General features: G+C 55.4%; 48 protein-coding genes and 1 pseudogene (2 of these 49 running past the window's edge). 23 read left to right on the plus strand and 26 right to left on the minus strand.

Annotated elements, in window-relative coordinates:
• The 3 genes in view from entF to fes are tightly spaced (at most 10 nt apart) and all read right to left on the minus strand, a layout consistent with a single transcriptional unit that may run on beyond the window.
• Positions 1–3,808 carry the 5' portion of an enterobactin non-ribosomal peptide synthetase EntF gene (gene entF / locus HV157_RS08055; protein ID WP_182268324.1) on the minus strand. Its footprint begins 50 nt before the window's first position, so only the first 3,808 of its 3,858 coding nucleotides appear in the window; its start codon is at positions 3,806–3,808; its stop codon lies beyond the left edge, outside the window.
• Entirely contained in the window at positions 3,805–4,017 is a 213-nt protein-coding gene (locus HV157_RS08060) for an MbtH family NRPS accessory protein (RefSeq protein WP_014169063.1), read from the minus strand. The genes entF and HV157_RS08060 overlap by 4 nt, the downstream gene beginning before the upstream one ends.
• A 10-nt stretch (positions 4,018–4,027) precedes the next feature.
• On the minus strand, positions 4,028–5,227 hold the full coding sequence (gene fes / locus HV157_RS08065; RefSeq protein WP_182268323.1) for an enterochelin esterase: 1,200 nt from the start codon (positions 5,225–5,227) through the stop codon (positions 4,028–4,030).
• A gap of 251 nt (positions 5,228–5,478) precedes the next feature.
• Between fes and HV157_RS08070 the strand changes: the two genes are divergently transcribed.
• Together HV157_RS08070 and entD are read left to right on the plus strand one after the other, a co-directional pair.
• Positions 5,479–7,728, plus strand: coding sequence for a TonB-dependent siderophore receptor (locus HV157_RS08070; protein WP_020885035.1), 2,250 nt, complete (start codon positions 5,479–5,481; stop codon positions 7,726–7,728).
• Positions 7,729–7,848: 120 nt separating this feature from the next.
• A complete protein-coding gene (gene entD, locus HV157_RS08075; RefSeq protein WP_040016891.1) occupies positions 7,849–8,535 on the plus strand; it encodes an enterobactin synthase subunit EntD in 687 nt (228 codons plus the stop codon).
• A 599-nt stretch (positions 8,536–9,134) separates the two neighbouring features.
• On the opposite strand, the gene betT is transcribed toward entD, so the two are convergent.
• Positions 9,135–11,168, minus strand: coding sequence for a choline BCCT transporter BetT (gene betT / locus HV157_RS08080; RefSeq protein ID WP_182268322.1), 2,034 nt, complete (start codon positions 11,166–11,168; stop codon positions 9,135–9,137).
• Positions 11,169–11,296: 128 nt separating this feature from the next.
• Here betT and betI point away from each other — a divergent pair, with 128 nt between their 5' ends.
• From betI to betA, 3 genes are read left to right on the plus strand one after another with little or no spacing between them, the layout of a single operon-like run.
• Positions 11,297–11,884, plus strand: a complete 588-nt coding sequence (gene betI / locus HV157_RS08085; protein WP_020885037.1) for a transcriptional regulator BetI — start codon at positions 11,297–11,299, stop codon at positions 11,882–11,884.
• Positions 11,885–11,897: 13 nt separating this feature from the next.
• Positions 11,898–13,370 carry a betaine-aldehyde dehydrogenase gene (gene betB / locus HV157_RS08090; protein WP_182378455.1) on the plus strand — a complete coding sequence of 491 codons (1,473 nt, stop codon included), beginning with the start codon at positions 11,898–11,900 and terminating at the stop codon, positions 13,368–13,370.
• Between the two features lie 14 nt (positions 13,371–13,384).
• A complete protein-coding gene (gene betA, locus HV157_RS08095) occupies positions 13,385–15,049 on the plus strand; it encodes a choline dehydrogenase (RefSeq protein ID WP_182268321.1) in 1,665 nt (554 codons plus the stop codon).
• A gap of 46 nt (positions 15,050–15,095) precedes the next feature.
• On the opposite strand, the gene HV157_RS08100 is transcribed toward betA, so the two are convergent.
• The 5 genes from HV157_RS08100 to budA form a co-directional block, all read right to left on the minus strand.
• Positions 15,096–15,794 (minus strand): GNAT family protein, encoded by a 699-nt coding sequence (locus tag HV157_RS08100; RefSeq protein WP_014169054.1) that lies wholly within the window; start codon positions 15,792–15,794, stop codon positions 15,096–15,098.
• A 162-nt stretch (positions 15,795–15,956) separates the two neighbouring features.
• On the minus strand, positions 15,957–16,430 hold the full coding sequence (locus HV157_RS08105; protein WP_014169053.1) for a cold shock domain-containing protein: 474 nt from the start codon (positions 16,428–16,430) through the stop codon (positions 15,957–15,959).
• A gap of 131 nt (positions 16,431–16,561) precedes the next feature.
• Entirely contained in the window at positions 16,562–17,332 is a 771-nt protein-coding gene (locus HV157_RS08110; RefSeq protein ID WP_032677650.1) for a (S)-acetoin forming diacetyl reductase, read from the minus strand.
• Positions 17,333–17,352: 20 nt separating this feature from the next.
• Positions 17,353–19,032: an acetolactate synthase AlsS gene (gene alsS / locus HV157_RS08115; RefSeq protein WP_020885041.1), complete on the minus strand. Its 1,680-nt coding sequence runs from the start codon at positions 19,030–19,032 to the stop codon at positions 17,353–17,355.
• Between the two features lie 13 nt (positions 19,033–19,045).
• Positions 19,046–19,825 (minus strand): acetolactate decarboxylase, encoded by a 780-nt coding sequence (gene budA, locus HV157_RS08120; protein WP_025204708.1) that lies wholly within the window; start codon positions 19,823–19,825, stop codon positions 19,046–19,048.
• Positions 19,826–19,930: 105 nt separating this feature from the next.
• On the opposite strand from budA, the gene HV157_RS08125 reads away from it, so the two are divergent.
• The 3 genes and pseudogenes from HV157_RS08125 (at position 19,931) to HV157_RS08135 (ending at position 21,614) form a co-directional block, all read left to right on the plus strand.
• On the plus strand, positions 19,931–20,812 hold the full coding sequence (locus HV157_RS08125; protein ID WP_014169049.1) for a LysR family transcriptional regulator: 882 nt from the start codon (positions 19,931–19,933) through the stop codon (positions 20,810–20,812).
• Between the two features lie 185 nt (positions 20,813–20,997).
• A pseudogene (locus HV157_RS08130) lies at positions 20,998–21,132 on the plus strand (ash family protein); the annotation flags it as partial.
• Positions 21,133–21,158: 26 nt separating this feature from the next.
• Positions 21,159–21,614 (plus strand): hypothetical protein, encoded by a 456-nt coding sequence (locus HV157_RS08135; RefSeq protein WP_040016886.1) that lies wholly within the window; start codon positions 21,159–21,161, stop codon positions 21,612–21,614.
• 86 nt (positions 21,615–21,700) lie between these two features.
• Here the strand turns inward: HV157_RS08135 and HV157_RS08140 are convergent, their stop codons facing one another.
• Positions 21,701–22,489: a phosphotransferase gene (locus tag HV157_RS08140; RefSeq protein WP_040016885.1), complete on the minus strand. Its 789-nt coding sequence runs from the start codon at positions 22,487–22,489 to the stop codon at positions 21,701–21,703.
• Between the two features lie 201 nt (positions 22,490–22,690).
• On the opposite strand from HV157_RS08140, the gene HV157_RS08145 reads away from it, so the two are divergent.
• From HV157_RS08145 to HV157_RS08155, 3 genes are all read left to right on the plus strand, one after another.
• Positions 22,691–23,311: a LysE family translocator gene (locus tag HV157_RS08145; protein ID WP_040016884.1), complete on the plus strand. Its 621-nt coding sequence runs from the start codon at positions 22,691–22,693 to the stop codon at positions 23,309–23,311.
• Between the two features lie 246 nt (positions 23,312–23,557).
• Entirely contained in the window at positions 23,558–24,433 is an 876-nt protein-coding gene (locus HV157_RS08150) for an AraC family transcriptional regulator (RefSeq protein ID WP_020885047.1), read from the plus strand.
• Positions 24,434–24,784: 351 nt separating this feature from the next.
• A complete protein-coding gene (locus HV157_RS08155; RefSeq protein ID WP_000219087.1) occupies positions 24,785–26,023 on the plus strand; it encodes an IS110-like element ISEsa2 family transposase in 1,239 nt (412 codons plus the stop codon).
• A 127-nt stretch (positions 26,024–26,150) separates the two neighbouring features.
• On the opposite strand, the gene map is transcribed toward HV157_RS08155, so the two are convergent.
• Together map and HV157_RS08165 are read right to left on the minus strand one after the other, a co-directional pair.
• Positions 26,151–26,939, minus strand: a complete 789-nt coding sequence (gene map / locus HV157_RS08160) for a type I methionyl aminopeptidase (protein ID WP_032677644.1) — start codon at positions 26,937–26,939, stop codon at positions 26,151–26,153.
• On the minus strand, positions 26,920–27,138 hold the full coding sequence (locus HV157_RS08165) for a ParD-like family protein (RefSeq protein ID WP_032677643.1): 219 nt from the start codon (positions 27,136–27,138) through the stop codon (positions 26,920–26,922). The genes map and HV157_RS08165 overlap by 20 nt, the downstream gene beginning before the upstream one ends.
• A 224-nt stretch (positions 27,139–27,362) precedes the next feature.
• Between HV157_RS08165 and HV157_RS08170 the strand changes: the two genes are divergently transcribed.
• Positions 27,363–27,983 carry a LysE family translocator gene (locus HV157_RS08170; RefSeq protein ID WP_079231302.1) on the plus strand — a complete coding sequence of 207 codons (621 nt, stop codon included), beginning with the start codon at positions 27,363–27,365 and terminating at the stop codon, positions 27,981–27,983.
• 551 nt (positions 27,984–28,534) lie between these two features.
• Here the strand turns inward: HV157_RS08170 and HV157_RS08175 are convergent.
• Positions 28,535–29,437 carry a hypothetical protein gene (locus HV157_RS08175; protein WP_079231303.1) on the minus strand — a complete coding sequence of 301 codons (903 nt, stop codon included), beginning with the start codon at positions 29,435–29,437 and terminating at the stop codon, positions 28,535–28,537.
• A gap of 251 nt (positions 29,438–29,688) precedes the next feature.
• On the opposite strand from HV157_RS08175, the gene HV157_RS08180 reads away from it, so the two are divergent.
• Together HV157_RS08180 and HV157_RS08185 are read left to right on the plus strand one after the other, a co-directional pair.
• A complete protein-coding gene (locus HV157_RS08180; protein WP_032677635.1) occupies positions 29,689–30,129 on the plus strand; it encodes a GNAT family N-acetyltransferase in 441 nt (146 codons plus the stop codon).
• A gap of 225 nt (positions 30,130–30,354) precedes the next feature.
• A complete protein-coding gene (locus HV157_RS08185; RefSeq protein WP_032677634.1) occupies positions 30,355–30,759 on the plus strand; it encodes a nuclear transport factor 2 family protein in 405 nt (134 codons plus the stop codon).
• Positions 30,760–30,909: 150 nt separating this feature from the next.
• Here the strand turns inward: HV157_RS08185 and HV157_RS08190 are convergent, their stop codons facing one another.
• Positions 30,910–31,827 carry a LysR family transcriptional regulator gene (locus tag HV157_RS08190; RefSeq protein ID WP_032677633.1) on the minus strand — a complete coding sequence of 306 codons (918 nt, stop codon included), beginning with the start codon at positions 31,825–31,827 and terminating at the stop codon, positions 30,910–30,912.
• A gap of 103 nt (positions 31,828–31,930) precedes the next feature.
• On the opposite strand from HV157_RS08190, the gene HV157_RS08195 reads away from it, so the two are divergent.
• On the plus strand, positions 31,931–33,139 hold the full coding sequence (locus tag HV157_RS08195; RefSeq protein WP_032677632.1) for an MFS transporter: 1,209 nt from the start codon (positions 31,931–31,933) through the stop codon (positions 33,137–33,139).
• 188 nt (positions 33,140–33,327) lie between these two features.
• On the opposite strand, the gene HV157_RS08200 is transcribed toward HV157_RS08195, so the two are convergent.
• Both HV157_RS08200 and HV157_RS08205 read right to left on the minus strand, forming a co-directional pair.
• Entirely contained in the window at positions 33,328–33,684 is a 357-nt protein-coding gene (locus HV157_RS08200) for a DUF4440 domain-containing protein (protein WP_040016883.1), read from the minus strand.
• Positions 33,685–33,699: 15 nt separating this feature from the next.
• Positions 33,700–34,659, minus strand: a complete 960-nt coding sequence (locus HV157_RS08205; protein ID WP_032677630.1) for a LysR family transcriptional regulator — start codon at positions 34,657–34,659, stop codon at positions 33,700–33,702.
• Between the two features lie 92 nt (positions 34,660–34,751).
• Between HV157_RS08205 and HV157_RS08210 the strand changes: the two genes are divergently transcribed.
• Positions 34,752–35,228, plus strand: a complete 477-nt coding sequence (locus HV157_RS08210; RefSeq protein WP_059306369.1) for a GNAT family N-acetyltransferase — start codon at positions 34,752–34,754, stop codon at positions 35,226–35,228.
• Positions 35,229–35,336: 108 nt separating this feature from the next.
• Here the strand turns inward: HV157_RS08210 and HV157_RS08215 are convergent, their stop codons facing one another.
• Together HV157_RS08215 and HV157_RS08220 are read right to left on the minus strand one after the other, a co-directional pair.
• Complete coding sequence (locus tag HV157_RS08215) at positions 35,337–35,723, minus strand: hypothetical protein (protein ID WP_059306370.1); 387 nt, start codon at positions 35,721–35,723, stop codon at positions 35,337–35,339.
• Between the two features lie 63 nt (positions 35,724–35,786).
• Complete coding sequence (locus HV157_RS08220; RefSeq protein ID WP_182268320.1) at positions 35,787–41,828, minus strand: Ig-like domain-containing protein; 6,042 nt, start codon at positions 41,826–41,828, stop codon at positions 35,787–35,789.
• A 309-nt stretch (positions 41,829–42,137) separates the two neighbouring features.
• On the opposite strand from HV157_RS08220, the gene HV157_RS08225 reads away from it, so the two are divergent.
• Positions 42,138–42,761 carry a response regulator transcription factor gene (locus HV157_RS08225; RefSeq protein WP_047744057.1) on the plus strand — a complete coding sequence of 208 codons (624 nt, stop codon included), beginning with the start codon at positions 42,138–42,140 and terminating at the stop codon, positions 42,759–42,761.
• Positions 42,762–42,784: 23 nt separating this feature from the next.
• On the opposite strand, the gene HV157_RS08230 is transcribed toward HV157_RS08225, so the two are convergent.
• On the minus strand, positions 42,785–43,738 hold the full coding sequence (locus HV157_RS08230; RefSeq protein ID WP_020885116.1) for a helix-turn-helix domain-containing protein: 954 nt from the start codon (positions 43,736–43,738) through the stop codon (positions 42,785–42,787).
• Positions 43,739–43,800: 62 nt separating this feature from the next.
• The gene (locus HV157_RS08235) at positions 43,801–44,529 is read right to left on the minus strand and encodes a cysteine hydrolase family protein (protein ID WP_025204764.1); all 729 of its coding nucleotides are present in this window, start codon (positions 44,527–44,529) and stop codon (positions 43,801–43,803) included.
• Positions 44,530–44,825: 296 nt separating this feature from the next.
• On the opposite strand from HV157_RS08235, the gene HV157_RS08240 reads away from it, so the two are divergent.
• The 4 genes from HV157_RS08240 (at position 44,826) to HV157_RS08255 (ending at position 47,794) form a co-directional block, all read left to right on the plus strand.
• The gene (locus HV157_RS08240; RefSeq protein ID WP_182268319.1) at positions 44,826–45,452 is read left to right on the plus strand and encodes a response regulator; all 627 of its coding nucleotides are present in this window, start codon (positions 44,826–44,828) and stop codon (positions 45,450–45,452) included.
• 28 nt (positions 45,453–45,480) lie between these two features.
• On the plus strand, positions 45,481–46,254 hold the full coding sequence (locus HV157_RS08245) for a response regulator (protein ID WP_182268318.1): 774 nt from the start codon (positions 45,481–45,483) through the stop codon (positions 46,252–46,254).
• Between the two features lie 327 nt (positions 46,255–46,581).
• On the plus strand, positions 46,582–47,055 hold the full coding sequence (locus HV157_RS08250; RefSeq protein WP_020885120.1) for a heme-binding protein: 474 nt from the start codon (positions 46,582–46,584) through the stop codon (positions 47,053–47,055).
• A 46-nt stretch (positions 47,056–47,101) separates the two neighbouring features.
• Positions 47,102–47,794, plus strand: a complete 693-nt coding sequence (locus HV157_RS08255; protein ID WP_182268317.1) for an outer membrane beta-barrel protein — start codon at positions 47,102–47,104, stop codon at positions 47,792–47,794.
• Positions 47,795–47,950: 156 nt separating this feature from the next.
• On the opposite strand, the gene HV157_RS08260 is transcribed toward HV157_RS08255, so the two are convergent.
• From HV157_RS08260 to HV157_RS08270, 3 genes are read right to left on the minus strand one after another with little or no spacing between them, the layout of a single operon-like run.
• Positions 47,951–48,817: an HlyD family secretion protein gene (locus HV157_RS08260; protein WP_047357044.1), complete on the minus strand. Its 867-nt coding sequence runs from the start codon at positions 48,815–48,817 to the stop codon at positions 47,951–47,953.
• Entirely contained in the window at positions 48,814–49,029 is a 216-nt protein-coding gene (locus tag HV157_RS08265) for a DUF1656 domain-containing protein (protein WP_020885123.1), read from the minus strand. The genes HV157_RS08260 and HV157_RS08265 overlap by 4 nt, the downstream gene beginning before the upstream one ends.
• Entirely contained in the window at positions 49,019–51,016 is a 1,998-nt protein-coding gene (locus HV157_RS08270; protein WP_233100313.1) for an FUSC family protein, read from the minus strand. The genes HV157_RS08265 and HV157_RS08270 overlap by 11 nt, the downstream gene beginning before the upstream one ends.
• A gap of 76 nt (positions 51,017–51,092) precedes the next feature.
• Between HV157_RS08270 and HV157_RS08275 the strand changes: the two genes are divergently transcribed.
• Positions 51,093–51,887: a helix-turn-helix transcriptional regulator gene (locus HV157_RS08275; protein ID WP_025204769.1), complete on the plus strand. Its 795-nt coding sequence runs from the start codon at positions 51,093–51,095 to the stop codon at positions 51,885–51,887.
• On the opposite strand, the gene HV157_RS08280 is transcribed toward HV157_RS08275, so the two are convergent.
• On the minus strand, positions 51,884–52,774 hold the full coding sequence (locus HV157_RS08280) for an oxidoreductase (protein ID WP_182268316.1): 891 nt from the start codon (positions 52,772–52,774) through the stop codon (positions 51,884–51,886). The genes HV157_RS08275 and HV157_RS08280 overlap by 4 nt on opposite strands.
• Positions 52,775–52,917: 143 nt before the next feature.
• Between HV157_RS08280 and HV157_RS08285 the strand changes: the two genes are divergently transcribed.
• Positions 52,918–54,039, plus strand: coding sequence for a YbdK family carboxylate-amine ligase (locus HV157_RS08285; protein WP_182268315.1), 1,122 nt, complete (start codon positions 52,918–52,920; stop codon positions 54,037–54,039).
• Here HV157_RS08285 and HV157_RS08290 read toward each other — a convergent pair.
• Positions 53,990–57,124: an efflux RND transporter permease subunit gene (locus HV157_RS08290; protein WP_182268314.1), complete on the minus strand. Its 3,135-nt coding sequence runs from the start codon at positions 57,122–57,124 to the stop codon at positions 53,990–53,992. The genes HV157_RS08285 and HV157_RS08290 overlap by 50 nt on opposite strands.
• Positions 57,125–57,133: 9 nt before the next feature.
• Positions 57,134–57,671, minus strand: the 3' portion of a protein-coding gene (locus HV157_RS08295; protein WP_104440481.1) for an efflux RND transporter periplasmic adaptor subunit. The gene runs 524 nt beyond the window's last position; 538 of the gene's 1,062 nt are visible here — the last part of the coding sequence; the start codon falls outside the window, past its right edge; its stop codon occupies positions 57,134–57,136.

The raw sequence follows: 57,671 nt of genomic DNA on the forward strand, positions 1-57,671 counted from the left end.
GTGAAATGATATCCACGTGAGCGCAATCCTGGCTGTAAACCTCCAGTTCCCCCACCCACGGCGCCCAGGCCTGCTGCGGATCCAGCGTTTGCGTGCGCCCGGCAACAAACAACGTCGCTTTACCGTCGAACCGTGAACTGTGCGCCGTTGTCAGCAGGCGGACGGCATCGGCGTAATTCCCTTCGATGGCGTTAAAGAGCTCGCCAGAGCCTTGCCCCTGCTGCGCGGCGATAAACGCCTGACGCTCGCGTTCGATTTCTGCCAGTACGTCCGGATCGAGATCATTGGCCTCTTTCTCTGCCCAGTTCTGGGTTTCCGGCGGCCAGGTATCCAGCAAGCCGAGAAACGCCACCGCGTCCCCCTGCTCGCGCAGACGGGCCGCAATGCCCTGCGCCAGCGTGCCGCCAAGCGAGTAGCCGAACAGATAATACGGCCCCTGCGGCTGTTGCCCGCGCAGCGTCTGCAGATGATGTTCGATCACCTCGTCCAGCGTAGCGCACTGCTGCATCGGCCCTTCCGGACGCGGCGACTGAATGCCGGTGATTGACCAGCGCGGGCTGAGATAGCGCGCCAGCACGCTAAACTGCCAGGCAAAGCCGGATGCCGGATGGAAGCAGAACAGCGTCGGACCGTTGCTTTCACGCAGCGGCAGAAGGGTCTCGTAGCCCAGACGCTGTGCCTGTTCGTCATTCATCGATGAATCCAGCAACGCGCTGAGCATGCTGACCGTTGAGGCCACCATAATCTGCCCCGGAGTGACCCTGCGGGCAAACGTACGGCTGAGCTGCGCGGCCAGGCGCATCGCCAGCAGGGAATGACCGCCGAGGGCGAAGAAATCGGCATCGATGTCGTTCACCTCACAACCGAGCAGGGCAGAAAATGCCTGCGCGACGGCCACTTCAGCGTCTGTTTCTGGCGCCCGCCCGGACGTCTTGCGGGTCAATTCCGGCAACGGAAGCGCCTTGCGGTCAAGCTTTCCGTTGGCAGAGAGCGGCAGCGCGCTGATTTGCAGCAGCACCACCGGCACCATATGGGGCGGCAATTGAGCTTTAAGCGAGTGCAGCAGCGCATCGCGGTCCAGCGGCAAGCCGGACCCGGAGACGACATACCCTACCAGCTGTCGGGCATCGCCCCCGGTTGCCGCCGCCTGATTAAAGACGCACGCGTGCGCTACGGCCTGCGCCACGTCAGGCAGCGAAAGCATCGCACGATCGATTTCGCCAAGTTCGATACGCTGACCACGAATTTTCAGCTGATCGTCACTGCGGCCCAGATATTCCACCGCGCCGTTATCCAGCCAGCGCGCCACGTCACCGGTGCGGTACATCCGCTCGCCAGGTGCAAAGGGATCGGCAATGAAGCGGCTGGCGGTCAGGTCCGGACGACCGAGATACCCCTGCGCAAGCTGGGTCCCGGTAAGATAGAGGTCACCGGCCACGCCGAACGGCACCGGACGCATCATCGCATCCAGAATGCGCAGCCCCGTATTCCACACCGGGAAGCCAATCGGCACGCTGTTGCCCGCCACCGCCGCCAGTTCCGGACCCGACGCCGGATACCAGCTCACGTCCACCGCCGCTTCCGTTGGACCATAAAGGTTATGCAACGGGACATGAGTAAGGTGCTCCCACTCCCGACACAGTTCTGTCGGCAGCGCTTCCCCGCTGCAGAACACCTGCTTCAGTGTCTGACAGCAGTCGGCATTTTCCGGCGTCAGCGAGGCAACGAACGCCGCCAGCATCGACGGCACAAAGTGTGTCGTGGTCACGCCATAATGCGCGAAGAAGTTCTGCATCGCCTGCGGATCGCGGTGCGCGTCCGGCTCGGCCATCACCAGCTTCGCGCCGGCGATAAAGGGCCACCAGAACTCCCAGACCGAGACGTCAAAACTGCACGGCGTCTTTTGCGCCACCACGTCATGCGCGTCCAGCGGATAGTGATCCTGCATCCACATCAGGCGGTTAACGATGGCGGTATGCCCTACCATCACGCCTTTTGGCCGCCCCGTTGAGCCTGAGGTAAAGATGATGTACGCCGTGTGCGCCGGCTTTGCCAGCCGCAGCAGTTCACTGCCCGCAGGAGGTAATAGTGTGTTGTAACTAAATACAGGGACCGGCAGATCGCGAAAGCGCGAAAGCTGATCGTCAGAGGCGATCAGCAGGGACGGTTTCGCGTCCTCCAGCATCATGCGCAGACGATCGTCCGGGTAACCGGTATCCAGCGGCAACCACGCGGCGCCCGCCTCCACGATGCCGTGCAGCGCCAGGGTAAGAAACACCGAGCGCGGCAGGGCTACCGCCACGCTGTCGCCAGGCTTAACGCCGCGTTCCCGCAGTAATGTCGCAAGAGCCACCACCTGCTCGCGCATCTGGCGGTAATTCAGTTCGATGTGCGCATCAGCAAGCGCGGGGGCATCCGGCGTTTTATCCACCTGGTCTGCCACCAGCTGAGCCAGCGTGGTTGACGGTAGCGCCAGCCCGGTATCATTGATACGCGCCAGCTGCTGGTATTCCTGCTCTGAAACGGTTTCTGCTTCGCCGCAGCGCAAATCCGGGTTGGCAGCAAACTGCATCAGCATGGCGTTCAGGCGTGCAACGTGGCGCGTTAGCGTCGCTTCATCGTAGCGCTGCTTATTGGCAAGGATTTCAATACTCAGGCCGCCCTGCTCGTCCGGGAACAGCGCCAGTTCAAGGTCATTGACCGGGCCAGTGGCCAGCGTATGGGTGATGGCGTCCACGCCATCCATATCCAGCTGATAATCAAACACCTTGACGTTCAGTACCGGGCCAAACAGCGCGTCATCGCCCGCGGCACGTCCGCTGTCACGCACGATCTGCTCGGCGTCATAACGCTGATGGCAACGCATTTTTTTCAGCTGGTGTGCCAGACGATGCGCCAGCGCAGGCAGGCTTTCGTGCGGGGCGATGTTCACCGCCAGCGGCAGCACGTTCAGCACCGGACCGGTTGCCGTTAAGGCCGCCGACCCCATTCGGCGCATAAAGATAAACCCGGCGGCGTAGTCCAGCCGTCCGGTCAGACGCCCGATCCACAGCGCCACCAGCGCAAGCGCCAGATCGGTACGCTGAACCGGCCCCGCCGCCTGAGCAAGCCGGGTAAAGGCGCGGCGGTCAGCCGTCACCTTCAGACGCAGAATATCGGTGGTCGCCGCACGGCCCGGCAGCGGTGCCGACGACAGCGAGACCGGGGAAGGAAGCTGCTTACGCTGCTCCGCCCAGAACGCCCCGTCGCGCTGATACGCTTCGCTATCGCGATAGCGCTGGTATTCCTCCACCACCTCGGCGAAAGGGGTAAACGGCGACGCGGGCGTGGGCTCGCCGTTTTGCCATGCGCGATAAATGGCGGCGATCTGGCGGGTAATCGCCGGAAAACTGAAGCCATCCACCACCAGATGATGATATCGCTGATACCAGTACCAGTGCCCTTCGCCTACCTGAATCAGCTGATGGAACGCCAGCGGCTGACCGCTGTCCACGCGCAGGTTCTGGTTTAAATCCGCCGCCATCAGGGCCATCGCCGCGTCATGGGATTCGGCGCGAACCACGGACGGTTCAGGCAGTGACATAGCGTCATCCACCCACTGCCACACCTCACCATTCTCTTGCACAAAACGCATGCGCAGGGTGTCGGCCTGCCTCATCCCTTCAACAATGGCTTTTGCCAGCAGCGGTGCGTCAATATTGCCCTTCAGCTCGGTGTAGTGTGCCACGCTCCAGGCGTTTGGCAGGGAGGAAAGCTGCTCCGCCATCCAGATACCCGGCTGGGCGGCGACAAGGGGAAGACGGTTCATGCTTTCTCTCCCGCAAAATACGACGGTTGCAGGGTTTGCCAGTGGTCGGCGAGCCACTGCTGACAGGCTTCCTGAGACTGCGCTTCACAGACCACGCGCCAGCCCGCCGGCAGCTGGCACTGCTGCGGCCACAGACTGTACTGTCCCTGGTCGTTACGCAAAATAGCAAACTGACCCTGCGGATTATCGAAAGGGTTGCTGAATTCCATACAGACTCCGTTAGTGAATAAGCGGCTGCCAGAGGGTCATCAGCCCCTGCGTCAGCCCACCGCGCCAGCAAAGCGCGTCGTGTCCGCCGTCAACCTGACGCCAGATAACCGGTTGCTGCGGGTGCAGTTCGGCGTAAATCGCCTGATTCGCGCGGAAGATGAGCGGCTCATTGCGCCCGGCCTCAAGAACGATACGCAGCCCGCGCGCGGTGAGGTCGCCCGCTTTAAGTTGTTCGATGAGCAACCCGTCCTGCTGACCGCCACGGTGCGGCCACCAGTAGGAGCCGGACTGGCTTAATACGCAGCCAAAGCGCTCGGGCCAGTTAAGCCCGGCATAAAGTGAAGAGAGGCCGCCAAAGCTTTGACCCGCGACTACCGTTCGGTCGGCGCGGTCGCTGAACGGAGTGCGGCTGTTCACCCGCGGGAGAAGTTCCTCCTGCACCGCCCGCCAGAAATCCGGGTTGCAGGGTAACTCGTGATTGCGATGCGCCATGTCGATCACATCGATTAAGACGTAGACGGCAGGCGGCAGTTTGCCCGCGTTTGTCAGCGCGGTTAGCGGAGACCACACGGGCATGCTTTCGGCCCAGAACTGGCCGTCGAGCAGTACGGCAAGCGGCCGCTCCGGGCTGTCTTCACCGGTGGTGAAAACCCACACCCGGCGGCGGTTATTCAGACGCACGCTTTCCCATTCAAAGCAGACGGGCGCGTTGCCGGGCGTTGCGGGCGTGTTCCAGCCGGGCTGAACCGGGGCCTCGGGCATTTCGAGCGCCGAGACGGGATGCCCGCGTCCGCCACGCCAGCTTTGCGGATTTAACGGATCGGCCATCGCCGCGGGGAGCAACTTTCGCCAGCCTTCACGCAGCGCCAAACGATCGGGTTGCTCGCCGTGGAAGACCGCGGCGGCAAAATCATCGTCGTTCACTGAGGGGATAAAACAGTAGCTGCCGCGCCATTGCGGGGTGAACTCGCCCTGCCACTGCCAGACGTCAGTATTAGGAATGCGCTCAAGGGATTGCGGACGGGCATTTTGATGGTGATCGGTCACGCCGGTGATGTAGAGCCAGACGCGTTTTAGCGGCGAGGTCTTTTGCGTTCCTGCCGGATCACGCCACCAGAAAGTGACGCGATAGTGCCCCTTCTCGCGGGTCCATTCGGGTCCGTTTTTCGACTGCCACCAGGCTTCACTTCCCGTTTTTAACCCCGTCACCCGTATAACCTCATGTTTATCAGTCTTTTTTGTTTCAGGACAAATTTTATTGATAATATTATTGATAACTATTTGCATTTGCAATAGCGTAGTGGCCGCGCTGTGGGAAGCGCGCTCATAAAACAACCATGCCACGCGTTGTGTGCGCTCGAGGACGGGGCTGCTTACGCAAACTGCGGGTGACACCATGCCGCCTCCTCTCCCTTTCGGGAATGGAGCCCGGGGATGCGGCGCGAAAAGCAGGACGTACAATGAATAAGAAGATTCACTCCCTGGCCTTGCTGGTCAACTTAGGGATTTACGGCGTTGCGATGCCAGCGCTGGCAGACGACAACACCGCCAACGCGCAGCACGAAGACACCATGGTGATCACCGCCGCAGAGCAGAACCTGCAGGCACCAGGGGTATCGACCATCACCGCCGATGAAATCCGTAAAAACCCGCCCGCACGTGACGTGGCCGAAATCATCCGCACCATGCCTGGCGTTAACCTGACCGGGAACTCCACCAGCGGACAGCGCGGCAATAACCGTCAGATTGATATTCGTGGTATGGGTCCGGAAAACACCCTGATCCTGATCGACGGCAAGCCGGTCACCAGCCGCAACTCCATCCGTCTGGGCTGGCGCGGCGAGCGAGATACCCGCGGTGACACCGGCTGGGTACCGCCAGAGATGATTGAACGCATTGAGGTCATTCGTGGCCCGGCCGCAGCTCGCTACGGTAACGGTGCGGCAGGCGGCGTGGTGAACATCATCACCAAAAAATTCGACAACCAGTGGCATGGCTCCTGGAACACCTATCTGAATGCTCCAGAACATAAGGATGAGGGTTCCACTAAGCGCACCAACTTCAGCCTGAGCGGCCCGCTGGGCGGCGACTTCAGCTTTCGCATGTTTGGTAACCTCGACAAAACTCAGGCCGATGCGTGGGACATCAACCAGGGTCACCAGTCCGATCGTACTGGTACCTATGCCGACACCCTGCCTGCAGGCCGTGAAGGGGTCGAGAACAAAGACATTAACGGCGTGGTACGCTGGGACTTCGCGCCCATGCAGTCCCTGGAGTTTGAAGCGGGCTACAGCCGCCAGAACAACCTCTACGCGGGTGATACCCAGAACACCAACAACGACAACAGCTCCAGCGGTCTGGTGAAGAAAAACTACGGTAAAGAGACTAACCGTATCTATCGCCAGAACTTTGCGGTGACCTGGAACGGCGGCTGGGATAATGGCATCACCACCAGCAACTGGGCGCAGTACGAACACACCCGCAATTCGCGTCTCGGCGAAGGTCTGGCGGGCGGTACAGAAGGATTGTTCAACAGCAATAAATTCACCGACACCGACCTGGCTGATGTGATGCTGCACAGCGAAATCAACCTGCCGATTGATTTCCTCGTCAACCAGAACCTGACGCTGGGCACCGAGTGGAACCAGCAGCGCATGAAGGACTCAACCTCCTTCTCGCAAACCCAGCAGGGCGGGACCATTCCGGGGCTCAGCAACGATCGTAGCCCGTATACCTCGGCGGAGATCTTCTCCCTGTTCGCCGAAAACAACATGGAGCTGACGGACAGCACCATGCTGACCCCGGCGCTGCGCTTCGATCACCATACGATCGTCGGTAACAACTGGAGCCCGTCCCTGAACCTGTCGCAAGGCCTGGGTGACGACTTTACGCTGAAGATGGGTATCGCCCGCGCCTATAAAGCGCCGAGCCTGTACCAGACCAACCCGAACTATCTGTTGTACAGCAAAGGCCAGGGCTGCTACGCCAGCTCCGACGGCGTGGGTTGCTACATGATGGGTAACGACGACCTGAAAGCCGAAACCAGCATTAACAAAGAGATTGGTCTGGAGTGGAAACACGACGGCTGGCTGGCGGGCGTGACCTGGTTCCGTAATGACTACCGCAACAAGATTGAAGCGGGGTATGCGCCAGTCGGCCAGACCTCCACCAGTAAAGTGACCACCGATATTTACCAGTGGGAAAACGTGCCTAAAGCGGTAGTTGAAGGTCTGGAAGGCTCCCTGAACGTGCCGGTCAGCGACACGATCAACTGGACCAACAACATCACCTATATGCTGCAAAGCAAGAACAAGGAGACCGGCGACCGTCTGTCGATCATCCCGGAGTACACGCTGAACTCAACCCTGAGCTGGCAGGTACATCAGGATGTGTCGCTGCAGTCGACCTTCACCTGGTACGGCAAGCAGCAGCCGAAGAAGTACAACTACAAAGGCCAGCCGGTGACCGGATCTGAGAAAGACGAAGTCAGCCCGTACAGCATCGTTGGCCTGAGTGCGACCTGGGACGTGACCAAAAACGTCAGCCTGACCGGCGGCGTGGATAACGTCTTTGATAAACGCCAGTGGCGCGCGGGTAATGCCCAGACCACCGGCAACGCCACAACCGGTGCCTATATGTACGGCGCGGGTGCATACACCTATAATGAGCCGGGCCGAACCTGGTTTATGAGCGTGAACACGCACTTCTAAGGCAGGCTGTGTCTCCCCTCTCCTGCCGGGAGAGGGGCTGAATGTCTCCCTCTCCCGGCAGGAGAGGATCGGGGTGAAGGCATCAGGCCGCACTATTCCTCAACGTCAGGACGAGAAAACATGCGCACCACCCACTCCACATTTCGTCTTGCCGGAACCACGGTCCATCAAATTACCTTCGATCCCACCACCTTTACCGACGCCGACCTCCTCTGGCTTCCTCACCACAACGCGCTTGCTCACGCAGCCCCCAAACGTAAAGCTGAACACCTGGCCGGACGCCTCGCCGCCGCCCACGCCCTGCGGGAATATGGCTTTACGGCCATACCGGCTATCGGCAGCAACGGCGAGCCGCTGTGGCCTGACGGCATGACGGGCAGCATCAGCCATACGGCCAGTCGTGCGCTGGCCGTTGTAACGCCGCACGGGCTAACGGGTATCGACGGGGAAATTATCCTCGCTGATGACGAAGCGGTGGAGATCAAAGACGGGATTATTGGCCCCGCAGAGGACACGCTGCTGCGCCACACCGGCCTGCCATTTGCGCAGGCGCTGACGCTGACGTTTAGCGCCAAAGAGAGCCTCTTTAAGGCGCTGTTTTCACAGGTTAACGCGATGATGGGCTTTGATTGTGCCCGCGTCACGGCGCTCGACGAGAATACCCTGACGCTGGCGCTGACCCGCCCGCTGGCGGGGTTTTCGCAAGATGATGCCTTCACGCTGTTTTGGCTGCGTGACGGCAACACGCAGATCACACTGCTTCCGCCTTTTCCCGCCGCTTCGCACAAGTCATCATCACGGCGTTGAACAATACGCCAGACTGCAGTCTTTTCAATCCTTGCCGCGGGTACAGCGCAGATAAGGCAGGGTGTTACGTCTTACTGAACAAAAGCCTCATGCAAATGACTGTTATCCCAGTGGCACCGATGGACGAGACGGACAGAACAAGAATCGAAGCAAAATCATGCACACCCTCTATGCCGTAAATACTAAACACGTTTGCCAGACGTTGAACGTTGTCCAGAGGAAAAAAGGCTGCCCATACCAGGCCGCAAACAAAAAACCAAAATACTATTTGTACGCAAAAAAGGAAAAAACCGGTGAAAGTCCTCATCGGGTCACCGTTATTGCTCCGCAGGAGAACCGTTAATATCAACACCGCCATCGCCTTTAAGCCACACGTAAGCTGGGATCGTCATTTTTATCTCCTTATAAAAACCAGCAGTATGATCGTAAATCGCTTTTTGAATTAATGCATTTGTGCCTGAGGAATGACTGATAAAAACAGATAAGGCAGATAAATATAAAAAAAGAATGGGCAAATAGCAGTGCTACTGAGTCGTAAAGGATAAGCAGTCGTAGAACGGGGCCAGAACTGGCCCCGCGGTTTTACTTCAGTTCAGTGCTCAAACATCCGGGAACATCACGCTATTCCCCGGCGCCTCGCGATGGAGGTGAATAAAGTTCAGGTGCCGCTCATACTGATCCAGTATGTCCGTAATCACCTGTTCCTTACTGTAATCCATCAGGTCATTCCCCTGGCTCCCTTCCAGCAGGAACGTCTCAAGGCGGTAATACGTTGATTTCCCACTGCGTGCGCGATAGGTAAACCCGGGCACCGAATACTGCTGTGGCCAAATCTGGTAGACAAAGTTTTGTTCGTCGCCCATATGCACCAGCAGGTCCAGGTGTCCCAGAGTCTCACCGTCGTCCGGCGGCAAGTTTTTCAGTTCAACATACGCACCACGCAGCTTCAGCTCCTGCGCCACCTCTTCCATCGCCGGGAAGCAGACCGTTTTCATCATCTGTTTGGTGTAGCGCGTGCCCGGATAGTTCATCAGGCGTGACAACCGCTTTTTCCAGCTCAGTCTGTCCTGCGCACCCATCGGGCGTGGCGCGGTGTCACGGCTGGCGCTGACGCGGCGGTAATCTTCCACCTTGAGAGATTTATACAGCCCGGCCATCACGAAGAAGATCACGAAACTGAACGGCAGCCCCATGATCACCGTGGTGTTCTGCAGGGCAGAAATACCGTTGGTCATCAGCATGCCCAGGGTCAGCAGGCCAATGGCGACAGACCAGAAGATGCGCAGCCAGTTAGGGGCATCGCTGTTAATGTCCTTGAGCTTCGAGGTAAAGTTCCCCAGCACCAGCGCGCCGGAATCCGCCGAGGTGACGTAAAACAGCAGGCCGGTAATGGTTGCAACAGAGGCGCTAAAGGTAAACGCCGGATACTGCGCCAGCAGGCTGTAGAACCCCCGCTCCGGATGCACCATCGCTTCCTGCGCAAACGTCGCATTGCCGTGAATGATCTCGTGCAGCGCGCTGTTGCCGAACACCGACAGCCACAGCAGCGTAAAGGTGAACGGGATAATCAGCGTGCCCATCACAAACTGACGAATGGTGCGTCCACGCGAAATACGCGCCAGGAACAGGCCAACAAACGGCGACCACGCGACCCACCACGCCCAGAAGAACAGCGTCCAGTTGTTCATCCACTCGACCGGGCGGTCAAAGGCGAAGCTGTTCAACGTCATACCCATAAAGCGGTTCACGTAATCACCCACGTTCAGCACTAACGCATTGAGCAGGAATGACGTATCGCCCATAAACAGCACGAACAGAATCAACCCCAGCGCCAGCGCGACGTTCAGCTCAGAAAGCACGCGAATGCCCTTGTCCACGCCGGAGGTAACCGAAATGGTGGCGATAATCACCGACAGCGCGATCAGCGCCGCTTTGGCCGCCATGGAATCCGGGATATCAAACAGCACGCTCAGACCGTAGTTGAGCTGCACCACGCCGATACCGAGCGTGGTGGCGATCCCAAAGATGGTGCCAATCACCGCCGCAATATCCACGGTGTGTCCAATCGGTCCGTTAATTTTTTTACCGAAAATCGGATAGAGCGCGGAGCGGATCGTGAGGGGTAAATTATAACGATAGCTAAAGTATCCGAGCGCCATACCCATCAGGGCATACATCGACCAGCCGGTTAAGCCGTAGTGGAACAATGTCCAGACCATCGCCTGTCGCGCGGCCTCCATCGTCTGCCCCGCCCCTTCCGGTGGCTGCATATATTGCGTGACCGGTTCCGCCACGGAGAAGAACATCAGGTCAATACCAATGCCCGCGGCAAACAGCATCGCGGCCCAGCTCAGCAGGCTGAACTCGGGTTTTGACTGTTCCGGCCCGAGCTTTACCGAGCCAAAGCGCGAGCAGGCGATGCAGACGACGAAGACGATATAGAGCGTCGCCGCCAGCAAGTAGTACCAGCCGAAGGTCTTCGACACCCAGTTCAGGGTGCGCCCAATCCACTCGGCAGAAAAATCGCTAAAGAAGATCGTCATCAGGGAAAACAACAAAATCAGTCCTGCGGATGTATAAAAAACAACCGGATTGATTTTGTCCTTTTCTCTGTCTTGCGAAAGATCTGTCATCCAGTATCCCCACTGTTTTTGTAACTATTGAAATCCAAAACCGCAACAATTAAGACACATTTTATATTGAACGTCCAATCAAAAACCGCTTTAATGGTTAACCAACGCTGATGAATGGAGTGGCAAAAATGCCCAAAGTGGGGATGCAGCCAATCCGGCGCAGGCAACTGATCGACGCCACGCTGGAAGCAATAAATGAAGTGGGAATGCATGACGCGACCATCGCGCAGATCGCCCGTCGGGCGGGCGTTTCCACGGGGATCATCAGTCACTATTTCAAGGACAAAAATGGCCTGCTGGAAGCGACCATGCGCGACATCACTGGCCAGCTGCGCGACGCGGTATTGAACCGTTTGCATGCCTTACCGCACGGCAGTGCAGAGCAGCGTCTGCAGGCGATTGTCGGCGGCAATTTTGATGAAACCCAGATCAGCGGCGCGGCAATGAAAGCCTGGCTGGCCTTCTGGGCGAGCAGCATGCATCAGCCAATGCTCTACCGTCTGCAGCAGGTGAGCAGCCGCCGTCTGCTGTCGAACCTGGTGTATGAGTTCCGCCGCGAGCTGCCGCGCGAACAGGCGCAGGAGGCGGGTTACGGGCTCGCGGCGCTGATTGACGGGCTGTGGCTGCGCGCCGCGTTGAGTGGCAAACCGCTGGATAAAACCCTGGCCCAGTCGCTCACCAGCCACTTTATTAGCCAGCATTTACCGACCGATTAACCGAGGAGAATTTATGTCCCGAATGGCAGAACAGCAGCTTTATATCAATGGTGGTTATACATCGGCCACCAGCGGTCGCACCTTCGAGACCATCAACCCGGCCAACGGTGAAGTCCTGGCGACCGTTCAGGCCGCCGGACGCGAGGATGTCGAGCGCGCCGTAGAAAGCGCGCAGCGCGGGCAAAAAATCTGGGGGGCAATGACCGCCATGGAGCGCTCGCGCATTCTGCGCCGTGCGGTAGACATTCTTCGTGAGCGTAACGACGAGCTGGCGAAGCTGGAAACCCTCGACACCGGCAAAGCGTACTCAGAAACCAGCACCGTTGATATCGTCACCGGCGCGGACGTGCTGGAGTACTACGCAGGGCTGATCCCGGCGCTGGAAGGCAGCCAGATCCCCTTGCGCGATACCTCATTTGTCTATACCCGTCGTGAACCGCTGGGCGTGGTCGCGGGCATTGGCGCGTGGAACTACCCGATCCAGATCGCCCTGTGGAAATCCGCGCCAGCGCTGGCCGCAGGTAACGCGATGATCTTCAAACCGAGCGAAGTGACACCCCTCACCGCCCTGAAGCTTGCCGAGATCTCCACCGAAGCGGGTCTGCCGGACGGCGTGTTTAACGTTCTGCCGGGCGTGGGCGCAGAAACCGGTCAGTTCCTGACCGAGCACCCGGGCATCGCCAAAGTCTCCTTCACCGGCGGCGTTGCCAGCGGCAAAAAAGTGATGGCCAATTCGGCGGCCTCGTCCCTGAAAGAGGTGACGATGGAGCTGGGCGGAAAATCCCCGCTGGTTATTTTCGACGATGCCGACCTGGATCTCGCGGCGGACATCGCCATGATGGCCAACTTCTTCAGTTCCGGCCAGGTATGCACCAACGGCACCCGCGTGTTCGTGCCGGCGAAATTCAAAGCCGCGTTTGAGCAGAAAATTGTTGAGCGCGTGGCACGTATTCGCGCGGGCGATCTGTTCGATGAACGCACCAACTTTGGTCCACTGGTGAGCTTCCCGCACCGCGAAAACGTGCTGCGCTATATCGCCAAAGGCAAAGAAGAAGGCGCGCGTGTACTGTGTGGTGGCGACGTGCTGAAAGGCGAAGGCTTTGACAACGGCGCGTGGGTGGCTCCCACCGTGTTCACCGACTGCACCGATGAGATGACCATCGTGCGCGAAGAGATCTTCGGGCCGGTGATGTCCATCCTCACGTACGAAACCGACGAAGAGGTGATTCGTCGCGCCAACGACACCGATTACGGTCTGGCGGCGGGCATCGTGACTGCCGACCTGAACCGCGCGCACAGCGCGATCCACCAGCTTGAAGCGGGTATCTGCTGGATCAACACCTGGGGTGAATCCGCGGCAGAGATGCCGGTTGGTGGCTACAAACACTCCGGCATTGGCCGCGAGAACGGCGTAATGACGCTCCAGAGTTATACCCAGGTGAAGTCCATCCAGGTTGAGATGGGTAAATTCCAGTCCATATTTTAACCGGGAGGTTTTTTTTGCAATTTGACTACATCATTATTGGTGCCGGATCTGCCGGCAACGTACTGGCAACACGACTGACGGAAGATCCCAATACCACCGTTCTGCTGCTTGAAGCGGGCGGCCCGGATTACCGTTTTGACTTCCGCACCCAGATGCCTGCCGCGCTGGCGTTTCCCTTGCAGGGCAAGCGTTACAACTGGGCGTATGAAACCGAGCCCGAGCCGCACATGAACAACCGCCGTATGGAGTGCGGTCGCGGCAAAGGGCTGGGCGGCTCATCCCTGATCAACGGTATGTGCTACATCCGCGGTAACGCGATGGATCTGGACAACTGGGCAACTGAGCCGGGTCTGGAACACTGGAGCTATCTCAACTGCCTGCCCTACTACCGTAAGGCAGAGACCCGTGACGTGGGGCCAAACGACTACCACGGCGGCGACGGCCCGGTGAGCGTGACCACCTCTAAACCCGGCGTAAACCCGCTGTTTGAAGCGATGGTAGAAGCCGGTGTGCAGGCGGGCTACCCGCGTACTGACGACCTTAACGGCTATCAGCAGGAAGGCTTCGGCCCGATGGACAGAACCGTGACGCCGCAGGGCCGTCGCGCCAGTACCGCACGCGGCTATCTGGATCAGGCGAAATCACGCCCGAACCTGACCATTCGCACCCATGCCATGATCGATCACATTATTTTTGACGGCAAACGCGCGACAGGTGTCGAGTGGCTGGAAGGCGAGAGCACGATTCCGTCAAAAGCGACGGCCAGCAAAGAGGTGCTGCTGTGCGCCGGGGCGATTGCCTCTCCGCAGATCCTGCAGCGCTCCGGCGTGGGTAACGCGGAACTGCTGAAGCAGTTTGACATCCCGCTGGTACATGACCTCCCGGGTGTGGGTGAAAACCTGCAGGATCACTTAGAGATGTACCTGCAGTACGAGTGCAAAGAGCCGGTCTCTCTCTACCCTGCCCTGCAGTGGTGGAACCAGCCGAAGATTGGCGCGGAGTGGCTGTTTGGCGGCACCGGCGTGGGAGCGAGCAACCACTTTGAAGCGGGCGGGTTTATCCGCAGCCGCGAGGAGTTTGAATGGCCGAATATTCAATACCACTTCCTGCCGGTCGCCATTAACTACAACGGGTCGAACGCGGTCAAAGAGCACGGCTTCCAGTGCCACGTTGGCTCCATGCGCTCACCAAGCCGCGGGCATGTACGGATTAAATCACGCGATCCGCATCAGCATCCGGCGATCCTGTTCAACTATATGTCCCACGAACAGGACTGGCAGGAGTTTCGCGATGCGATCCGCATCACCCGTGAGATCATGCACCAGCCGGCGCTGGATAAATACCGTGGACGGGAAATCAGCCCGGGCATTGAGTGCCAGACCGACGAACAGCTGGACGAGTTTGTGCGTAAACACGCTGAAACCGCCTTCCACCCGTGCGGCACCTGTAAGATGGGGTATGACGAAATGGCCGTGGTCGACGGCGAGGGTCGCGTTCATGGGCTGGAAGGATTACGCGTGGTGGATGCGTCCATTATGCCGCAGATCATCACCGGCAACCTGAACGCCACCACCATCATGATTGGCGAGAAAATTGCCGATGCCATTCGCGGGCGCGAGCCGCTGGCGAAGAGTACCGCGGCATATTATGTCGCCAACGGTGCACCGGTTCGCCTGTAACGCAGTTTGCTAAGCAGCCCCTCTCCCAACGGGTGAGGGGCATATTTTACAGACGAAACGCCTCCAGCTTTTTACGCTGCCGTCCTTCCCCGTCAAAATTCGCTTCAGCCAGCCAGGCGCGGAGTTCGGCATCCCGCTGTGGCCATTCGCCATCAATGATTGACAGCATGTCGCTGTCGCGGTTGCGCCCTTTGCGCACCAGTTTCTGACGCAGTCGGCCTTCCCAGACAAACCCCAGCCTTTCCGCCGCATTACGCGACGCAGTGTTCATTGAATCGCACTTCCACTCCAGCCGACGATAGCCATGCTCGAATGCATTCCTGAGCAGCAGCCATACGGTTTCCGTGCCGAGGCGGGAGCCTTTCATCTTGCGTGACCAGGTGACGTGGCCGATCTCCACCGACCCTTGCATGCGCTCTATTGCCATATAGCTCACCAGCCCCACAGCTTGCCCGGTACGTAAATCGATGACGGCGTACGGCACCAGTTCATCATCCAGTACTTTGCCAAGGACCCATTCTGCGGTGTCTTCAACGCTCACGGGCTGGGTGCTGACAAGCCACGTCCAGTCGCTGTCGTCCCCCAGCGCATAGGCCTCATACAAATCCGCCGCGTGGCGTTCGGCATCCAGCGGCTCCAGACGACAATACTGACCGACGAGCGGAGTGCGGGTTAACGCACGGGCGCATTTCCAGTCGGGGACGATATCGTTAACAGTTTGACCATGTTGATTAAGCTCGGGCACGGCGTTGACTCCCGGAAGGATAAGGGTTTTGTTATAGCAGGTTAAAAAGCGGACGAAAAGAGACGCGGCGTATCGCCTGCTCGGGAAAACGGGGGAAGTGGCGTTTGCACGCCAGGATGACAGCGGTACGCCGGGTAAGACGTCGCCCTACCCGGCAAAACATTATTTCAGCAGCTTCACCGTAGCGTCGATGTCGATCTCATCTTCCGTGAAGATCATCGTCGTATTCTGGAAGGTGGTGATAGCCAGCTTCTTCACCGTGCGCATTTCACCCGGTTTTTTGTCAGACTTGGGTTTGATGTTGTTCATCAGCAGCCCCACGGACAGTACCGCGTTCTCTTTATCTATGCCGGTATCTGCTGGCTCTTCTTCGCTGAACACCACAAACGATTTGATCGAGGTGAGCTTCACGCGCTCGCCTGCGATATAGAGGTGTTTGCTTTCCGGGATCACCTTCACCGCATAGGCGGAAAGGCCTTTGTTGTTGGTTGTGGGCTCGAAGGTCACCGCTGCGTCTTTCTTAATCAGATCAGGGTTGGCGACCTTAATCACATGAAAATAGCGGTTGTCACCGTTTTCATCTTTGATAAATCCAAAGCCTTTATCTTTAAACCACGTTGTGATTGTACCGTTCATCGCTGTTACCGCCTGTCAGATCTCTAAGACTAAAGTTTTGCAGCGCGCAGTGTAATCCACAATGGCTGAGGAGACAAAAAAAAGCCCCTGCACGGGGGCAGGGGAAAACTCATGTCAGAGCTTATTAGTATTTAGTTGAACACCATACCACCGTCAATCAACAGGGACTGACCGGTCATGTAGTCGGAATCTGGCCCGGCGAGATAAGAGACACAGGCGGCCACATCTTCGGGTTCGGACAATCTGCCAAGCGTAATGCGTTTGGCAAACGTTTCAGTGCCGTAGCCGAGCGGTTTACCCGCCGCTTCGGAGACCTGACGGTCAATTTCCGCCCACATCGGCGTTTTGACGATGCCCGGGCAGTAAGCGTTAACGGTGATCCCTAATGGCGCAAGGTCACGTGCCGCCGTCTGGGTTAACCCGCGTACCGCAAACTTACTGGAACTGTAGACCGCCAGTTCAGGGTTCCCGGTATGGCCTGCCTGGGAACAGGCGTTGATGATCTTGCCGCCGTGCCCTTCTTTACGGAAGGCGTCAATGGCGGCCTGGATACCCCAGATAACCCCTTTGACGTTGATGTTGTAAACTTTGTCGACAATTTCCGGGGTGATCGACTCAATTGGCGTGGAAGGCGCGACCCCGGCATTGTTGACGATCACGTTGAAACCGCCCAGCGCAGTGCGGGCTTTTTCCACCGCTGCAAACACCTGCTCGCGGCTGGAGACATCCACCTTCACGGCGACGGCCTTCCCCCCATTGCGGGTGATCTCATCGGCAACGGCTTTTGCCGTCTCTTCGTTGTAATCCGCGATGGCAACGGCAAAGCCGTCTTTCACCAGGCGAAGCGCAATCGCTTTACCAATCCCCTGGCCTGAGCCTGTTACGAGAGCAACTTTTTGCATTTCTCTGTCCTTATATTGATTCACAAAATCTGGCTGAGATGGAGCTGGCCCATCAGCAGCGGGTTATCGCTATAGTCGACGGGAATGGCGACCACGGCCGGACCATCGACATCCATTGCGGCACGCAGCGTAGGCTCCAGCGCATCCGCGCTCTCGACGGCAAAGCCTTTCGCCCCAAAGGCATCGGCATAGACTTTGAAATCGACCGGGCCGAACTCTACGCCGGAAAGGCGCTGGTATTTTTTCTCTTCCTGGATCGCCACCATGTTGTAGGCGTTGTCTACCCAGATGATGTGCAGCACATTGGCGTTAAGACGCACGGCGGTTTCCAGCTCCATGCTCGACTGCAGGAAGCCGCCGTCACCGGACACCGAGACCACCTTGCGGCCAGGATTGACCAGCCACGCACCAATCGCCCACGGCAGTGCAACACCCATGGTCTGCTGACCGTTAGAGATCATGACCTGACGTGCGCGGAAGCTATAGAGATAGCGGGCGATCCAGATGTGGAAGCTCCCCATATCAACGGTGAGCGTAACGTCGTTATTGACGATGTCCTGCATGGCCCGCACGATGCGCAGCGGATGCAGGGCAAACTGATTAAGCGAGGCGCCACGGCGATCGAGCAGATCCCGTTGATGCTGACGATCGACCAGGATTTCTGACGCGCGCGCGCTGAGCTCCAGCTTGTGGGCGATCCGGCTCGCGAGCAGGTTCAGCGTTTCAGCGATGTCCCCCACCAGCTCGAGGTCAGGCACATAATTGCGTTCTTCATAAGCGGGCAGCACATCGATATGCACCAGCGTGGCGTCGCCGCTGTTCCACATGGACGGTTCGTATTCCACCGGGCTGTAACCGATGCAGATAATCAGATCCGCCAGATGCAGCAATCTGTCGCCTGCCTGGTTGTTAAAGAGGCCGACACGTCCGGCAAAGCGGGTGAAATGTTCCTGATTCACCGCCCCGGCCGCCTGATAGGTACTGGTGACCGGGATGCGACTTTTCTCCAGCAGCTTACGCAGCGCGGCGCTGTTGGCAGGCTGGCTGGCCATCAGGCCCAGTAAAATGACCGGATTCTTGGCTTTTTCGATAAGCTTCGCCACATCGTTAATGGCGGACTCCGGTGCCGGCCCCATTTTGGCAGTACTGCTGCCCGGCAAAATCGCGCCCGTGGCGGGCTGGTCGACAATATCCTGCGGCAGGCTGACGAACGCGCCCCCTGGCCTGCCGTGCTCGGCAGCGCGAAACGCGTTCGAGACCACTTCCGCAATCGCATCCGGTGAACTTACCTCCACGGCGTACTTCGTCACCGGGCTGAACATGGCGACTGTGTCCATGCTCTGATGCACCAGCTTCGCTTTATCTGCCCGCTTCACGGCACCGCCCAGCGCGACCACCGGGTCGCCCTCACTGTTGGCGGTGGCAATCCCGGTGATCAGGTTCGAGCAGCCCGGTCCGGAGGTGACCAGCGCGACCCCGGCCTTGCCGGTGAGGCGCCCTACCGCTGCGGCCATAAACGCCGCGTTCGCTTCGTGGCGCACGGGAATGATTTCGATGGAGGAATCGAGCAAGGAATCAAACACTTTGTCGATTTTTGCACCCGGAATACCGAAAACCTGCTTCACGCCCTGCGCTTCCAGCTGGCCTACGACCATATCGGCGCCATGCGCCCACTGACGTGCCTGTTTATCACTGTTCACGGTGGTTCTCCTGTTAGTTTTCGACGGAACGGATTGCAGCATCAAGGTTACTGGGATGAAGGTTGGCCTGTAAAAATGCGCTGTCGGCAGGCAGGTCGATCATCAGTTTGTGAATTTCACCGAAGGTCAGCACGCCGCTCTCAAGCTGGTAGTCGAGCAGATGCCCGCCGCCCTGACGATCGTCGGTGATAAAATGTTCGTGATATCCCGCGACGTTAATGCCCTGCATATGCTGCGGTGTGCGGAACCCGACCAGTACCCCTTCTCGCTGGTTAAAGCGGAACACCGGCTGGTCGTCCAGCACGTCGGTCATCGCACGGTATGGCGGCTTCTGACGTGGAACGGTACGGGTGTGGGCGTGGCGGAAATTACCGTCGATGCGTAACGCACAGAACAGGTTATCGGAGGGGATTTGCTGGTCGATCACGTCGTGGATCTGCTGACGACTGACCGGCGCATCGAAGGTTTTGCGATACTGCGGCTGGAACCAGGTCATCACCGCAAACGGTGTTTTTTGCTCTGGCTTCGCGGCACGGGCACTCCCGTCGGCGCGCAGCTGATACACCTGGCTGCTGAAGGCAATCATTTCGCCATCCAGCTCGTTGAACGTACCCAGACCAAAATCGCCGTGCGCAAGCAGATCGGCGATAGTGGTATCCCCCTCGTACACGCCGCTTAACAGGGCGCTCATTAGCGATGTCTGATAGATCACGCTGTCAGGATGCTGGGCAGAAAACCCACGCAGGGTCTCGCACAAACTGGCCTCACAGTCGCATGCAGATGAATGCACCATCATGCTCGTCCTCTTCAACTTTATTTAGAAAGGTTAAATAAATGTTGACCCGATTCAGCATAGAGTTCCAATATAGAATCCATGCTGGTTTGAGACGTTTTTGATATGGAACTTCGTTATCTGCGGTATTTTGTCGCCGTTGCACGTGAGCGACACTTCACCAAAGCGGCCAAAGCGCTGGGTATTTCACAGCCTCCTCTGAGTCAGCAGATTAAACGGCTCGAGGAAGAAGTGGGCACGCCGTTATTCAGACGCCTGACGCGAGGCGTGGAGCTGACTGAAGCGGGAGAAGCCTTCTATGAGGACGCCTGTAAGATCCTGGCGCTGAGCGACGCCGCGCTGGAGAAAGCCCGGGGCATTGCCCGCGGGCTGAACGGCAGTCTGTCGATTGGGATCACCAGTTCAGACGCCTTTCACCCCAAAATCTTCACCCTTATTCGCCAGTATCAGCTGCAGAACATGGCGGTGAGAGTGCACCAGGTGGAAGCCAATATGTCTTCGCTGACGGCGATGCTGGCGGAGGGTGAGCTGGATATCGCGTTTGTGCGTCTGCCGTGTGAGAGCAGCAAAGCGTTTGAGCTAAAAATTCTCGACCGTGAGCCGATGGTTGTGGCGCTGCATCGCGACCATCCACTGGCGAAGTGTGGATCACTGGCGCTGGAGCAACTTCGGGATACGCCGGTCGTTTTGTTCCCGCAGGAGGTCGCGCCAGGGCTGTACGATCGCGTTTACGGCTGCTGCGAGCGGGCCGGAATTGACGTGCAGCACACGCTGCAGTCTTCGCAACTTTCCTCTTCCCTGAGCATGGTGTCCGCTGGCGGCGGGTTCGCCCTGGTGCCGAAGTCGATGGCCGCCATTTCGCCTCCCAATGTGACCTACCATGCGCTGACATCACCGGAGCTTTATACCGATATTGCGCTGTGCTGGCGGCGTTTTGAACGTTCGCGGACGGTGAAACGGTTTCTGGCGATGCTGAGTGAAGGGTAATGGCGCGGCGTTGCTTGCGCGCGCTAAGGCCTTTCTGGAAGCCGCCTCGCAAACCTGCAAGTAACCTTGTGTAATTCAGGGTTACTGCTTTTCTTACTCTCCTCCTGGCCGTAAAGTGCCTGCGTTGCGGCACATCCGCAACCGGGCGTAGGAACCCGTTGGCATAAAGCGATTTTTTTTGTCGCGACAGCGCATATACCGTTAAAATCACGGTGGCGCTGGCGGAGCAGCCGAAAGGCTGGCCGTTTTTCTTTATGCACGGTATTCCTACCTCCGTCAGCGCTACCCCCCAAGAGCGTAGGAACTCACCGGGCGGTTAATAATTTTTGCATAAAGAGGATGCCATATGGCTACTATCCCTTCCCTGTCTTACGCGCTCTCTGAAGAAAGCGCTATACACCATCTGCTTCATCTACAACTGCCTGAATCTGCAGATCTCTTCGAACTGGCCGATGCCTGCACCGCGTATGTAAGCGTGCTGGTAGAAACTGACGATGCGGTCACCCATGCAACACTGTGCACGCGTTTGCTGGCAGTCCTTAAACGCCTTCGCGCGCGTTGTGATTCTGCCCTCCCGCCTTATCTGGTCGAACAGCTGATTGCAGGAGAGAAGATTGTCTCCTGCGTTCCGGACTGCTGGCAGGATACGTCGCTCCAGGTGGACTATGCGCTGGCGTTAACGCAGGCGGTAATGGGAGGAACATTGCCTGCAAACGTGGCAAAAGAGCTGACCGGTCTGCTACATGATATGGTCTGGCTGCTGGCGGAGTTCGTCAAGGAGCCGTATATCACGGCGCACTAAGGCCAGAGCTTAAGGGCCGAAATTCAGCTGGTCTGTGAGCCAGAATTTCGGCCTTAATAATATAAAAAACCCATGCAGACGAAGGGTTAAAGTACTGAGATAGCCTCGTCCAGCCAGCCGGGAAGCGTTTCTCTGTACCAGTTCAGGTACAGCTCAAAATCTGTTTTGTTCCGGTCATAGAGCAGGGACATCACCTCTGACACAATCCATGCTTTAGCAAGGGTTATTTCCGTCGCTAGCTGTCGGGCAGGCATATGCAGATAATGCACGCTGTAACGCTCCGCAAGCTGTAAAATGCTTTGCCTGGAGCCCATCCCCTTTACCAGCGGGGCGAGGTCGATAGCCGGACTGCCCGTGCCAAACCTTTCCCAGTCAAAGAGAACCCACTCTCCGTTTTCTCTCCTCCCCCAGTTACCGGCATTGGTATCCCCTGAGAGTAAACATTTCTGCCGAAACAAAACGCTGCCCGCTTGCTGAAAACAGCGCATCTGGTGGGCCGCGCGGTCCGGTAATCTCAAAAGCGCCAGTGATTTTTCAAGCGCTTTCTCGGGCCAGGAATGAGGGTGATACACCCAGGTTGGATCTGGTGGAGTGCAATGAAGATGAGAAAGGCATTTCAATATGTCATCCCCCGACACCTCATCCTGAGACACTTTTCCAGGGATATATTCCAGCCTTAACCGGCGTGGATGTGGATCGGCAGACAACAGCGTCGGCGTTTTGATTCCCCTGCTGTTGAGCTCTTCCGCCGCATACTCGTAGAAAGCGTATTCCACAGGGCTAACAGGGCATTTTTCTATGACTTGCTGACCATATTGATCCACCAAACGCTGCACTTTTGCCGCACCCATTTGGGATAAATTCTCCGCAGACATACATGACTCCCTGTGTCAGGTTTGGCTTTAAGGGATAAGTGTAGTGTGATGCGGAGAGATCAGGGGCATTGCGGTTTACGGGCAGTGTTGCGGGTTGTGGGAAGGTCCGCTTAGAGCGAAGAGCAGACCTTTAAAAACAATATTTAATGGATTGATTGTAGGGAGCTAAATGATTAGCATCTGCTCTTTCGGACAAAGAAAATGACTGTTAACGATTCCCTCTTCGCATTCTCTCTCGCAGCACTGTTACTTACCCTGACTCCCGGTCTTGATACGGCACTTATTCTGCGCACCGCTTGTGCTGAGGGCGGTAAAAAGGCTTTTCACGCTGCGCTTGGCATTGATGCTGGCTGTTTTGTATGGGGCGCGCTGGTTGCGTTAGGTCTTGGTGCTCTTCTGGCGGTTTCAGAGATGGCTTACACTGTGCTCAAAGTTTGTGGCGCGGTCTACCTGAGCTGGCTGGGCTTACAACTGCTGATACGTCCTCGATCATCTTTCAGTGATGGTGATGACAACAACGTTTCTCAGGGGAACTGGTTTATCAGAGGAATGCTGGGGAATGTGCTCAATCCCAAAATGGGCATTTTTTATGTCTCTTTTTTGCCGCAGTTCGTACCTGCCGGTCACTCACCTTTAATATGGACTTTTATCCTGGTCAGCATCCACGTAGCGATTGGGACTATATGGTCAGTCACTCTCATTTTATCTACGCATTTTGCGTCAGCCGTACTGAAGAAAAGTCGCGTTGTCCGGGTGATGGACAGAGCAACAGGGGGCTTGTTTTTATGTTTCGCGGCTAAACTTGCTATTAGCACGAGATAGCCTTGGGCTGGCTGGCAATGTCCGCTTCTGGCACAAAGCGGACCGTCGTGTAGGGATTAAGTTCTGCTTAGAGCGAACAGTGGAAGTTCGGCATGCATATTGACATCGAGAGTCTTGAGCAATGGAGAGCAAGTCAAAGGTTCGAAAGATAGCCACCTGGAAATGCTCTCCTTTGTACGTCATTGAGCAAGATCGGTCAGGCAAACTGAATCGCCTTCGAGCATATTAAGCAGCACGGAGGAAGTCATGTGTGATAATAAAACTGATAGTTACGCCAGACGCTTTAAACAGGTCTTTGATTATATTGACCACCATCTCGATGACGCTTTATTACTGGAAAAACTGAGTGAAGTGGCTCACTTCTCGCCATTTCATTTCCATCGTCAGTTTTGTAGTTATTGTGGGATGCCACCTGGCCGTTACATCCAGATGATGCGCTTAAAACGCGCATCTTATCGACTGGCTTTTAATCCGTTAGAGAAAATCACTGATATCGCGTACGACGCCGGTTTCCAGCATTCTGAATCATTTAGCCGTGCTTTCAGACAAATGTTCGGTCTATCACCGACGCAATTCCGCCAGCAGCCCCCCTGGGTGGATTGGCATAAGCGCATATCCGAACCTTACAAAGCCAGGAGACAAACCATGCAAAGCCAGGTCAGGATCATTACTTTCCCCGCGACGTCAGTCGCAATGCTGACACATTATGGACAACCGGAGCGAATAAACGAAACGGCGGCTCGCTTTATTGAATGGCGAAAAACCACGGGTTTTTCACCGGTTGCCAGTAGCCAGACATACGGTATTGCACCACACGATCCAACCTTAACGCCGCCGGATGAATTTGAGTTCCATATTTGCGGAACCGTCACGTCACCCATTATTGAAGACAATCGCTTCGGGGTGATAAATAGTGACATTCCGGCTGGTCGCTGTGCGGTGTTACGTCATCAGGGATCGCATGATGCGTTAACCGGGTTGGCTAAGTCTCTGTATCGTGACTGGTTGCCAGAGAGCGGAGAGGAACTTCGCGACTTCCCGCTTTTCTTTCATTACCACAACTTTGTGCATGAGGTAGCAGAACATGAATTACTCACGGATATCTATTTGCCGTTAAAATGAGCTGATTCAGGGTTATTGTTCATCGTTGATCTGCTCCCCATCGATTAAAACCGTGATATTTGCAACGTCCGCTCCTGGCACAAAGCGACCAAACTAACGGAGCAGAAGGTCCGCTGTGAGCGATATATAGTCATTCGTACCCTGAGAATTACACTTTGAAGTGATTCAGGGTATGCGCTTACTGGTTACGAATATTGAGCGAGAATCATGTGATGATCGCCGCTTTTCTTTCGAGCCAGTAGGTGCTCCACGTTCGCTAACGAATACTCAGGGCATGCAGATAAACTGCTGGCTATATTTCTTTCGAAGAGCGTGGAATGCATACCAATCCCCGATAAAAAGGAGTTGGTGATGACTGTGACTAATCAATTTGCTGCGCACGTTGGTCTGGACTGGGCTGATAAAAAACACGATGTCTGTGTTCAGTTTAAAAACGGTGAACGCGTATTCGATGTGATTGAACATACAGCAGAAGCGCTTGATGCCTGGCTTACTGAGTTACACCAGAAAGTAAAAGGTAGAATCGCAATAGCTCTCGAACTGAAGAAGGGCCCCGTGGTATATGCTCTTCAAAAATACCCCTTTATCACCGTTTTCCCCGTCCACGCATTGTCCCTGGCTCGTTATCGGCAAGCCTTCTCGCCCAGCGGCGCTAAAGATGATCCGCAGGATGCCGAGCTGGCATTAGAGTTAATGCTGCGTTACCCCCAGAAGATAAAAGCTATTGAACCCGACAATGCGGATATTCGCTTACTTCAGCAACTGGTTGAGCAACGTCGTCAGTTGGTTGAAGATAAACGACGCTTTGTGAACCGGATAATCAATACGCTTAAACAGTATTATCCTCAGCCACTGGAGTGGTTCTCACATCGGGGTAGCTTACTGTTGTGTGAGCTGATTATCCGGTGGCCCAGTCTGCAACAACTGAAACGAGCCAGACGCGACACGATCCGCAACTTTCTGAATGCCAAAGGTGGTCGCGCTATGGCCCTTACCGAGCAACGTGTTGCGAGTATTGATAATGCGATCCCATTGACTACAGACCCGAGTGTTATAGAGGCTAATGCTTTGATGGCAGCAGCACTGGCGACACAAATTAAAGTCGTGAGTGAAATCATCAAAACCTATGACGAACGAATCGAAACGCTGTTTGACACATTGCCAGATGCGGGGCTGTTCAAATCACTTCCGGGCATGGGACCGTGCATGGGCCCACGGATGCTTGCTGCACTTGGTGATAACCGTGACCGGTTTAACAGCGCTGAAGAAATTCAAAACTACGCAGGTATAGCACCGGTGACCGAACGAAGCGGCCAAAAATCCTGGGTTCACTGGCGATGGCAATGTGCCAAGTTCGTCAGGCAGACCTTTGTTGAATGGGCTGCCAAGACGGTTAATTCATCATACTGGGCCAAACTGTATTATCAGGGCCTTAGAGAAAAGGGCAAATCTCATCAGTCTGCGATCCGGGCACTGGCGTTCAAATGGATAAGGATCATTTACCGCTGCTGGAAGGCCAGAACCTGTTATGACGAAGCGAAATATTTGCTGGCTCTCGAAGCGAGACACTCGCCCTTACTGAAGCCATAAAAAGCTTGTCGAATGTCTCAGGGCGTGAAGCGGACGTCCCCTGTAAAAGATGCCAGGCTGGATACGGGAATCAAGCACACAGTTGAAGATGCGTGAAAGCTTTTTTTTTGCTGAGTAATCACCGGAGTCAAACCATGTTTTCTGGAATGATTTCATCTTTACGAAGTGTTAAAACTTCAAAACCGTCATTGGTCACAGCGACCGTGTGTTCCCACTGGGCCGAGAGTTTTTTATCCCGGGTGACCACTGTCCAGCCGTCTTTTTTGGTTTTTATTTTACTGCTTCCCTGATTTACCATCGGTTCGATGGTAAAAACCATTCCTGCCTGTAACACTTCGCCTGTACCAGGTTTACCATAGTGCAGCACCTGCGGTTCTTCATGCATTTCTTTGCCGATACCGTGCCCGCAGTATTCCCTGACAATGCTATAGCCGTTGGACTCAGCATGCGTCTGGATGGCATGCCCGATGTCTCCCAGTGTTGCACCCGGTTTTACCATTTTTATGCCCAGCCACATGGCTTCCTGGCTTATATCCACCAACCGGCGAGCCAGCGGAGAGACGTCACCAATCAGATACATTTTGCTGGAGTCGGCAATCAGGCCCCCTTTCTCCAGGGTGATATCGACATTAACTATAGCGCCGGCTTTCAGGTATTCGTTGGCTTTAGGAACTCCGTGACAAACCACTTCATTCACAGAAGTATTCAGGACGTAAGGGTAATTATATTGTCCTTTACTGGCAGGTCTTGACTGCAACTCATTGACAATAAAAGCTTCTACGCGATCATTGATGTCCAGAGTTGAGACTCCCGGAACAATAAACGTGTCCAGCATCTCAAATACGGAGGCCAGCAACGCTCCTGCATGACGCTGGCGGGCAAGTTCATCTGCGGTTTTAATGGGAATTGATGGCATTGATAACCTCCATTAAACGGTCAGAACCTGATTTCAGCATCATCATTTTAATTTGTTGATAGTTAAGTTCCGGGTAAAGCTCACTCATCATACCGAGGCGGATCCAGTATTCGGCTTGTGCATTCACTGAACGTGACATCGCTCTGCTTGCATCCCGCACGTCTTCATGCAGCAAATCTGAAATTTTGACAATACCCATAAGCATATACTCTGCAATAGAACATATATATAACGTATATGTTTCACAGACCGTTGTCACGGAGATTTTTGCCGTACGAATAAAGGTCTGCTTCGGGCGCAAAGCGGACAGGCTAAGTGAGCTGAAAGTCCGCTTTGAGCGAAGAGCAGACCTTTAAAAACAATATTTAATGGATTGATTGTAGGGAGCTAAATGATTAGCATCTGCTCTTTCGGGCAAAGAAAATGACTGTTAACGATTCCCTCTTCGCATTCTCTCTCGCAGCACTGTTACTTACCCTGACTCCCGGTCTTGATACGGCACTTATTCTGCGCACCGCTTGTGCTGAGGGCGGTAAAAAGGCTTTTCAGGCTGCGCTTGGCATTGATGCTGGCTGTTTTGTATGGGGCGCGCTGGTTGCGTTAGGTCTTGGTGCTCTTCTGGCGGTTTCAGAGATGACTTACACTGTGCTCAAAGTTTGTGGCGCGGTCTACCTGAGCTGGCTGGGCTTACAACTGCTGATACGTCCTCGATCATCTTTCAGTGATGGTGATGACAACAACGTTTCTCAAGGGAACTGGTTTATCAGAGGAATGCTGGGGAATGTGCTCAATCCCAAAATGGGCATTTTTTATGTCTCTTTTTTGCCGCAGTTCGTACCTGCCGGTCACTCACCTTTAATATGGACTTTTATCCTGGTCAGCATCCACGTAGCGATTGGGACTATATGGTCAGTCACTCTCATTTTATCTACGCATTTTGTGTCAGCCGTACTGAAGAAAAGTCGCGTTGTCCGGGTGATGGACAGAGCAACAGGGGGCTTGTTTTTATGTTTCGCGGCTAAACTTGCTATTAGCACGAGATAGCCTTGGGCTGGCTGGCAATGTCCGCTTCTGGCACTAAGCGGACTTTAATCATCGGCCACGTTGTCAAAGGTCAGGACGGATGTTCAGGGTGAAAAATGATGCGTGCCGCTTCGTCGCTGATAGACCGTCAGAATGACTTGTCTGCTCGGTGCAATAATCAGTACCTTTTCCTTCCTGAAAGACAATAATCCCCTAATCACAATAATCCTCCTTAATTAGTGCCTGTCCTGCATCAATCTCTCTCCTCTTCTGCACAGATCCGAAAACTCCCGAAGTCGGATGCTGAGCCACGGGGCAGGCAGACTTCCGCCCTGTCTTGTTACCGCAGAAAAGGCATAAAAAAACCGCCGGGAAGGCGGTCTGTATGCAGCTGACAGGGTGGATCACAAGGTGGCGGTCACGCCGCCAGCGCAGTTGAACCTGTCAGCACTGAAATAACAAGCGGGTCGGTTTTTATTTTAACCAGACAGAAGGAAAAAAAACCCAGATAAAGGCAGAAGCCGAATGTGGACAACAGTATGAAAAGACACAGCGTAAGCTGCCGGTAGCTCTTAATCATGCACATCTTCCCCATACAGAAAAGCATACTCCATCACCCGCTTTCTCCCGGCATGCTCAGCGGCGCGTATTGAAGGCAGGTTACTGCTTTCGATGGTTCCCCATAGCGATGCCGGTGTGCGGGGCGTGCTGAGAAAAGAAAGTAAGGCCTGTTGAGCGGAACCCGCAACATGCTTTCCGCGAAAGCGCGGAATAACGATCTCCTCGGTGATCCACTGTCCGGATATAAAAGCCCGGCGCGCGTTATCACAGATGATAAAACCGGCACGCGACCCCTCATAAACTATGATGAACAGGTTTCCGTCCTTAATGGCATCGCGAATGTCTTCTTCATCTGCAGGAACCACCTTATCCTTCAGGAAAGGATAGCGGGAATACGTCTCGGCATAGGCAAGTTCCAGAGCCTGAAGGCACCACTCAACTGACGGCTGGCAGGCACGCTCAATGCGGACAGTATGGCCGCTGATTACAGCTTCTTTTTTTTCATCCATGCTGCCGCCGACATAGAAAAACTGATCGGCACAACCGCGCGTATCCTCAGACACGGGTCGGAGAACGCGGACTGAACGTGCGCCCATGGGATGCCATACGTCCAGTATTGAGGCCATTGCCCGCCGGGTCAGAGGAGCAGAGCTGGCGACCAGATCAATGAACGGCTTCTTCAAATCGCCGCCTCTGTATCTGGGTCCGGTGAGGTAGTCATTACCGTCGCAGGAAATGATTTTCTGAAGAAAAAAATCCTGAGGCAGACCGGTTTCCCGGAAAGGGAAATTTGATGAAAAATTGCTGTCCTCACACCAGAGCAGCTGTTCATCAATATAGTCTTTCAGGCCGTTCCTGAGTAACCAGGAGTCAACAGGCAGCCTGCTGAACTGCTCAAGCATATAATCAAGCATTAACTTGTTCCTTTTATTTCAACGGGGCAGCCCCAATTACCACTGGGATACCTGTTTTATAGAAAGATAGCATGAGGTTGATGACGTCTTTTCTCTCTGCACCGGGCCGGGCAGAGAAATTGTTGAGGCTCCGGCGTTCAAAGCAAAAGGCAGGTGGAGATGGAAGGGTCCGCTTTGAGCAAAGAGCGGAAGTTTGCAACGTGCATGTGATTTGGATATTTTTTCTAAACTATTATGAAGGAGGTTATGGCATGGTCTTAATCAGGACGCCAAAGTTAAAAGATATACCCTCTCTAAATAAGCTGTTTCTGCAACTAGGATATCAGACAGAGGGAGAACGCTTAGAAAAGCACATTGACCAAGAGTATACCGGTCTTAGCATATTGGTTGCCGAATCAGAAAAAGAACTTTGCGGGGTTATTGTGGTGAATTTTATAACGCCCCTGCACGAAAACGGCTTATGGGCATTAATTTCAGCTCTGGTTATTGACGAATCATTGCGAGGGGCAGGGATCGGGCGGAAACTCCTCATCGCCGCTGAGCAAATCGCCCTGGAGAAAGGATGTTCTCAAATTGAGCTTTCAAGCAGTGAAAGAAGAGTCAGAGCACACAAGTTTTATGAAGATAATGGTTATCAGGAAGTTAGGAAGCGTTTTGTTAAACATCTCGCCGACGTTCCCGTTGTTAATTAACTCCCTCGCAAGGTTTGCATTGTCCGCTTCTGGCAAAAAGCGGACAAGCTAACTGAGCCAAAGGTCCGCCATGAGCGAAAATCGGACAAAAGCCCCCCCAGGGGACTGAGTAACGTACCAACCGCTCTCTATAACATGATCAAACAGCACCGTAGGACAAGGTGATTTTTAATACCATCGTTTAGTCTGACAATCCTTAACTACTCTTACTGGGATTAACAAGCTATGACAGTCCAAACACCACAGGTAGTAGCGGAAACTTTTTTTCATCGTATAGCCACAGCAGAAGATGTGAATGAGATAGCGGCACTGGTAAGTGAAAGCGTCGACTGGGTGGTCGCTGGAAATACTCAGTTAGTTCCCTGGATTGGCCGAAAATACGGCAGAAACGGTGTGGCAGAATTCTATGCGCAAATACGGACACACCTCTCACCAGAACATTTTGAAATAAAAGATATTCTCATCAAAGACAAGCGACTGGTTGCTATTGGTGAGCTTGCATCACGCGTTAAAAAAACACAGAAGCTGATTGAAACCGAATTTGTACTCGACATGTACATCGAAAATGGTCTTATTACCCGCTTTCGCATGTTTGAGGATAGCTTCGGAGTTTCCGAGGCGTGCCTTTAATTGCAGATACGTTTATTCCATTGAACGTCCGTTTCTGGCACGCAACGGACAGCCCACGTGGTCATAAGGTCTGCGTTGAGCGTACAGCAGACATTCTGCATTTAGAGACCATTGAAACACTGGAACTCTCTGTAGCTGTTTCATCTATCCTTAGGCTGCTAAGGATAGATTGCTCAAATTCTGCTGTATGTATTCAATAAGCGCTCGTGTTTTAGCGGGCAAATAACGCTTGTCTGAATAAAGTGCGTACAATTGAAGTGGGGCTGGCGGTTGTTCGAACTTAGTCTCGATCAGTCGTCCATCGTCGATGTAGGGCTGGCAGGCCTGTTTCGAAAGAATAGCGAAACCAACACCCGCTACCGCCGCGCGTCCTGCCATCTCTCCGCTGTTTACCCGGTAATGGCCTTTAACCTTTATCGTCTCAAATCCCCCCTTTTTATTCACAAACTGCCAGGGAGCACCTTTAAGTGCATTTACCGTGGTAATACAGGGTAATTCTTCAAATTGCTGTATACGAGAAGGTATGCCATAACGCTGAATGACGGAGGGGGCTGCAACGATGGTGCAAGGGATCGTCACCAGGTGACGGGCTATGTAATCACCGTCATCCATCTGGCCACGGCTCACAATGATGGCTAAATCGAGATCGTCTCTCAGGGATTCAAGACCAGACAAATTTGTGACACAGCTAATTTCCAGATCCGGGTGCTGGCAGGCGAAATCGGCAATCACAGAACCCAGCAGTGCAGGACCTATTTCATTGGGAATACAGATACGTAGTGGCCCCTTGAGCTGCATCTGCCGCAACGTTAATTCTGTTTCAGTCTGCTCAAGTGCATCCATTAATGGCTTCGCCCGGGAATAGAGCAGGTGCCCCGCTTGTGTGAGTTTCATATGTCGGGTGCTGCGCTCAATGAGCTGAAGATTCAGTCTGTCTTCTAGCTGAGAAATACAACGACTAACGTTTGATGTCGGCATTTCAAGGACTTTAGATGCCCCAACAAAACTTTCTCTTTCAACCACCGCAATGAAAACTTTCAGGGTATTAAAATCAAGAGCTGGTCGCATAGACTATCCCATAAATGATAACAATACGTGCCAGTTTTACCATCTACTGAATAAGATTGAAAGCAATTAAACTCGGATATCTTTTACCCACAGGTCGCTTGTTATGTCATCGGTCACAACAACGTTTAATCATAAAGCCCTCATCCGGATAGCGGTTGTCATGGCTTTTATCCAGTTCACAAATGCGCTGGAATATATGATGTTCAACCCTGTTTTTGCTTTTATGGCAGCAGACTTCGCCGTTCCCGTGTCATTCTCTGGCTACGTATCGGGCATGTACACCTCCGGGGCGGTCCTGTCGGGAATTATCGCCTTTTACTGGATTGGTCGTTTCAATAAGAAACGTTTTTTAATCGCCAATATGGCACTACTCGGCCTACTGACACTTTTGACGACATTTACCTCCAGCTTTAGCCTTCTGCTTACATTACGATTCTGTGCCGGATTGGCTGGAGGCACAACTATGGGGGTGAGTATCAGTATATTGATAAATCTCGCACCAACTAACTTGCGAGGGAAATTGTTGGCGACGGTAATTGCATCATTTCCGATGATAAGCATTGCCGGAATGCCCACGATACTATTTTTGTGCGCTCATTACGGTTGGCATGTCGCTTTGTGGCTAACCAGTACGCTGTGTTTGTTGGCAATGCCACTGATTGTATCCATCATCCCTCAGGATACAGTCTCTTTCGATACACCCCACGCACTGCCTCTCGACGTTAATACTTTACTGTTCGCTTCCAGTAATGCGCTGGTACAGTTTAGCCCGATGCTGGTCATTCCTGTTTTGGTACCATTAATGACCCAACAGCTGGGGGGCTCTCAATACCTGCTGCCATGGCTGTTTTTCGCCGGGGGCATTGCAGGATACCTGTCAACAAAAATGACAGGTGCGCTAACTCCGCATTTTTCTGCAGTGAGTCTGGCTACAGGGTCAACTTTCGTTTTTTTACTCGCTTTGCTGATACCTGTTATGGGCTATTCGAATCCGACGCTATTTATTATTTTATTTCTCGGTGCATCTTACAGTCGTCTGGTTTCCTCCTCGGCGGTGAGTATTCAGTTTCCTGATGACAGGCAACGAGCGGGATTTTCTTCATTGCAGTCATCAATAATGTACCTGATCACAACTGTCGCATTTTTTCTGTCTTCTTTTCTATTATCTGGGCACTCCATAGCACAACAAAATATGAACACGTTGCTGGGGGTATGTGCAATTTCCGCATCAGGGTTCCCCATCATCGTTATCATTCTGCAAAAGAAGCTGGCTAAGCGTACGCTCCAGCCAAATCATCTCATCAATGATTAGCATAACGTCCGCTTCTGGCACAAAGCGGACCGACATAAGAGCCGCAAGGTTTGCTACGAGCGATAAGCGACCCCACAAACTTAAAATGAGTGCGGAGTAATGCCGCTATTTCAGGTCACTCCGTCGGCTGGCTTAACTCACCCCACTTGAGATCCAGAAATCGTTTTCTGCGGTGCGCTCCTGGGACCTTATCCGCTCACCGCAACAGGTGTCCCCTGATGGAATACCAGTTTCCATTGCCCGCTCCCGGCCCGCTCCCAACACGAAGAACGCAAAATCGGGCGAGCGCCGTCCGCATTGAATGTCCTGTAGTGTAATATCGCGACATCCTCTCTTATTTGGATGAGCTGAAAGTCGCTGCTGAGAATGGTCGGGATAACTGTTTCGGCAGAAAGTGCCTCTATTGTCTGCGAACGATCGATCAACACACCTGATCGTGTCATTTCCCTGAACTGGTCGTGAAGTATCTGTTCAAGCCATTCACGATCGTTGCGCCTGCTGCCATGAAGCGTGCGTTCCAGCGTTTTCAACTGTTCCAGAAGCATGGCATTTACCCTCATTCAAATTCGACTGTCAGTTGCATGGCCATAAATGTTTTGCGGCAACTCGTCCGCCAGCATGTGAAGTGTCGTCTTCAGCCATTTGGTTGCCCCTCTCTGGCCACTGCGTTTATGCGAGTAAATCTTTACTTCAAACGGGCTTATGGTGAACGGCAATGAAAAAATCTGAATACTGGCAGCATGTTTCAGCTTCTCAGCAGCAAAACGGGGGATGGCCATTAGCAGGTCACTTTCCGCAACGATAAACGGGGCACTCAGCATGGATGGCGTCTTAAGCGCTATCTGCCGCGTATACCCCAACTGCTCAAGCCGTAAATCCAGTACACCCTGCTTTTCGTTCCAGGGGGTTATCACCAGATGCCGTGCGGCAAGATAATCTTCCAGCGTCAGCTGTGTTCGGCGGGTATTGCTGATGACAACATACTCATCCTCAAACCAGTTTATCTCGTCCAGTTCATTGTGACGGATATCGTCGGGTGTACTGAATCCCAGCGCCAGATCCACTTCTCCTGCCAACAGTTCGTTCAGCGCCGGGCTGTGTGGCAAATAGCGTAAATCAAAGCGCAAGCCAGGAGCTTCCTGCTGCAGCCTCTGCATCAACGTCGGGAAAATGCACAACGCGGTAAAGTCCGTAATCGCAATCTGGATCCGCTCCGTGCTTTCGCAAGCCACGAACGCCGGTTGTACAGTCAGCTCCTGATTGAGAAATTTCAGTGCTGATGCAATAGAGGGCGCGAGCTGGGTGGCATACACGCTTGGGCACATCCGGTGTCCTTCCCGGTAAAATAGCGGGTCATTGAGCGCAATACGCAGTCGGGACAGTGCGTGGCTCAACGCAGAGGTGCTCATCGCCAGTTCATCCGCGGCGAGGCGAACGGAACAGTGCCGATAAATGGCGTCAAAAATGAGCAGCAGGTTTAAATCAAGACGTCGCAGCGCTGGATGCATAATATTCATCATGGGGTGATTTCATTGCACTTAATTCTTCTGACAATACCCCCTATGCTTAACGCCATCAATAACGATGCCTTGCAAAAAAGACAGGAAAACATATGAGTATCACCCTTCGCCAGGCCCGCCCGGAAGATGCCTCCGCTATTTACGATATGATTTATGAGCTGGCGGTTTACGAAAAAGCCCCGCAAGAAGTGGTCACCACACCGGATGAGATTCGCGAAACACTCTTTGGTGACGGCAGCCATACCGAAGCATTAATCTGCGAGATTGAAGGGAAAATCGCCGGATACGCCGTGTTCTTCACCAGCTACTCCACATGGCTAGGACGTAACGGTATTTATATGGAAGATCTGTATATTTCCCCCGATTATCGCGGCAAGGGCGCGGGAAAAGCGATGCTGAAGAAAATTGCGCAATATGCCGTGGAACGGCGCTGCGGACGCCTTGAATGGAGCGTACTGGACTGGAACCAGCCCGCAATTGATTTTTACCTCAGCATTGGCGCATTACCTCAAAACGAATGGGTACGGTATCGCCTGGAGGGTAACGCGCTGTTGAACTTTGCCGAATAACGCGACCGTGTTGCGGCAAATTGCAGATGCAGGCTGCTTCTGTTGAGGGGCAGTCATGTTCGCGTTGAGGGGAGTATCAGGAACACATTGATCAGGCTTCGGGCCTGTTCAGTCGCGGCGCGTTCGTCGGTGGAGTATTTCTTCGACATAATGGTCAATGGCAATATTGTGCTCACGGCTCACGCGCGAAATGAATATGTGCAAAAGCGCCAGCGATGCGTGGAGTGTGACTGCGACCAGATTGTCGAAATCTTTCTGAGTGAAACGGTCATTCCCCTTCAGTGTCGAATGCTGGAGCAAGGTGTGGGCCGTGATCTCAAGGACGGCTCGCCTGTAATCGCTCGACAGCAGGACATCCAGATCGGTCTGGCGAAGATCAAACGTGAAGTTAAAACTGACAAATCCGGAATCGACCGGCAAAGAGTAGGTCAGTCTGTCGCCCTGTTGCTCAACGTACGGTTCATACCCCTCCCCCATCAGCCGTTGCGACTGCATATCGCCCTCTCTTCTCTTCCAGGCACCAGGCACACCTGTTGACCAGGGAGCGTCACCGCAGGATTAAACAAGTGTTTCACCCGCTTTGATTGATTGACTGATAAAGGGTGCGGGCTTTCCAAAGAGATATCCTTGTGCCAAATCACACCCTAAACGTTGAAGGCATAAGAGTTGATCATTGGTTTCAACGCCTTCAGCAATAATTATCATATCAAGGCATTTCGCCATGCCGACCATTAATTTTGCGATGGTCTGAGTTTCTTCATCCGTGGATATTGTTCGCACAAAAGATTTATCGATTTTTATTTTATCAAAGCCTAACTGAATCAATCTTGAAAGGGAGGAATAGCCCGTACCAAAATCATCAATAGAGATTTTTATGCCCAGCACTCTGAGCGCCATAAGGATTTCGATGGGGGTTTCACTGTCAGTAAACAGCGAAGATTCCGTCACTTCCAGTTCGAGTCGGGTCGCGGGCAACCCCGTTTCGGCCAGCACTGCGCGTACTGTATCGACAAAATTCATACTGCTTAACTGCACCGGAGACACGTTGACAGAGATCCTTGCCGGCACCTTCCATGTCGTCGCTTCCTTGCAGGCGATTTCAAAGGACTGATACTCCACTCCGCCAACGTTAACCGTGCCACCGTTTGTCCAGTTGCCCGGGTCTATATCGTTTGGCAACAGGTCGCTGAGATTGACCCGATCGCCTGCATCGCCCTTCACCATCAACTGGTTGAAGTCGTTATCGTGGAACAGGTTCTGTGTGGCGTTTTCCAGCACATCGCCCGCGCTCAGCGTCAGGGTGTTGTTGCCTGTTCCCGTAATATCGAACACTTCCATTGACTGGATTTTGTTGGTCAGCGCGCTCATATCGAGATGCTGATCCGCACCCAACAACTTCAGCGTGTCCGTCCCTTCTCCCCCCTGGATCACCGCGTCGGTCAGGCTGGCCACGTCACTCACCTGATAGAGGTTGTCCGCCGCGTCGCCATACCAGACATCGCCCTGGTTATCCGCCAGGAATTCACCCGGCGTGACGGTTTTCGCCGTGCCGCTCACCACCAGGTTATCGATACTGAAACCAAATCCGGTGCTGCCCGGCTGCTCCTGATGGTGAATTTCCATCCGGTAAACCGGCGTATCCTCCTGGCCTGTGAACGACACATGGACGTTACGGTTGCTGATCGGCGCGTTCACAGGCTGAGAACCAATCACATTGCCGTTGATGTCATAGAACGTCACCACCGTAGACGGACCCGCAAATCTCGGGTTGAAATCGAAATCGACGGTTTTGGCGCCATACTGGAAGTCGACAAACATGCTGGCTTCCATCCCGCCATCTGCTGATGAACTGAACAGGTACAAGCTGCTTGTGCTTCCCGCCCCGATGGTCTGTCTGTCGAATTCGTAGTCAGCCGTACTGGTATCCGTCGTGTGTGAGAAACGCATTCCGTGCACCCACTGGCCCGCATTGATCGCCGTAAACTCATCCGCTGATTCAAAGCTGTTGGTGCTGGTGAAGTCGCTGGTACGGTATTTCGAGCTGTTACCCGCCGCGTCCACAATGGCTGCCCCGACCGGAATATCGGTATAACCGCCCGGCGGCAGGCTCAGCGTCACGTTACCGTTCGCGATATCCGCGGCCGTCAGCGTGTGCGTGACAGAGACATCTCCGACCTTCACCAGAACCGAATCACCCGCCGTCACGTTGCTGCCCGGCAGCGTGACGGTGACATCGTTACCGCTCCGCACCACGTCGGTCGGGGCGTCCGGTGCAACCTGATCCACCACCACGTTCTGCGACGACTCGGTGTAGTTACCTGCCGCATCAACAACACGGGTCAAAATGGTCCAGTCAGCGCTGTGGCCCTGCGTGTCCACATAGGCCCACTTATCGCCGTCGACCAGCGCTTCCTGCCAGGTCGCACCGCCATCAACGGAGACAAGGACTTTGTCGCCCGCGTCCAGCGCAGCCGAGAGATGGCCGGTGACCAGGCTGCCAGGGCCGCTGTTATTGGTGATGAAGTCCGCATCGCTCACGCCGGAGTCTTTACTCAGGCCGTCAGCCACCGCACTGGCCGTTGGCGCTTCGGTATCAATGGTGATTTTCCAGGAATCGCTCGGTGCGCTTCTTACGCCCGTCGGGCTCTGGAACACCACGTTCATCTCCAGCTCTGTACCGTTATTCTGCGGCGGTAACGTGTAGTTCCAGCTGCCGTCAGGCCCGACGATGACGGAGTCGATCAGGGTCGTACCGTCGTAAATAAACACCCGGTCACCCGCCACACCGGTACCGCGCAGGGTCGGGGTGGTATCGTCGGTCACAGACGGGTTCGCCAGATCGCCCTGAACCAGGCCGACATCATCCGCTATACCGTCCAGGGTGCCGGTCGGAATGCGGGTATCGAGCGTCAGCTCAAACGGCGCAGTTTGTGGACCGTCACCGGTGCCGGTGTTTTCACTGGCGGTGATCTGATATGTGCGATCCGCCGACAGCGCTGGGTTGACGGTGTACTGCCATTGACCCGTTGTCGGATCGGCCACCACGCTGTCAACCAGGTTTCCGTCAACGTAGACTTTCACAATGGCACCAGGCGTAGCGCGGCCCACAACGGTTGGCGTCGTGTCATCAGTGTGGCTGCCGCTGGCCAGGTTGCCCTGAATGCCACCTTCATCATCCACAACGTGGCTAATCGAAATCCCGTTTCCGCTGGTATCCACGATGAAGTGGATAGGGTCGGATGCAGGTCCGACGTTGCCCGCCTTGTCTTCAATCGAGACTTTCCAGGTGTAGTCGCCGTCAGCCAGTGCAGGCGCCGGGGTGTAGCTCCAGTTGCCGCTGGCATCAACCGGTACACGCACGGTGGTGCCATCGCCCAGGTCGATAATCGCCGTACCGCCCGCTTCGCCCTTACCCCGGTAGGTCGGAGTGTTGTCATCGGTCGTACCGTTGTCGGCGATAATCCCCGGCGTGCCGAAGTCGTCCCACAGTTCAACGTCTGTCGCCTCGCCCGGCGCGACGGAATCAATGTTGATGACCCACTCGCCCGTTTCCGGGCTGCGGTTGCCGGTACCGTCTTCCGCTACCGCACGGAAGCGGTGCTCGCCCTGCGCCAGCGGGGCATCAAATTCAATTTTCCAGCGTCCGCCCGTGACCACGGCACTGCCGATCGGGTCAGGGTTCGCGCCGTCGTACAGGTAAACGGTGGTACCGTCCTGACCGGTCCCCACGAGGGTTGGGCGGTCGTCGTTGGTGGTACCGTTTTGCTGTACGGTGCCGGTGTGAGACTCAACATCGTCAATCACATCGGTAATTGCCGGCGCTGTAGGGACACCGCCCACCTGCACGTTAAAGTTAAAGTCCTCAGACGACTCAGAGCGCAGCCCAGCTTTATCCTCCGCAACAACGCGGACGTTATACGGACCGTTAGCCAACCCCGGAGACGGTTCCCAGGTCCAGGAGCCGGTTTCGGTAGCGCGCACGGAATCCACCACTTTCTCGTTGACGATGATGTAAACGAGGCTATTTTCTTCAGCCGTACCGCTGAAGGTTGGCGTGTTGTCATCGGTGGTTTCACCTGCCGCCAGGTTGCCGGTTCTGTCGCCAACGTTATCGAAAACGGTATCGATGGTCGGTTGTGCCGGTGGCGTGGTGTCAACGATAAAGCCGATCGGATCCGACTGTTCGCTGGCATTGCCTGCCGGATCGGTAATGACCACCACCGCTTCATGTTCGCCATCCGGCAGCGGGATTTGTGGCGTCACTTCCCAGTTGCCGTCTTCACCCACAATCGCAGTGCCCACCACTTCATCGTCGATAATCAGTTCAACGGTTTCGCCAGGCACGGCACCGCCGCCGCTGAATACCGGCTGGGTATCATCGGTGACATCGCCATCGTTAATCGGGCCAGTGATTGGGCCGACGTCATCTTCCACGTCACCGATCACCGGTTTTTCCGGCGCAGTCAGGTCGACGATAAAGCCGATCGGATCGGACGGCTCGCTGGCGTTGCCTGCCGGATCGGTGATCACCACCACCGCGTTGTGCTGGCCTTCAGCCAGTGGGTTTTCCGGCGTCACTGCCCATTTACCGTCTGCCCCCACCACCGCGGTACCCACGACTTTATCGTCGATGATCAGCTCAACGGTGTCGCCCGGCGTGCCGTTTTCACCACGGAATACCGGCAGCGTGTCGTCAGTGGTGTCACCGTCATTGATTGGGCCAACCACCGGACCGACGTCGTCTTCCACGTCACCGATCACCGGTTTTTCCGGCGCAGTCAGGTCGACGATAAAGCCGATCGGATCGGACGGCTCGCTGGCGTTGCCTGCCGGATCGGTGATCACCACCACCGCGTTGTGCTGGCCTTCAGCCAGTGGATTTTCCGGCGTCACTGCCCATTTACCGTCTGCACCCACCACCGCGGTACCCACGACTTTATCGTCGATGATCAGCTCAACGGTGTCGCCCGGCGTGCCGTTTTCACCGCGGAATACAGGCAGCGTGTCGTCAGTGGTGTCACCGTCATTGATTGGGCCAACCACCGGACCGACGTCATCTTCCACCTCACCAATCACCGGTTTTTCCGGCGGGGTGAGATCGACGACAAAATCAATAGGATCGGACGGTTCGCTGGCGTTGCCTGCCGGATCGGTAATGACCACCACCGCTTCATGTTCGCCTTCCGGCAGCGGTTTTTCTGGCGTCACTTCCCAGTTGCCGTCTTCACCCACGATCGCAGTGCCCACGACTTCATCGTCGATAATCAGCTCAACGGTTTCGCCAGGTACGGCACCGCCGCCGCTGAATACCGGCTGGGTATCATCGGTAATATCGCCATTGTTAATCGGGCCAGTGATCGGGCCGACGTCATCTTCCACGTCACCGATCACCGGTTTCGCTGGCGCAGTCAGGTCAACGATAAAGCCAATCGGATCGGACGGCTCGCTGGCGTTGCCTGCCGGATCGGTGATCACCACCACCGCCTCGTGCTGGCCTTCAGCCAGTGGGTTTTCCGGCGTCACTGCCCATTTACCGTCTGCCCCCACTACCGCGGTACCCACGACTTTATCGTCGATGATCAGCTCAACGGTGTCGCCCGGCGTGCCGTTTTCACCGCGGAATACAGGCAGGGCGTCATCAGTGGTGTCACCGTCATTGATTGGGCCAACCACCGGACCGACATCATCTTCCACCTCACCAATCACCGGTTTTTCCGGCGGGGTGAGATCGACCACGAAATCAATAGGATCGGACGGTTCGCTGGCGTTACCCTCAGGGTCGGTGATGACCACCACCGCTTCATGTTCGCCTTCCGGCAGCGGTTTTTCTGGCGTCACTTCCCAGTTGCCGTCTTCACCCACGATCGCGGTGCCTACGACTTCATCGTCGACAATCAGCTCAACGGTATCGCCAGGGTTCGCACCACCGCCACGGAAAACAGGCTGGGCGTCGTCAGTGGCATCGCCGTTGTGGATAGGGCCAGTGATCGGGCCAACGTCATCCTCAACTTCGCCGATCGTTGGTTTGCCAGGACCTGTCGGTGGAGGGGGAATAACGTCGCCGTTATCACCACCGTCATTGCCGCCACGGTTATGGCGAATAATGGAGCCGATGCCAATCGCCGCACCAATCGCCGCTAATGCACCCAGTGCCAGCAAGGCAGGGGAAAACGCGGTACCCGCAACCGCCAGACCGTCAAGGCTGGCAATCGCGCCTGCGCCCAGCGCTTGCGCAGAGGATTCACCGTCCAGCAGGAAAGCAGCTTCGTGGTCATCATCACCGTCGGTGGCGATGTATTCATGCCACTGACCATCTTCCCCTTTACCGACCAGTTCACCCGGATTATCAAAGTAGTCTTCGATAATCAGCTGCGGCTGATCTTCATCAGTGCCTTCCAGCATGATGAACAGGTCTTTACCGACACGTTTCAGGGTAATGTTTTCTGGCGCAACGCCGTTTTCCCCTTCAGCAAGAATGTATTTTGCATTCGGGATGGCTTTAATTTTGACGGCACTGCCTATTTTTTCACTGCGCAGAACGTCGGCTTTGACAATCGTATTTTTATCAACGACTGCAATATTTACTGGCTTGAGATTCATTCGCTAAATTCTCGTGTAAATAATCGATCTGTGTCTGCGCAACGCGCCAGACGCACTTCCATACGGGATTCTTTCCCTGGCTGACGCTATCTTCCTGTCAGAGCGATGGAGTCTTAATAAGACCTGTCGCAAACGACCTGGTTAAGGTTGCAAGGAGACGTAATAAAAGGACTGGTCCGTTATCTGGCAGGCCAGGCAGGACAGCGCTGAGGGGGAAAATAAAGTCTCAGTTAAAGACAAGTCTTAGCCAAATTTGCATTGACGGGATAGAGAATAAATTTTTCCTTTCCCGATTCAGGACAACCAGGAATGTCAGGCAAAAAAGTCATTGTCATGGACGCCAGCCCACTGCTTCGCGCTGGACTCCAGGGCTTATTATCAGAACATGGTCATCAGATTGTTGCGCAGTTTGGCACAATGGAAGAATTGCTGGACAAACATTCGTTGTTCAACGCCGACTTGATAATAATGGAGCATCTGCAACAACAGCCAGACGTGTTTTCTTCTCTGGCTCAGTTAATAAAAAATATCCCTGATACACAGGTAATGATTTTATCCTCATCATCCAGTGATTTTCACATTCAGCTTAGCAGGAAGGCGGGAGCTGCCGGCTATCTTAATAAAAACAGTACGCTGGACAACATCGTCCGGACTGTCAATAAAGTCGCATCCGGCCAGTTCTGTTATGGTAATGAACTGAGGCTGCACCGGACAAAATACCCGCGAGACGCCTCGTTGTTGTTATCGCTATCCCATACTGATATCTGTATCTTGCGCTACATTTCTGCGGGCTACAGCAATCAGGTCATTGCCGGCATAATGAATATAAATAATAAACGCGTCAGCGCTTATAAAAAGCGCATCATGCTGAAATTTAAAATATCCAAATTGACTGAACTGGTGGATCTGGCAAAACGTAATTATCTCTATTGAACAGAAATGACGCCGGGAAATGACTAACGACCACGAAACTCGCGACGATAGCGGGAAGGTGAGGTATTAAGCTGCTTTTGAAAGTGGCGCCGTAAAGAGGTCGTGGAAGGGAAGCCGACGCGTTCGGCAATATCTTCCACTGGCCGATCGGTTTTTTCAAGAAAGCGCTGGGCAACGAGAATGCGCTGGTTCAAAAGCCAGTTTGAAAAACGTTCCCCCGTCGTTTGCTGAAAGCGGCGGGTAAAGCTCCGGCGGCTCATGCAGGCTTTCTCCGCCACGCAGTCCAGCGTGATGGCTAGCTGTAAATTCTCTGTTGCCCAGGCCAGCGCGTCGGTGAAGTTATCTCCACGACGCGTATTCTGCACCGGCAGCTCCACAAACTGCCGCTGCCCGCCCTGACGATGAGGCGGCACCACCAGCAAGCGCGCCACGCGGTTGGCGACATCCGCACCCCACGCCTGTCGAACCAGATGCAAACAGCAGTCGATACTGGCTGCCGTTCCTGCTGACGTCACAACATCGCCATCATCAATGTAAAGCACATCTTTATCCATCTGCACTGAAGGATAAAGACGCTGAAAGTCCGCCGCCCATCGCCAGTGCGTCGTTGCCGGACGGTTTTCCAGCAGGCCTGCGGCGGCCACCACGAACGTGCCCATACACAACCCAACAATGCGGGACCCGGCCGCATGCGCGTTTTGTAACGCCGTTAACAGTTCAGGCTCCGGTGCATGCTCGGGCACATCCCAGCCCGGCACAATCACCATATCCATCCCGGCTAACGCATCCAGACCTCGATCGACCACGATGGAAAAACCGGCATTGGTTTTAAGCGCGCCGGGTGTAGTGGCACAAACCACGAGCTGACACAGGGCGTCACCCTGCGGGGTCAGTGCTTTCTCAAACACGGCATAAGGCACCGAAAGGTGAAAAGGAATAATGCCTTCAAAGACTACGATACCAATTTTCAATGTCATGACCGCCTCCGTAAGCCAGCCAGTATAGAGGGCTGGCTGGCCACAGGGATTTCAGTTCGGTCTTATTTTTCCACCGCCAGCGCCATCACCTGATCCGTGGTCATGATTTCAGCAAAGACATCCGCGACGCCTGCCAGCGCTGCACGCTGCAGCGTGTCGTGATCCACCACGCCCCCCTTCCCGTCATCCAGATCGCGCGTGGCTGTCGCATCTTCCGGAATAATCACGCTATAACCCAGCGGTACAGCATCACGTGCAGTCGATGAGATACACATATGCGTCATCAGACCCGCCACGATGACCTTTTTAATTCCCTGTTTCTTTAAGCGGGCATCCAGATCGGTGCCCACGAAAGCGCTCGGGGTCTCCTTGGTAATTATGGTGTCCTGCGCAGTCGGCTGCAGATCCTTATGGAACTGGGCAAATACGGAATTCTCAGCGAACAGCGGCGTACCGTTTTGCTGCGGGCTATTTTTTGTTATGTGGCGCACAAAGTAGACCGGCATCCCTTTTTGGTGTGCATACTCGACCAGCTTTTTGTTTTTCAACAGCACATCCGCGCCATCCGGGATAACCATCCGACCACGGAAGTCCTGACCCGCGTAATATTCATTCTGAATATCCACCACGATTAACGCGGTTTCAGATGCGGATAAAGACGTCGTAGCAACAGCGCCTGACATCGCGCGAATTGTTTTTGTATTCACCTGATTTGTCTCCTGTGCGGTGGCCTGACTGGAAAATGCGCTCATCATGCTCACCAACAGTGCGGTACGGAAAATCGTTTTCATAACAAGAACTCCCTCTGTGTTGTGTTCGGGAGGCATTATTTCGTATTGACGTAAAAGACAGGAGTCACCTGAAGAACGAAAAACGGTACTTTTGGGCCAATATAAAAAGGATTATCCCGTCGTTCCTGCCGAGCAAATATGCCAGAAAAACCTACTACTCTAATTTTCATGTCATTGAAATAGCGCTATTTCCCGCTTATTGACCGGCGGGTAATATCGTTGCAGATATGGTATAGTTATGCATAATATTCATGCCTGTGTTCATCAGGCAAAGCCCTTTGAACCAGGATGATAAAATGAATAGCGTATTAATCGTGGATGACCACCCGGTTGCCCGTCTGGCGGTGAGAATGTTGCTGGAAAAAGACGGGATGACGGTGATCGGCGAGACTGATGATGGCCTTAAGGCATTACAACAGGCACGTCAATTACTTCCGGATTTGGTTATTGTCGATATCGATATTCCTACAATTAATGGGATTAACGTTGTTCAGCGACTCCGTGCGAATGGTTTTAAAGGCGGGATCCTGGTTCTGACGGGTAAAGATGACGATCATTATATTAAGCGTTGTGCCGGTGCGGGCGCCGATGGGTTTATTAGCAAGCGCAATAATCTGACGGAACTTCATGACGCTATCCGTGCAATCAAAAGTGGCTATGGTTTTTTCCCGATTAACCGCGCCCGCCAGATTGCCGCAGAGGATATTCCGCTGGATGACAAAGGGAATATTGCCAGTCTGTCGGACAAGGAACTGCAGGTTCTGCATTTTCTGGCAAAAGGAAGCCGGATTGTCGATATCGCCGGGGAAATGATGATCAGTGATAAAACGGTCAGCACCTATAAAAGCCGCCTGATGAAAAAGCTCGATCTTAAAAGCCCGAAAGACATTTATGATTTTGCCCTGCGCAACAAAATAGAATGAGCCAACACCGGGTCTTAAAGGGAAAAATGTGACGGAATCCCCTTCGGCGGCACGCCCGCTACGCATACTGACTGTAGACGATCACCCGGCAAGCCGGCTCCTGCTCAGGCAGCAATTGATCCGCCTGGGGTATGAGGTTGTCGAGGCAGAAAACGGCGAACAAGCCCTTGTGCGCTGGAGCGAACAGCAGGTTGATATGGTCATCACCGATTGTAATATGCCGGTGATGGACGGGCTAACCCTCACCCGGCTGTTACGGGAACGGCAGCAAAAACCGTTAATTATCCTTGGTCTCACTGCGAATGCTCAGCCCGAAGAGCGTAGCCGCTGTATTGCCGCAGGTATGGACGACTGCCTTTTCAAACCGCTCAATCTGAAGCAACTGGAGGCGGATCTACAGCGGGTATCCCCAAAAGAGGCGACCACAAAACTTGCTGACCCGGAAGGCCTCGGCCAGTTTATCCGTGTGGACAATCTTCGGTCGTTAACCAGCGATGACAATACCTTATTGTTCACCCTGCTGAATGCCACGCGGGATGAAAACCAACGCGACATGCAACCTTGCCTTACGCTGGCCCGTCAGGGCGACTGGGCAGCGCTGGCGTATCACGTACATCGCCTGGCCGGTGCCGCCGATATCATTGGCGCAACTGCGATAGCGCAGCAGTGTCGCAGTCTTGAAAAGGCATGCGAAGGGACAACGTTGCCCGTCGAGTCTGAAATTGTGCCCCGCCTCCAGGCCCTGCTCAGGGACATCGCGGCGCTGAATCAGGCGATTACAGCCTTCACCACACCACGCTAACCTCAGGTTTACTTTTCCTCACACGCTGTCGAGCGGGCGCCTGCGCCTGGCCTGTCCTGTTTTTCACCGACAAGGACTACACGCCTATAGTCCTTCCCTTACACGCCTATCATCCTGCCCTCATGTATCTCACTGACCTGGAATTTATATAGTGACCCCGTTGTCACCATGGCAACGTTTTTGAAATAAAGAAGGTTGCCATGTTAAATAATTTATTTGAGACCACTACAACAGAACTGCGCTTTCTTATTCTGATGCTCTTGCTGATCAACCTCACGGGCGTTTTATTTTTATTATTTACGCCTCATTAATTAAAAGGTATTCCTTGTGAAAAAGACATTTCTTATTCTGCCTGTGCTCACAGCATTAACCATGACTGCGCACGCTAAATCATTGACGCAGTCCACCCTGTCTCTGGAACAGGCATCTGTACTCGCCAGCGAAGCCGTTAAATCATGCAGCGCTAAAGGCTATAACGTTAGCGTGACGGTTGTCGATGCTGCAGGTCTCACCCGCGCGGTACAGCGTATGGATAACGCCGGGCCACACACCCTGACAGCCAGCTATCAGAAAGCGTTCACCTCTGCGTCCAGCGGAGCGGCGACCAGCCAGCTTCTGGAAAACTCAAATAAGTACCCGGCGGCGAAAAACCTCGGCGATATCCCTGGTTTCTTATTACTGGCTGGCGGCGTACCGGTTAAAGAAAATAACGCCACCATCGGTGCCATTGGTATTGGCGGCGCGCCGAGCGGTGATATTGATGAAGCCTGCGCACTCGACGCTATTAAAAAGCTGAAATAAGTAAAGCTATCTGTCATTTATCGGAAAGATAAAAAAGGAACTTATTATGAACGTAACGCCACGTGTTTTATTCGCCTCTGTGATTTCACTGTGCGCTTCCGGCCCGGTACTGGCTGCCGAAAACGTTAAAGAAGGCTATTACGGCGCCCTGAACCTGATTGACACCTATCAGAAGGCCAAGAGCATGAACCTGAGCGAACGCCCGGGGATCGGTTCATTTGTGGCCGGGGACGAAAAAGAGCACAAGCTGAACGGTTCCGTGGCCGCTGGCTATCAGTTCGGCAATAACTGGCGTACCGAAGCGGAATATGTGTTTAAAGAAAAAACAGAATTCACCAGCGGCTCTTCCACGTTTGCGACCAGTTTCAACCACATGAAAGTTGATTCTGAACGTGCAATGCTCAACGTTTATCGTGACTTTATGATCACCGACAAATTCGCCCTGTACGCAACGGCGGGTGCCGGTGTGGCGAAAGTGAAAGTGGGTGGCTGGCAGGGTAATGACACCCGCGAGTTTGCTGGCAACACGCAAACCAACTTTACCTACTCCGTGGGTGCTGGTGCGTCTTATGAAGTTATCGACGATCTGACCCTGTACGCCACTTATCGTTATGTCGATATGGGCAATATCGAAAGCGGCCGTAACACCTTTGTCAACGCCCGCAGTCTGCAGGATGAAAACCTGCGTGGACGCCTGGTGAACAATGAATTTGTATTCGGCGTGCGCTACGTCCTGTAAGGCACGTTGACAGACAGTTTCATCACCCTCATTTCAGGTATTTTTCCTCTCTTTTATGCCACTTTGCCTGTCCTTACCGCCTCTCTGCCGGGCGGTAAGGTTTTTTTTGCTCAAGAGCGCTCACGATCGAATTTCCCTTCGGTACGCTGACGCCCCTCATTCCGGCACCACCTCCACGCTCGCCGACAACCCGGCTACTAGCTCAATCCCCTTCGGCAATGCATCAATATGTATGCGCACCGGGACGCGCTGTGCCAGCCGCACCCAGCTAAACGTCGGCTCGACGTCGGGAAGCCCAAGCCCACCCGTCTCATCGTTGTTATCACCGATCCCATGGCCGATGCTCTCGACATGCCCGGCAATCACCGGTTCATAGCCCATCAACACGATATGCGCCGTGTCCCCAACGCGAATATGGCGAAGTTTGGTCTCCTCGAAATACCCCACCACCCAGAAACTGTGCGCATCGACGATGGCGACCTTAGTCTCCCCCGCGGTGGCATAGTCCCCCGGGCGAAGCCGCAGATGGGTGATATAACCCGAGACGGGAGCCCGTACGGTGGCGTGGGACAAATTAAGCTCGGCCAGCTCCAGCGCGGCCAGCGCACCGTGATAATTCGCCACCGCAACGTTCGCGGCGCTGCCCGTTTGCTGTAAATCCTCGCTGGATATCGCGGCTTTAATCTGTGCGCGTCGTCTGGCGGCATCCTGTCGCATCACCATCTCATGCCGTCTGGATTCCACCTCAGCCTGCGCGCTGGCCACCGCCAGCGTGAGCCAGTGCGGGTCGATAGCGTAGAGCACATCGCCCCGGTTAACCCACTGGTTATCCCGGACGGCCACGCGGATTACCGGCCCGGATACGTCCGGCGCAATCTGTACCACATCCGCCCGTACCCGGCCGTCGCGGGTCCAGGGCGTTTGCGCATAATGTTTCCACATCATAAAAGCCAGAAGCGTGGCCGCCGCGACGGCACATAACGTCAGCGCATAGCGACCGACCAGAGAAAGTAATGATTTCATCTAAATAACCCCAGCGCGGTCAGGCCCTGCATCAGCAGGAAAAAGGTGACCAGATAAGTTGAAACGTCCAGCAGCGGGCGAAAAGGCAAACGACGGTAGAGCCTGCTGAGCGATAAAAGCGCGATGAGTGCCAGCGTGCAGGCCAGCGCCGCGAGCGCGGTGACAAGCAGTCCCGGGATAAAAACGCCCCCGATATTCAGATCATTGACCATCGTCTGACCTCCGTAATGCGCAATGCAAATCCACCAGATGGCCGACAAACTGGCGCGTTTGTGCATCTGCGGCAGGCAAACTGAGGCGGATGTGGTCGGCGATGTGTTCACGCAAGGCGTCGGTGTCGTTCAGGTGATACAGGCGCGCGCTAATCTCTCTGCTCGTGGGCATACCGCAGCGGCGTAAATGCATCACCGAAAGGCCGATGCGCAGCGCGCGCAGCAGCGGGTTAAGCACCTGCTCTGAGGCACGTCCGCTGCGCTGCAGGCGCGGGAGTAACAGGGCAGCGCGGTCAATCATCAGATTGGTCCAGTGCGTCTCATCCAGCAGAAGCTTGCCCTTCACGCTGCGACGAATATCGCGCTGGCACAGCGTGTGCAGACGTGCGATGGCCGCGTCGGCCTGCACGGTTTGCAGCAGGCTCATGCTGATAACAGCAAAGCCGGTTGCGGCAAACAGCGCAATGGCGGTATTGGCCGCCGAGGCAAAGTCTCCGCTGTAGTGGGCACCCAGCTCGCACAATACCGGCAGCGTCAGGGTGATCCCCATCGCCATAAACGTGGTGGGAGGACGTGCCTGAAGCGACCCGGCCAGCAGATATACCGGTGCCAGCACGGCCACCAGTACGGGGAAATCGCTCACCTGCGGAAGCAGCGCAAAGCTGTACAGCAGGCTAATCAAGACGCCCCAGAACGAGCCAATAATGTATTTCACTATGTGCGGAGCCGGGGTGTCGAAACTGCCAAACAGCGTGCAGCAGACCCCAAGGATAGAGACCGCCGTGCTGCCATCGGGCCAGGCGGAGAAGATCCAGACCAGGCAGCCGCTCAGGATGATGGCGAACGCGCCCAGCGAGGTGCGGGCGGCAGTAAGAGGATCGCGGTGAAAAACATACCCTTTAACTGCCCTGCCCGCCGTCAGTCCGTGGGCGGGCTTCGCATGGTGGATGGCATCAGAAAGACGTTCGCACTGCTGCAACAGCGCAATGGCCTGCGTCAGATAACGGACAAAACTGGCCAGCAGCGCGTCGTTCATCGTCCGGGCCTGTGCAGCGTAGCGCTCTGCGAGCTGTTCACTGCGTGCTATTAACGCATCTGCCGTGCTGTGGCGTGCAGCATCTTTATCCCCCAACCAGGCCTGAACGTCGTCGAGCAATACCTGCAACCCGGCAGGCACCGTCGCCGGTAAGCGATCGCGTAATTCACAGTTGACGATGACCAGCCGCGCCAGTCGGTCATGGATAGCCTTTCTGCCCTGCCGCACCGGAGCAGACAGGGCAAAATCATACGGAATATGGTGGCTTATACCCTGCAGAAACTGCAGCGCCAGCGCCAGATGCAGCGGGTCTGAAACCGCGACGGGTTTGCCTGCGAGGGTGTCAGCCACCCGCTCACGCGCGGCGCGCAGGGTTTGCGATAACTTACTGTTGAACAGGCCGGAGATACGCGCGGGTAACACATAGCGATGTATCAGCGCCGCGCAGAAGATCCCAATGACAATCTCCTGCACACGGATAATGGCGATATTAAAAATCCCGCCGGGGTCGGATACCGCAGGAAAACCAATCAGGCTCGCAGTGTACCCGGCCAGCACAAAGGCATACGCCCGCGGGGTGCGCTCCAGCAGAGATAAATAGAGGCAGAATGTGATCCAGCCCGACAGCATCACGCTGCAGAGGATCGGCATATTGACGAAGGCAGGCACGATCACAACGGTGGCACAGGCCCCCACAACGGTGCCGGCCAGACGATAGAGACTTCTGCTCAGCGAGGCCCCCACCGAGGTCTGCGAAACGATATAGACGGTAATAATGGCCCATGATGGACGTTCGAGGCCTATCGACAGCGCAATGTAGTAAGCGAGCATCGCCGCTGCAAAACTTCTCGCGGAATAGAGCAGCGCGCTGGCATCGTTACGCAGCCCGGGAGATAACCGCTCACGCATGCCGCGCCACGAATGAAAATGAAAAGCGTTTAATGTGTTCATGCCAGAATTATTACTGGCTTGCGAACCCGCTTAAATACTCTATTCTGTCAAAAAATACCTAAATATTGCCAGAAACGTGAAACCTCAACTTGCCAATACGCTCTTCGACCCTGACGCCACCGCATGCCCGGCCGTAGCCCGACATCTGGATTTCGTGGAGTACGCCGCGGAAGTGCCGGTGCACACCCACCGTAAGGGGCAGCTGATTATTGCTTTGTATGGCGCGGTGATTTGTCATGCGGAAAATGATATCTGGATCGTGCCGCCAGACTGTGCCGTCTGGATCCCTGGCGGGATCGCACACAGCGCCAAAGCGACCTGGAATGCTCATCTCAACTATCTGTTTATTGAGCCCGGAGCCGCCGCGCTGCCGGAGAAATGCTGCACGCTGGCCATTTCCCCGTTAATCAAAGCGCTGGTTGACCGTTTGACGCATGAACGCGTTGATTATCCGCCAGAGAGCCATGCCGCGCGGCTGACCAGAGTGACGCTTGATGAGCTCGCCAGCATGCCGCAGCAGAAGCTGAGCCTGCCCGTTTCAGCCCATCCCAAAATACGCGCCATGGCCGACGCGCTGGTCAGCCATCCTGACGACAGAAGCACCCTGAAAGCGTGGGCGAAACGGCTGGCGCTGAGCGAGCGCTCCTTTGCACGTTTGATGGCGCGCGAGACCGGGCTGAGCTTTGGCCGCTGGCGTCAGCAGCTGCAGTTGATTATTGCCCTGCAGGAGCTGGCAAGCGGTGTCCCGGTCCAGAACGTGGCGACAACGCTTGGGTATGAATCCGTGAATGCGTTTATCACCATGTTCAGGAAAGCCATGGGCACCACGCCCGCGCACTATTTTGCCGAACGAAAAGTCAGCGGCCGTTAACCCGGCCCTTCGCTGCCTGCAGCAAGCAGGGGAACCAGCACATCGCTAATCGGAACGGGAATACCGTGAGCACGACCATAGCGCTGGATCACGCCGTTGCGAATATCCCACTCCATGGGACGGTTGGCCTGACGATCGGCGAGGATAGACGTGCCTAAATCGGCAGGTGCGCGCTGGAAGTTCGCCAGGATCTCCTGCGCAACGTCATCGTGCAGCACCGCGCCTTCTGCTCGGGCCACGGCAAGCCCCTCGCGCAGATACGCCAGCGCCAGCTCGCTGATATCCTCACGGGAGAACATCCCGGCACGACGATTCGCAAGCACCATCAGGCCTGCAACCGCATTTTGCAGCAGCTTGCGCCATGCGACGGTAAGAAAATCTGCCGACAAGTCTACCGCGCAGCGCGTGCCGTTCAGCGCATCAGCCACCCGTATTGCCTGCGGCACATCCGGCAGCGTCAACCGCGGACTGGCCCGCAGCCAGACGGACGCATCCGGCTCACGCTGCGCCGGGAACCAGACCACCGACGGCAGTACCGTCGCGCCATTGACCCACGGTGCCAGCTGGGCCTTTTGCTCGACGCCGTTTTGCAGCGCGCAAACCACCGTGTTTTCATCGCACAGCGCGTTCAGCCATCCCGCGCTGTCGGCGTTCTGGGTCGTTTTCACTGCGATAAAAACCAGATCGTACGGACGATCGATGACCGTCGGATCGGTTAATACCGGACCGGGTACTACGATTTCACCCTCATCGTGCCGCAAACGTAATTGCGGATGTGCGGTACGTCCGCACAGTTGCGGCGTGCGGCCAGCCTCATGCAGCACCGCAGCGATAGTGGTTCCGATTGCACCGGGTCCAATCAGCGCAATGGTTGGATAGTCAGACATTGTTAACTCCCCTGGTCGCTAAAGCCCTAATCAGTGTGCCGTGGCGTTCAGCATAGCCGCCACACGTCCCTTTATACCACCGCCTGAAGTGGGAGCCATACCCGTTGTCTATACTCATTTCATCTACGACAACGGAGTGCACCATGCCATTACCCGATTTCCATTCCTCTGAACCTTATACCCTTGGTATTGAACTTGAACTGCAGGTGGTTAACCCGCCGGGGTACGATCTGAGCCAGGACTCCTCCGCCCTTATCGCTGCCGTCAAAGACGACATCAAAGGTGGGGAAGTGAAGCACGATATCACCGAGAGCATGCTCGAAATCGCCACCGGCGTGTGTCAGAACATTGATCAGGCCGCCGCACAAATCTCGGTGATGCAGCAAAGTATTCTGCGCGCCGCTGCTGAGCAGCATATTCAGATCTGCGGCGGTGGGACGCACCCTTTCCAGAAGTGGCAGCGTCAGGAGGTGTGCGATGACGAGCGCTATAACGTCACGCTCGAACGGTTTGGCTATCTGATTTTGCAGGCGACGGTATTCGGCCAGCACGTGCATGTCGGGTGTCGGACCGGCGACGACGCTATTTATCTGCTGCATGGTTTGTCGCGCTTTGTCCCCCACTTTATTGCTCTGGCGGCGTCCTCACCCTATATGCAGGGTACGGACACAAAGTTCGCCTCGTCGCGACTCAATATCTTCTCGGGATTTCCGGATAATGGACAGATGCCGTGGGTGAACAACTGGCAGGAGTTCGAAAGGCTGTTTCGTCGTCTGAGCGCCACCAGCATGATCGACAGCATTAAAGATTTGCACTGGGATATTCGCCCCAGCCCGCATTTTGGCACGGTCGAGGTGCGGGTGATGGATACACCGCTGACGCTCGGCCACGCGATCAACATCGCCGGGTTGATTCAGGCGACGTCTCACTGGCTGCTGACCACGCGGCCCTATAAGCATCAGGAAAAGGATTTTCTGCTGTACCGCTTTAACCGTTTTCAGGCATGTCGTTACGGGTTAGAGGGGATTCTGACGGACGTGCAGACTGGCGAGCACAAAACCGTGGCGGAAGATATTGGGTGGCTGCTGGAGCAGGTTGCGCCGTCGGCCGAGAAGCTCGGCGCGACGAGCGCGATTAAGGAAATAGCCCTGATGTTAAAACAGGGCAAGAGCGAGGCGCAGCGCATGCGCGATTTTATCGCAGACGGCGGTTCGCTTATTTCTCTGGTTCAGAAACATTGCGAGCTGTGGGCGACGAGCCCGTAAGGCGATGCCCCCACTCACGCAGGCGCTGGAACAGCACAAACAGCGCCGGGATAAACAGAATGCCGACCACGGTGGCCACCAGCATCCCGCTGAACACCGTGGTGCCAATGATGCGGCGGCTCTGCGCCCCTGCCCCGGACGCCAGCATCATCGGCAGCACACCGATAATAAATGACACCGCCGTCATCATCACCGCCCGGAAGCGGCGGGAGGCGCCTTCACGGGCCGCATCGACAATCGCCATCCCCTCATTACGCCGTGCGCGGGCAAACTCGACGATCAGGATCGCGTTCTTGGCCGCCAGCGCGATTAACAGCACCAGGCCAATCTGCACATACACATCGTTGGCGTATCCCGCGATCCACAGCCACACCAGCGCGCCCCCGATGGCGAACAGGACTGAGAGCATCACGCTCGCGGGCAGCGTCCAGCTCTCATACTGCGCGACAAGGAACAGCCAGGCCATAACCACCGCGGCCAGGACAATCCAGATGGCCTGATTTCCGGTCTGCTGCTCCTGATAAGACATCCCGCTCCAGGCATAGTCGTACCCGGCAGGCAGGTTTTCCGCCAGAAGCTCGCTCATCACGGCCATCGCCGTGCTGCTGCTCACGCCGTCTGCCGCCGACCCGCTCACTGACACCGACGGGAACTGGTTGTACTGCTGCAGGAACGGTGCGCCAACGGTCGGGGTAATCGTGACAAGATTACTCAGACGCACCCGCTCACCGTTATTGCTGCGCACGAACAATTCGCTGATTTGCCCGGCACGCTCGCGCCACTGCATTTCGTTCTGTACCACCACGTGGTAGACGCGGTTGTTAACGCTAAAATCCCCGGCACGCGTGCCGCCAAAGGCGGTTTGCAGGCTGCTGAAGATGCGCGAGACCGGCACGTCGAGGCGGGCAGCGCGCTCGCGATCAACGGTCAGCGTCAGCTGCGGCACGTTGCTGCTCCAGGTGGTAAACACCCGGTTAAGCTGCGGATGCTGGTTAGCTTTTATCAGAACGTTGCGGGTAACGCGTTCCAGCTCCGCCGGGCTTTGCCCCGCCTGGGCCTGAATACGCAGGTCGAAGCCGGAGGCGTTGCCCAACCCCGGCAACGTCGGCGGGGCGAAGGTCATGATGGTCGCTTCCGGTAGCGCCAGCAGCTGACGCTGCAGCGTTCCCATCACCTCATCAAGCGGCGGACGCTCCCCCCATGTCTTCAGCATGATGGAGATAAACCCGCCGTTAGACGCGCTGGTACCGTTGAGAATGTTAAAACCGGAGACCTGAATCACATCCTCGACCGCAGGGTGTCTGGCGATAAGCTCCCGCGCGGTGGTCATCACCGCTTCGGTACGCTCCAGCGACGCCGCTTCCGGCAGTTGCACGCTGGCGAAGAAGTAGCCCTGATCTTCCTGCGGCAGGAAGCCCTTTGGCATCGACATAAAGCTGAACACCACCACGCCCGCCGCGCCGGCCGTTGCCAGCAGCACCAGCCACGGACGAAGGTTAATGCAGTTAACGATGCGGGTATAAACGGTGCGCGTGGTATCCAGTCCGCGGTTGAAAACGCGGTAAACCGCGGCTGGCTTCTTCGGGCGCGGGCGCAGCAACAGCGCACAGAGCGCTGGCGTCAGGGTCAGCGCCACCAGGCTTGAGAGCGTGACGGCGGTGGAGAGCGTGACCGCGAACTGGCGATACAACTCCCCCACTATCCCCGGCAGCAGCGCCACCGGCACAAACACCGCCAGCAGCACCAGGGTGGTGGCAATCACCGGCCCGGCAATCTGGCGCAGCGCCTGTGCGGTAGCCGCCGTGCGGCTTTGCCCTTCCGCCATTAGCGTTTCAACGCTCTCCACCACCACAATGGCGTCATCCACCACCATGGTAAGCGCCAGAATAATGGCGAACAGGCTGAGCGTGTTGGCCGAATAACCGAGGGTATAGAGCACCGCAAAGGTGCCGACCAGCGACACTGGAATGGCGAGCGCCACAATCAGCGTCGCACGCCAGCTCTGCAGAAATAAGGAAACCACCACCACGACGGCGAGCAGGGTCAGCGCCAGCGAGACGCCAATCTCCTTGATGGTCGCGGCGACAAAGGTGGTGGTATCGAATTTCACTTCATAGGTCAGATCGTCCGGGAAACGTGCAGAGAGTCGCGCCAGCTCCGCGCGAACCGCATCGGCTACACGCAGGGCGTTGGCGGACGGCGTAGGGTAGATGCCAAGATAGGCCGAGTCATGCCCGTTCAGCTGGGCGCTGGAGCTGTAGCTGCGCGACCCCAGTTCAATCGTGGCGACATCTTTCAGGCGCACCAGCTGGCCCATCTCCCCCGCACGGATAATGATGTCTGCAAAGTCCTCAGCCTGATTTAAACGCCCCAGGCCGTTAATCGTCAGGGTTTGCTGCTGGCCGTTAAACACCGGCGGCGTTCCGACCTGGCCTGCCGCCCCCTGGACGTTCTGCTCGCGTAACGCCTGAGCCACGTCATCGGTGGTCACGTTCAGGGCGTTCATGCGATCCGGACGCAGCCAGATACGCATGCTGTAGTCGCGCGCGCCAAACATCTGCACCTGCCCGACGCCCGGCAAACGCGCCAGCGCTTCACGCACCTGCGTGCTGGCGTAGTTACTGACGAAAAGCGGCGTGTAGGTATTGTCCGGTGAGTAAAGGCTTACCCCCATCATCAGATTGGTGGCGCGTTTACGCACCTGCACGCCGTTTTGCTGCGCCTCGGTGGGCAATTGCGCCACAGCCTGCGCCACGCGGTTTTGCACGTCGATGGCGGCCAGATCCGGATCGGTCCCTGCTGCAAATGTGATGTTCAGGCTGTAGGCACCTTCATCGGAACTGGTGGATTCCATATAGAGCATGTGATCCACGCCGTTAAGCTGAGTCTCCAGCGGCGTGGCAATGGCTTCCGCCACGTCAGCCGAACTGGCACCGGGCCAGCTGGCGGAGACATTCACCACCGGTGGGGTGATCTGCGGGTACTGCTCCACCGGGATAATCTTCAGCGCGATGGCACCCAGCAGGGTTATCACCAGCGCAATCACCATCGCGAAGCGCGGGCGTTTGATGAAAAACGTCAGCATGATGGCTCCTTAATTCAGTATCTGGACGGCTGCGCCAGGCTGTACGCGCTGGGCACCGTCGGTGATCGCTCGCTCACCGGGATGTAAGCCGGATGAAATCTCAAACTGCTGGCCAATCTGTCCGGCAATCTTCAGCGGGCGTTTTTCGGCTTTGCCTTCTGCGTTAACCACCCAGGCAAAGAATCCCTCGCCGTTTTGCTGTACCGCCGCAGCGGGCACTGTCAGCACCGGCTGCGCGCTTGCCGGACGCAGGTAGACATTCACATTGCCGCCCGGCAGCAGCTGATGGCGCGGGTTGGCAAATTCAGCGCGCAGCATCACGCTGGCGGTACGCGGGTCGATACGATTGTCCACGGAGGTCAGTTCACCGCTCAGGCGCTGACCATTGCTGTCAATCCGCGCCTGCCAGGCGCGCTTCAGGGCGCTGATATCCGCATGTTGTCCGGCTTTGGTGGCAAACGCCCCCTCTTCCAGCGCAAAGGCGATACGGATCGGATCAAGCTGCACGACATCCACCAGCACGCCGCTTGACGGGTTCACCAGGCTG

Origin of the sequence: Enterobacter sp. RHBSTW-00318 (genome assembly GCF_014101375.1) — a bacterium.
Taxonomy (GTDB): Bacteria; Pseudomonadota; Gammaproteobacteria; order Enterobacterales; family Enterobacteriaceae; genus Enterobacter; species Enterobacter ludwigii.

What these genes read in the sequence shown, in the direction of transcription:
- HV157_RS08110 (WP_032677650.1), bottom strand. Translation starts at nt 17,332, where the DNA reads ATGCAAAAAGTTGCTCTCGTAACAGGCTCAGGCCAGGGGATTGGTAAA.
- HV157_RS08150 (WP_020885047.1), top strand. Translation starts at nt 23,558, where the DNA reads ATGTGTGATAATAAAACTGATAGTTACGCCAGACGCTTTAAACAGGTC.
- HV157_RS08210 (WP_059306369.1), top strand. Translation starts at nt 34,752, where the DNA reads ATGAGTATCACCCTTCGCCAGGCCCGCCCGGAAGATGCCTCCGCTATT.
- HV157_RS08135 (WP_040016886.1), top strand. Translation starts at nt 21,159, where the DNA reads ATGGCTACTATCCCTTCCCTGTCTTACGCGCTCTCTGAAGAAAGCGCT.
- map (WP_032677644.1), bottom strand. Translation starts at nt 26,939, where the DNA reads ATGCCATCAATTCCCATTAAAACCGCAGATGAACTTGCCCGCCAGCGT.
- HV157_RS08205 (WP_032677630.1), bottom strand. Translation starts at nt 34,659, where the DNA reads ATGATGAATATTATGCATCCAGCGCTGCGACGTCTTGATTTAAACCTG.
- HV157_RS08180 (WP_032677635.1), top strand. Translation starts at nt 29,689, where the DNA reads ATGGTCTTAATCAGGACGCCAAAGTTAAAAGATATACCCTCTCTAAAT.
- HV157_RS08200 (WP_040016883.1), bottom strand. Translation starts at nt 33,684, where the DNA reads ATGCTTCTGGAACAGTTGAAAACGCTGGAACGCACGCTTCATGGCAGC.
- HV157_RS08185 (WP_032677634.1), top strand. Translation starts at nt 30,355, where the DNA reads ATGACAGTCCAAACACCACAGGTAGTAGCGGAAACTTTTTTTCATCGT.
- HV157_RS08165 (WP_032677643.1), bottom strand. Translation starts at nt 27,138, where the DNA reads ATGGGTATTGTCAAAATTTCAGATTTGCTGCATGAAGACGTGCGGGAT.
- HV157_RS08220 (WP_182268320.1), bottom strand. Translation starts at nt 41,828, where the DNA reads ATGAATCTCAAGCCAGTAAATATTGCAGTCGTTGATAAAAATACGATT.
- HV157_RS08215 (WP_059306370.1), bottom strand. Translation starts at nt 35,723, where the DNA reads ATGCAGTCGCAACGGCTGATGGGGGAGGGGTATGAACCGTACGTTGAG.
- HV157_RS08240 (WP_182268319.1), top strand. Translation starts at nt 44,826, where the DNA reads ATGAATAGCGTATTAATCGTGGATGACCACCCGGTTGCCCGTCTGGCG.
- HV157_RS08140 (WP_040016885.1), bottom strand. Translation starts at nt 22,489, where the DNA reads ATGTCTGCGGAGAATTTATCCCAAATGGGTGCGGCAAAAGTGCAGCGT.
- HV157_RS08190 (WP_032677633.1), bottom strand. Translation starts at nt 31,827, where the DNA reads ATGCGACCAGCTCTTGATTTTAATACCCTGAAAGTTTTCATTGCGGTG.
- HV157_RS08195 (WP_032677632.1), top strand. Translation starts at nt 31,931, where the DNA reads ATGTCATCGGTCACAACAACGTTTAATCATAAAGCCCTCATCCGGATA.
- HV157_RS08285 (WP_182268315.1), top strand. Translation starts at nt 52,918, where the DNA reads ATGCCATTACCCGATTTCCATTCCTCTGAACCTTATACCCTTGGTATT.
- HV157_RS08175 (WP_079231303.1), bottom strand. Translation starts at nt 29,437, where the DNA reads ATGCTTGATTATATGCTTGAGCAGTTCAGCAGGCTGCCTGTTGACTCC.
- HV157_RS08070 (WP_020885035.1), top strand. Translation starts at nt 5,479, where the DNA reads ATGAATAAGAAGATTCACTCCCTGGCCTTGCTGGTCAACTTAGGGATT.
- HV157_RS08270 (WP_233100313.1), bottom strand. Translation starts at nt 51,016, where the DNA reads ATGAACACATTAAACGCTTTTCATTTTCATTCGTGGCGCGGCATGCGT.
- HV157_RS08230 (WP_020885116.1), bottom strand. Translation starts at nt 43,738, where the DNA reads ATGACATTGAAAATTGGTATCGTAGTCTTTGAAGGCATTATTCCTTTT.
- HV157_RS08145 (WP_040016884.1), top strand. Translation starts at nt 22,691, where the DNA reads ATGACTGTTAACGATTCCCTCTTCGCATTCTCTCTCGCAGCACTGTTA.
- HV157_RS08125 (WP_014169049.1), top strand. Translation starts at nt 19,931, where the DNA reads ATGGAACTTCGTTATCTGCGGTATTTTGTCGCCGTTGCACGTGAGCGA.
- HV157_RS08260 (WP_047357044.1), bottom strand. Translation starts at nt 48,817, where the DNA reads ATGAAATCATTACTTTCTCTGGTCGGTCGCTATGCGCTGACGTTATGT.
- HV157_RS08170 (WP_079231302.1), top strand. Translation starts at nt 27,363, where the DNA reads ATGACTGTTAACGATTCCCTCTTCGCATTCTCTCTCGCAGCACTGTTA.
- HV157_RS08290 (WP_182268314.1), bottom strand. Translation starts at nt 57,124, where the DNA reads ATGCTGACGTTTTTCATCAAACGCCCGCGCTTCGCGATGGTGATTGCG.
- betI (WP_020885037.1), top strand. Translation starts at nt 11,297, where the DNA reads ATGCCCAAAGTGGGGATGCAGCCAATCCGGCGCAGGCAACTGATCGAC.
- entD (WP_040016891.1), top strand. Translation starts at nt 7,849, where the DNA reads ATGCGCACCACCCACTCCACATTTCGTCTTGCCGGAACCACGGTCCAT.
- betB (WP_182378455.1), top strand. Translation starts at nt 11,898, where the DNA reads ATGTCCCGAATGGCAGAACAGCAGCTTTATATCAATGGTGGTTATACA.
- HV157_RS08280 (WP_182268316.1), bottom strand. Translation starts at nt 52,774, where the DNA reads ATGTCTGACTATCCAACCATTGCGCTGATTGGACCCGGTGCAATCGGA.
- betT (WP_182268322.1), bottom strand. Translation starts at nt 11,168, where the DNA reads ATGACAGATCTTTCGCAAGACAGAGAAAAGGACAAAATCAATCCGGTT.
- HV157_RS08105 (WP_014169053.1), bottom strand. Translation starts at nt 16,430, where the DNA reads ATGAACGGTACAATCACAACGTGGTTTAAAGATAAAGGCTTTGGATTT.
- HV157_RS08225 (WP_047744057.1), top strand. Translation starts at nt 42,138, where the DNA reads ATGTCAGGCAAAAAAGTCATTGTCATGGACGCCAGCCCACTGCTTCGC.
- HV157_RS08265 (WP_020885123.1), bottom strand. Translation starts at nt 49,029, where the DNA reads ATGGTCAATGATCTGAATATCGGGGGCGTTTTTATCCCGGGACTGCTT.
- HV157_RS08235 (WP_025204764.1), bottom strand. Translation starts at nt 44,529, where the DNA reads ATGAAAACGATTTTCCGTACCGCACTGTTGGTGAGCATGATGAGCGCA.
- HV157_RS08155 (WP_000219087.1), top strand. Translation starts at nt 24,785, where the DNA reads ATGACTGTGACTAATCAATTTGCTGCGCACGTTGGTCTGGACTGGGCT.
- HV157_RS08060 (WP_014169063.1), bottom strand. Translation starts at nt 4,017, where the DNA reads ATGGAATTCAGCAACCCTTTCGATAATCCGCAGGGTCAGTTTGCTATT.
- HV157_RS08255 (WP_182268317.1), top strand. Translation starts at nt 47,102, where the DNA reads ATGAACGTAACGCCACGTGTTTTATTCGCCTCTGTGATTTCACTGTGC.
- budA (WP_025204708.1), bottom strand. Translation starts at nt 19,825, where the DNA reads ATGGTGCATTCATCTGCATGCGACTGTGAGGCCAGTTTGTGCGAGACC.